General features: G+C 71.8%; 56 protein-coding genes and 1 pseudogene (1 of these 57 only partly in view). 17 read left to right on the forward strand and 40 right to left on the reverse strand.

Annotated elements, in window-relative coordinates; all coding sequences use genetic code 11:
• Window positions 1–56: 56 nt before the first annotated feature.
• Window positions 57–275 (reverse strand): hypothetical protein, encoded by a 219-nt coding sequence (locus O3W51_RS22905; RefSeq protein WP_164297049.1) that lies wholly within the window; start codon window positions 273–275, stop codon window positions 57–59.
• Window positions 276–451: 176 nt separating this feature from the next.
• The gene (locus tag O3W51_RS22910; protein ID WP_138354861.1) at window positions 452–850 is read right to left on the reverse strand and encodes a hypothetical protein; all 399 of its coding nucleotides are present in this window, start codon (window positions 848–850) and stop codon (window positions 452–454) included.
• Between the two features lie 55 nt (window positions 851–905).
• Between O3W51_RS22910 and O3W51_RS22915 the strand changes: the two genes are divergently transcribed.
• Window positions 906–1,154, forward strand: a complete 249-nt coding sequence (locus tag O3W51_RS22915; protein ID WP_187144811.1) for a hypothetical protein — start codon at window positions 906–908, stop codon at window positions 1,152–1,154.
• On the opposite strand, the gene O3W51_RS22920 is transcribed toward O3W51_RS22915, so the two are convergent.
• The 4 genes from O3W51_RS22920 to O3W51_RS22935 form a co-directional block, all read right to left on the reverse strand.
• Window positions 1,136–1,618: an NUDIX hydrolase gene (locus O3W51_RS22920; protein WP_203674525.1), complete on the reverse strand. Its 483-nt coding sequence runs from the start codon at window positions 1,616–1,618 to the stop codon at window positions 1,136–1,138. The two genes, O3W51_RS22915 and O3W51_RS22920, sit on opposite strands and share 19 nt — an antisense overlap.
• A gap of 100 nt (window positions 1,619–1,718) precedes the next feature.
• Window positions 1,719–3,056, reverse strand: a complete 1,338-nt coding sequence (locus tag O3W51_RS22925; protein ID WP_269287251.1) for a transcriptional regulator — start codon at window positions 3,054–3,056, stop codon at window positions 1,719–1,721.
• A gap of 386 nt (window positions 3,057–3,442) precedes the next feature.
• On the reverse strand, window positions 3,443–3,637 hold the full coding sequence (locus tag O3W51_RS22930; RefSeq protein ID WP_138354857.1) for a YegP family protein: 195 nt from the start codon (window positions 3,635–3,637) through the stop codon (window positions 3,443–3,445).
• 112 nt (window positions 3,638–3,749) lie between these two features.
• The gene (locus O3W51_RS22935) at window positions 3,750–4,970 is read right to left on the reverse strand and encodes a PP2C family protein-serine/threonine phosphatase (RefSeq protein WP_232485982.1); all 1,221 of its coding nucleotides are present in this window, start codon (window positions 4,968–4,970) and stop codon (window positions 3,750–3,752) included.
• Between the two features lie 294 nt (window positions 4,971–5,264).
• Between O3W51_RS22935 and O3W51_RS22940 the strand changes: the two genes are divergently transcribed.
• On the forward strand, window positions 5,265–5,627 hold the full coding sequence (locus O3W51_RS22940; RefSeq protein ID WP_138354856.1) for a YybH family protein: 363 nt from the start codon (window positions 5,265–5,267) through the stop codon (window positions 5,625–5,627).
• Between the two features lie 102 nt (window positions 5,628–5,729).
• Here the strand turns inward: O3W51_RS22940 and pheT are convergent, their stop codons facing one another.
• The 7 genes from pheT to infC all read right to left on the reverse strand — a co-directional run bounded on the left by pheT (window position 5,730) and on the right by infC (window position 13,286).
• Window positions 5,730–8,255, reverse strand: coding sequence for a phenylalanine--tRNA ligase subunit beta (gene pheT / locus O3W51_RS22945; RefSeq protein WP_269287254.1), 2,526 nt, complete (start codon window positions 8,253–8,255; stop codon window positions 5,730–5,732).
• The gene (gene pheS / locus O3W51_RS22950; RefSeq protein ID WP_138354854.1) at window positions 8,255–9,391 is read right to left on the reverse strand and encodes a phenylalanine--tRNA ligase subunit alpha; all 1,137 of its coding nucleotides are present in this window, start codon (window positions 9,389–9,391) and stop codon (window positions 8,255–8,257) included. Before pheS ends, pheT begins: the two co-directional genes overlap by 1 nt.
• Before the next feature lie 123 nt (window positions 9,392–9,514).
• Entirely contained in the window at window positions 9,515–10,645 is a 1,131-nt protein-coding gene (locus O3W51_RS22955; protein ID WP_187144812.1) for a sensor histidine kinase, read from the reverse strand.
• A 41-nt stretch (window positions 10,646–10,686) separates the two neighbouring features.
• Window positions 10,687–11,550: a TrmH family RNA methyltransferase gene (locus O3W51_RS22960; protein WP_164297062.1), complete on the reverse strand. Its 864-nt coding sequence runs from the start codon at window positions 11,548–11,550 to the stop codon at window positions 10,687–10,689.
• Window positions 11,551–11,699: 149 nt separating this feature from the next.
• A complete protein-coding gene (rplT, locus tag O3W51_RS22965) occupies window positions 11,700–12,083 on the reverse strand; it encodes a 50S ribosomal protein L20 (RefSeq protein WP_138354852.1) in 384 nt (127 codons plus the stop codon).
• 111 nt (window positions 12,084–12,194) lie between these two features.
• The gene (gene rpmI, locus O3W51_RS22970; protein WP_138354851.1) at window positions 12,195–12,389 is read right to left on the reverse strand and encodes a 50S ribosomal protein L35; all 195 of its coding nucleotides are present in this window, start codon (window positions 12,387–12,389) and stop codon (window positions 12,195–12,197) included.
• A 108-nt stretch (window positions 12,390–12,497) separates the two neighbouring features.
• Window positions 12,498–13,286, reverse strand: a complete 789-nt coding sequence (gene infC, locus O3W51_RS22975; RefSeq protein WP_138354850.1) for a translation initiation factor IF-3 — start codon at window positions 13,284–13,286, stop codon at window positions 12,498–12,500.
• Window positions 13,287–13,640: 354 nt separating this feature from the next.
• Here infC and O3W51_RS22980 point away from each other — a divergent pair, with 354 nt between their 5' ends.
• The gene (locus tag O3W51_RS22980; RefSeq protein ID WP_138354849.1) at window positions 13,641–13,994 is read left to right on the forward strand and encodes a DUF1844 domain-containing protein; all 354 of its coding nucleotides are present in this window, start codon (window positions 13,641–13,643) and stop codon (window positions 13,992–13,994) included.
• A 31-nt stretch (window positions 13,995–14,025) separates the two neighbouring features.
• On the opposite strand, the gene O3W51_RS22985 is transcribed toward O3W51_RS22980, so the two are convergent.
• Entirely contained in the window at window positions 14,026–14,799 is a 774-nt protein-coding gene (locus O3W51_RS22985; protein WP_138354848.1) for an MIP family channel protein, read from the reverse strand.
• A 143-nt stretch (window positions 14,800–14,942) separates the two neighbouring features.
• Window positions 14,943–15,677 (reverse strand): SseB family protein, encoded by a 735-nt coding sequence (locus O3W51_RS22990; RefSeq protein ID WP_138354847.1) that lies wholly within the window; start codon window positions 15,675–15,677, stop codon window positions 14,943–14,945.
• A 120-nt stretch (window positions 15,678–15,797) separates the two neighbouring features.
• On the opposite strand from O3W51_RS22990, the gene O3W51_RS22995 reads away from it, so the two are divergent.
• Window positions 15,798–16,730 (forward strand): serine hydrolase, encoded by a 933-nt coding sequence (locus tag O3W51_RS22995; protein WP_198358957.1) that lies wholly within the window; start codon window positions 15,798–15,800, stop codon window positions 16,728–16,730.
• Between the two features lie 14 nt (window positions 16,731–16,744).
• Here the strand turns inward: O3W51_RS22995 and mycP are convergent, their stop codons facing one another.
• The gene (gene mycP, locus O3W51_RS23000) at window positions 16,745–17,965 is read right to left on the reverse strand and encodes a type VII secretion-associated serine protease mycosin (protein ID WP_443048329.1); all 1,221 of its coding nucleotides are present in this window, start codon (window positions 17,963–17,965) and stop codon (window positions 16,745–16,747) included.
• The gene (locus tag O3W51_RS23005) at window positions 17,959–19,086 is read right to left on the reverse strand and encodes a hypothetical protein (protein WP_244809095.1); all 1,128 of its coding nucleotides are present in this window, start codon (window positions 19,084–19,086) and stop codon (window positions 17,959–17,961) included. The genes mycP and O3W51_RS23005 overlap by 7 nt, the downstream gene beginning before the upstream one ends.
• A gap of 388 nt (window positions 19,087–19,474) precedes the next feature.
• Here O3W51_RS23005 and O3W51_RS23010 point away from each other — a divergent pair, with 388 nt between their 5' ends.
• The gene (locus tag O3W51_RS23010; RefSeq protein WP_138354845.1) at window positions 19,475–20,677 is read left to right on the forward strand and encodes an amino acid deaminase/aldolase; all 1,203 of its coding nucleotides are present in this window, start codon (window positions 19,475–19,477) and stop codon (window positions 20,675–20,677) included.
• Window positions 20,678–20,734: 57 nt separating this feature from the next.
• Here the strand turns inward: O3W51_RS23010 and O3W51_RS23015 are convergent, their stop codons facing one another.
• Together O3W51_RS23015 and O3W51_RS23020 are read right to left on the reverse strand one after the other, a co-directional pair.
• Window positions 20,735–21,661, reverse strand: a complete 927-nt coding sequence (locus tag O3W51_RS23015; protein ID WP_269287282.1) for a DUF2510 domain-containing protein — start codon at window positions 21,659–21,661, stop codon at window positions 20,735–20,737.
• 168 nt (window positions 21,662–21,829) lie between these two features.
• Window positions 21,830–22,774: a LysR family transcriptional regulator gene (locus tag O3W51_RS23020; RefSeq protein WP_138354844.1), complete on the reverse strand. Its 945-nt coding sequence runs from the start codon at window positions 22,772–22,774 to the stop codon at window positions 21,830–21,832.
• 71 nt (window positions 22,775–22,845) lie between these two features.
• On the opposite strand from O3W51_RS23020, the gene O3W51_RS23025 reads away from it, so the two are divergent.
• A complete protein-coding gene (locus tag O3W51_RS23025; protein ID WP_138354843.1) occupies window positions 22,846–23,967 on the forward strand; it encodes a TDT family transporter in 1,122 nt (373 codons plus the stop codon).
• Here the strand turns inward: O3W51_RS23025 and O3W51_RS23030 are convergent.
• The 3 genes and pseudogenes from O3W51_RS23030 to O3W51_RS23040 form a co-directional block, all read right to left on the reverse strand.
• Window positions 23,936–24,676 carry a helical backbone metal receptor gene (locus O3W51_RS23030; protein WP_138354842.1) on the reverse strand — a complete coding sequence of 247 codons (741 nt, stop codon included), beginning with the start codon at window positions 24,674–24,676 and terminating at the stop codon, window positions 23,936–23,938. The two genes, O3W51_RS23025 and O3W51_RS23030, sit on opposite strands and share 32 nt — an antisense overlap.
• A 67-nt stretch (window positions 24,677–24,743) precedes the next feature.
• Window positions 24,744–26,567, reverse strand: coding sequence for an ABC transporter permease/substrate binding protein (locus O3W51_RS23035; protein WP_138354841.1), 1,824 nt, complete (start codon window positions 26,565–26,567; stop codon window positions 24,744–24,746).
• Between the two features lie 10 nt (window positions 26,568–26,577).
• Window positions 26,578–27,444: pseudogene (locus O3W51_RS23040) on the reverse strand (quaternary amine ABC transporter ATP-binding protein); the annotation flags it as partial.
• Window positions 27,445–27,656: 212 nt separating this feature from the next.
• On the opposite strand from O3W51_RS23040, the gene O3W51_RS23045 reads away from it, so the two are divergent.
• The 10 genes from O3W51_RS23045 to O3W51_RS23090 all read left to right on the forward strand — a co-directional run bounded on the left by O3W51_RS23045 (window position 27,657) and on the right by O3W51_RS23090 (window position 37,172).
• Complete coding sequence (locus tag O3W51_RS23045; protein WP_138354839.1) at window positions 27,657–28,604, forward strand: 5'-3' exonuclease; 948 nt, start codon at window positions 27,657–27,659, stop codon at window positions 28,602–28,604.
• A 207-nt stretch (window positions 28,605–28,811) separates the two neighbouring features.
• Entirely contained in the window at window positions 28,812–30,227 is a 1,416-nt protein-coding gene (locus tag O3W51_RS23050) for an ATP-binding protein (RefSeq protein WP_138354838.1), read from the forward strand.
• Window positions 30,224–30,646 carry a roadblock/LC7 domain-containing protein gene (locus O3W51_RS23055; RefSeq protein WP_138354837.1) on the forward strand — a complete coding sequence of 141 codons (423 nt, stop codon included), beginning with the start codon at window positions 30,224–30,226 and terminating at the stop codon, window positions 30,644–30,646. The genes O3W51_RS23050 and O3W51_RS23055 overlap by 4 nt, the downstream gene beginning before the upstream one ends.
• On the forward strand, window positions 30,643–30,999 hold the full coding sequence (locus O3W51_RS23060; RefSeq protein ID WP_138354836.1) for a DUF742 domain-containing protein: 357 nt from the start codon (window positions 30,643–30,645) through the stop codon (window positions 30,997–30,999). Before O3W51_RS23055 ends, O3W51_RS23060 begins: the two co-directional genes overlap by 4 nt.
• On the forward strand, window positions 30,974–31,588 hold the full coding sequence (locus tag O3W51_RS23065; protein ID WP_138354835.1) for a GTP-binding protein: 615 nt from the start codon (window positions 30,974–30,976) through the stop codon (window positions 31,586–31,588). The genes O3W51_RS23060 and O3W51_RS23065 overlap by 26 nt, the downstream gene beginning before the upstream one ends.
• Window positions 31,585–32,829, forward strand: coding sequence for a cytochrome P450 (locus O3W51_RS23070; protein ID WP_187144813.1), 1,245 nt, complete (start codon window positions 31,585–31,587; stop codon window positions 32,827–32,829). The genes O3W51_RS23065 and O3W51_RS23070 overlap by 4 nt, the downstream gene beginning before the upstream one ends.
• The gene (locus O3W51_RS23075; protein WP_138354834.1) at window positions 32,826–34,058 is read left to right on the forward strand and encodes a cytochrome P450 family protein; all 1,233 of its coding nucleotides are present in this window, start codon (window positions 32,826–32,828) and stop codon (window positions 34,056–34,058) included. The genes O3W51_RS23070 and O3W51_RS23075 overlap by 4 nt, the downstream gene beginning before the upstream one ends.
• Before the next feature lie 171 nt (window positions 34,059–34,229).
• A complete protein-coding gene (locus O3W51_RS23080; RefSeq protein WP_198358955.1) occupies window positions 34,230–35,315 on the forward strand; it encodes an alpha/beta fold hydrolase in 1,086 nt (361 codons plus the stop codon).
• Window positions 35,316–35,415: 100 nt separating this feature from the next.
• The gene (gene pgeF, locus O3W51_RS23085) at window positions 35,416–36,132 is read left to right on the forward strand and encodes a peptidoglycan editing factor PgeF (protein ID WP_138354833.1); all 717 of its coding nucleotides are present in this window, start codon (window positions 35,416–35,418) and stop codon (window positions 36,130–36,132) included.
• Between the two features lie 188 nt (window positions 36,133–36,320).
• Complete coding sequence (locus O3W51_RS23090; protein WP_138354832.1) at window positions 36,321–37,172, forward strand: siderophore-interacting protein; 852 nt, start codon at window positions 36,321–36,323, stop codon at window positions 37,170–37,172.
• A 103-nt stretch (window positions 37,173–37,275) separates the two neighbouring features.
• Here O3W51_RS23090 and O3W51_RS23095 read toward each other — a convergent pair whose 3' ends face one another.
• The 15 genes from O3W51_RS23095 to O3W51_RS23165 form a co-directional block, all read right to left on the reverse strand.
• A complete protein-coding gene (locus tag O3W51_RS23095) occupies window positions 37,276–38,055 on the reverse strand; it encodes an ABC transporter permease (RefSeq protein ID WP_198358953.1) in 780 nt (259 codons plus the stop codon).
• A complete protein-coding gene (locus O3W51_RS23100) occupies window positions 38,052–39,071 on the reverse strand; it encodes an ATP-binding cassette domain-containing protein (protein ID WP_138354830.1) in 1,020 nt (339 codons plus the stop codon). Before O3W51_RS23100 ends, O3W51_RS23095 begins: the two co-directional genes overlap by 4 nt.
• A gap of 197 nt (window positions 39,072–39,268) precedes the next feature.
• Window positions 39,269–39,955: a PadR family transcriptional regulator gene (locus tag O3W51_RS23105; protein ID WP_269287272.1), complete on the reverse strand. Its 687-nt coding sequence runs from the start codon at window positions 39,953–39,955 to the stop codon at window positions 39,269–39,271.
• Window positions 39,956–40,132: 177 nt separating this feature from the next.
• Window positions 40,133–42,949 (reverse strand): DEAD/DEAH box helicase, encoded by a 2,817-nt coding sequence (locus tag O3W51_RS23110; RefSeq protein WP_198358951.1) that lies wholly within the window; start codon window positions 42,947–42,949, stop codon window positions 40,133–40,135.
• A gap of 105 nt (window positions 42,950–43,054) precedes the next feature.
• A complete protein-coding gene (locus O3W51_RS23115) occupies window positions 43,055–43,942 on the reverse strand; it encodes a diacylglycerol kinase (RefSeq protein WP_138354827.1) in 888 nt (295 codons plus the stop codon).
• A gap of 78 nt (window positions 43,943–44,020) precedes the next feature.
• Entirely contained in the window at window positions 44,021–44,947 is a 927-nt protein-coding gene (gene tatC / locus O3W51_RS23120) for a twin-arginine translocase subunit TatC (protein ID WP_138354826.1), read from the reverse strand.
• Window positions 44,948–45,008: 61 nt separating this feature from the next.
• Window positions 45,009–45,290 carry a Sec-independent protein translocase subunit TatA gene (gene tatA / locus O3W51_RS23125; RefSeq protein WP_138354825.1) on the reverse strand — a complete coding sequence of 94 codons (282 nt, stop codon included), beginning with the start codon at window positions 45,288–45,290 and terminating at the stop codon, window positions 45,009–45,011.
• 279 nt (window positions 45,291–45,569) lie between these two features.
• Entirely contained in the window at window positions 45,570–45,773 is a 204-nt protein-coding gene (locus O3W51_RS23130) for a hypothetical protein (protein ID WP_138354824.1), read from the reverse strand.
• Window positions 45,774–45,885: 112 nt separating this feature from the next.
• Window positions 45,886–46,146 (reverse strand): hypothetical protein, encoded by a 261-nt coding sequence (locus O3W51_RS23135; RefSeq protein ID WP_138354823.1) that lies wholly within the window; start codon window positions 46,144–46,146, stop codon window positions 45,886–45,888.
• 9 nt (window positions 46,147–46,155) lie between these two features.
• Window positions 46,156–47,103: a helix-turn-helix transcriptional regulator gene (locus tag O3W51_RS23140; protein ID WP_138354822.1), complete on the reverse strand. Its 948-nt coding sequence runs from the start codon at window positions 47,101–47,103 to the stop codon at window positions 46,156–46,158.
• Between the two features lie 14 nt (window positions 47,104–47,117).
• On the reverse strand, window positions 47,118–48,059 hold the full coding sequence (locus tag O3W51_RS23145) for a helix-turn-helix transcriptional regulator (protein WP_138354821.1): 942 nt from the start codon (window positions 48,057–48,059) through the stop codon (window positions 47,118–47,120).
• A 109-nt stretch (window positions 48,060–48,168) separates the two neighbouring features.
• The gene (locus tag O3W51_RS23150; protein ID WP_138354820.1) at window positions 48,169–48,540 is read right to left on the reverse strand and encodes an FKBP-type peptidyl-prolyl cis-trans isomerase; all 372 of its coding nucleotides are present in this window, start codon (window positions 48,538–48,540) and stop codon (window positions 48,169–48,171) included.
• A gap of 41 nt (window positions 48,541–48,581) precedes the next feature.
• Window positions 48,582–49,595: an FKBP-type peptidyl-prolyl cis-trans isomerase gene (locus tag O3W51_RS23155; protein WP_138354819.1), complete on the reverse strand. Its 1,014-nt coding sequence runs from the start codon at window positions 49,593–49,595 to the stop codon at window positions 48,582–48,584.
• Window positions 49,596–49,751: 156 nt separating this feature from the next.
• Window positions 49,752–51,113, reverse strand: a complete 1,362-nt coding sequence (pafA, locus tag O3W51_RS23160) for a Pup--protein ligase (RefSeq protein ID WP_138354818.1) — start codon at window positions 51,111–51,113, stop codon at window positions 49,752–49,754.
• Window positions 51,114–51,122: 9 nt separating this feature from the next.
• Window positions 51,123–52,370, reverse strand: a complete 1,248-nt coding sequence (locus O3W51_RS23165; RefSeq protein WP_138354817.1) for an MFS transporter — start codon at window positions 52,368–52,370, stop codon at window positions 51,123–51,125.
• Window positions 52,371–52,483: 113 nt separating this feature from the next.
• On the opposite strand from O3W51_RS23165, the gene O3W51_RS23170 reads away from it, so the two are divergent.
• Entirely contained in the window at window positions 52,484–53,503 is a 1,020-nt protein-coding gene (locus O3W51_RS23170) for a LacI family DNA-binding transcriptional regulator (RefSeq protein WP_138354816.1), read from the forward strand.
• Window positions 53,504–53,687: 184 nt separating this feature from the next.
• On the opposite strand, the gene prcA is transcribed toward O3W51_RS23170, so the two are convergent.
• From prcA to O3W51_RS23185, 3 genes are all read right to left on the reverse strand, one after another.
• Window positions 53,688–54,437 (reverse strand): proteasome subunit alpha, encoded by a 750-nt coding sequence (gene prcA / locus O3W51_RS23175; RefSeq protein ID WP_138354815.1) that lies wholly within the window; start codon window positions 54,435–54,437, stop codon window positions 53,688–53,690.
• Between the two features lie 64 nt (window positions 54,438–54,501).
• Entirely contained in the window at window positions 54,502–55,347 is an 846-nt protein-coding gene (prcB, locus tag O3W51_RS23180) for a proteasome subunit beta (RefSeq protein ID WP_198358942.1), read from the reverse strand.
• Window positions 55,299–55,671, reverse strand: the 3' portion of a protein-coding gene (locus O3W51_RS23185) for an endonuclease VII domain-containing protein (protein ID WP_198358932.1). The gene runs 218 nt beyond the window's last position; only the last 373 of its 591 coding nucleotides appear in the window; the start codon falls outside the window, past its right edge — the gene reads right to left on this strand; it ends in the stop codon at window positions 55,299–55,301. The genes prcB and O3W51_RS23185 overlap by 49 nt, the downstream gene beginning before the upstream one ends.

A 55,671-nucleotide genomic window follows, 5' to 3' on the forward strand; every position in this document is an offset into this window, starting at 1 on the left:
GGCGGCCGGGGCGGCGCGCTGCCCGCGCCGCCCCGGCCCGCGGCCCGGCCGCCCGGTCAGTGCTCGGGCGACCGGATGGACACGATCTCGCCCTTCCAGAGCTGGAACCAGTGCCCTGCCGCGAGGAGCTCCTCGGAGGCGCTGTTGAGGGCCGCGACTCCGTCACGGGTGTGATGGCGGTCGGAGAGATAGACCTCGACCCGGCCGCGGCGTTCGCGGACGACCGCGCCGACATCGGGTTCGAGAGGGGCCAGGAGATAGACGATCCGGATCACGGTATTCCCCATCGATGGCACGCGCGGCCGGCCGAATCCAGGCACCGGATGCGCGTCACAGGGCAACGTACCGCCGGGTCCGCACCCCGACAACAGCTGTACCGGCCAACAACCGCAAGGGAATCCGACCCCGCGAGCGAGCCTCCGCGACCGCCCCGCAGCGCACCTTCCGGCGGCTACCGCTCCTCGGCCCGCGCCCGCTCCCACGCCTCGACCGTGGCGCGCAGCCGTCGGCGCTCCGCGGGCGGCATGGCCTCCGCGTAGGTGACGATGACGCGCATGTCGTCGTCGTAGCCCTGCACCTCGTCCGAGACCCAGCCGAGGAACTGCTCGGCGGCGGCCCGCTGCACGAGGGCGGCCGGCCGGCGCAGCGCGGCGGCGATGGCGCGCAGCTGGACGGGGCCGGGAGCGGTGGCGACCTGGCCGCGGGCGAGCTTGTGCAGATACGGCTTGGAGACGGTGGCCCCGGTCACCGGGTCGATGGCCCGGTCGGCGAGGTCCTGGTACGAGTCCCCGGCCGTCTGCGCCTCCTGGACCAACCGGGACAGCTGATCGTGGCGTTCACTGCCCACCATGCCCACCGTCCCAATTCGTAGACGAAACGTCTCTCAAGTGCTTCACTATTTTTACATGAGACCGGACCATCCCCATAGAGCACTCTCCCCCGTGATCCTCAGCCTCCCTCTCAGCACGCTCACCATCGTCGTCGGTGGACGCCGCGCGCTGGTGCCCGCGGTCGCCGTCGCCGCCCTCTCCCTCCTGCTGCTGATCGGCGCCGCCGCACCCGCCGTGTGGTCCCGCAGACCCGCACGGCGGGCGGCCGCACTCCACGTCCTGAACAGCCTGCTCGGCCGCGAACATCACCCCAGGCGCAGATGATGCAGCATCAGCAGCGCGGCGGCCATGTTCGACGCGGGGACCTCACCCCGCGCGACCATGTCCGGCACGGTCTTGAGCGGCACCCACTCCCGCCGGTCCGACTCGAAGTCGTCCTCCGGATGACCGACGTACTCCGCCTCCTCCGACCAGTAGACGAAGTGGCGTGCGTCGGTCAGGCCGTTGGAGGGTTCGACGGTCAGCAGGTGCTGCAGCCGCCCCGGTCGCCAGCCGGTCTCCTCCAGCATCTCCCTGGCCGCCGCCGTCTCGATGTCCTCGCCGTCCTCGACGACCCCGGCCGCGAGCTCCCAACCCCAGCTGTCGGTGATGAACCGGTGCCGCCACAGCAGCAGCACCTCGTTCGCCTCGTTGACGGCGGTGGCCAGCGCGACCGGCCGCAGCCTGATCAGGTAGTGGTTGAGATGACGCCCGTCGGGGAGTTCGACATCTGCGAGATTGACGCGCATCCAGCGGTTTCTGTACACAGTTCGCTCACTAAGGTTCTTCCATTGCACGATTCCGCCACCTTCCTTTCGGATGGTGACAACATCGCAGCTCGCGTGAGCGTCACAACGGAACGCGGAGCAGCTCGTCGATGAGCCCTGCGGCCTGGACCGCCAGCACGCTGTCGTAGGCGGCCAGATGGCCGCGGACCGCCGCGAACCGGTCGCGCAGACGCTGCGATTCCATACCCCGCCCCTGCTCCACCATCCGGACCGCCAGCGTCGCGGCGTGATCGGCCTCGCCCCGGCGCAGCTCCACATGGGTCAGCACGGCCAGCCGGTGCACCCGTCCCCGGGCGTGCGACGGGGAACTCACCGCCTGGACGGCGTGTTCGAGGGCGGGCCGCAGCTCACCGAGGCTCAGGAACGCCTCCGCCAACTGCACGTCCACCAGCCCCGGTTGGACGTAGGCGGTCTCCGCGGGCTCGTCCTCGGTCCTGATCCGCTGCTCCGCGGTCTCGGCGAGCCGGCCGCAGCGGTGGGCGCTGGGCCGGTCGCCGAGCCGCCCGTACGCCTTGGCCTGCATCGCGTACAGATCCGCCGCCAGCGCGGGAGTGGCGTTGTGGCCCGCCGTGCGCAGCGCCGCCTCCGCGAACGCCACCGCCTGCCGGTAGTCCCGCAGATGGAGCGACTGGTAGACCAGCATGCCCACCACGCAGGCGCCCAGCCCCCGGTCCCCGGACGCCTTGGCCAGCCGCAGTGACTGGTGGAAGTAGCGCTGCGCGAGCCCGTGCGCGTCGGTGTCGTAGGCGCAGATCCCGGCGATCCCGACGAGCGCCCCGACCGCGCGGTGCAGCTGCCGGCCGAGGGGATCGGAGTAGCGGCCGCGCAGCAGCGGCGCGGCCTGGGCGTTGAGGAACCCGACGACGCGGTCCCGGGTCGCCACGCCGCCCGCTCCCCGGTACAGCTCCTCGTAGTGCGCGCGGGCGGCGTGCAGCATGGCCACGTCCGCGCCGGCCACCCGCTGCACCCCGGTCCGGGAGACGTCCATGTCCTCGGGCGGGTTCTCCCACTCCCACAGCGGCATGACCGCCTTGGGCCCGGTCAGTACGGGCGCGGTGCGCACATGGGGTCGCTGCTGTTCGTCGGCACGCCATAACGCCGTGGCGCGTTCCACGAAACCCGTCAGCGGGGTACCCGCCGTCTGGGCCACGGCTCCCCGGTCCATCCCGATGTCGGCGAGGGTCAGCGGGCGTTGCACCAGGCCGCCGAGCACCTCGCGGATCAGATCGGGCACCTCGCCGCGGGGCCGCTGGCCCTTGATCCAGCGGGTCACCGCGGTGCGGTCGTAGCGGAGCGGCATTCCCCGGGCCCGGCCGAGTGCGTTGATCCGGGCGGCCAGCCCCGCATGGGAGGCACCCGCCTCGTCGAGGACGGCGTCGAACAGCGTGTTGGGTTCCATCCGGTCCCCCTGGTTTCGCCCACTGCGCGCAGCGTAGTACCAGCCCGTTCACACGGGGTGTGAGCGGAGCACCCGCATATGCCGGTCGCACACGCTCCCCCGGGAGTTGGCGGCGGGATTGACTGTGCCCCGGGTCGCCGACTCCCCCTCGTGCATTGGCGGCGGCCCACCCCGCACCGCCCGCCCTGCGTTGCCAGGCACACCGCGGCAGGACGGGTGGTGCGGTCCGCGACGATCTCTGGGAGGCCGACCGTGACCGGTACATGCTTCCGCTGCGCGGCGAGCGGCGCCGGGACGACACGGGTCGGCACGCTGCGCCCGCGTGAGGGCGGCGACTATCCCGTCTGGGCCTGTGCCGAGTGCCTGCCCGCCGCGCCGGACCCCGACTACTGCTTCTTCGTGCCGGCGACTTCCTGCACCGCGGCGTCACCGGCGTTCCGCTTGACGGAGTCCACCCCGTTCATCGCGCCGGACGTGGACTCGTACGCCTCACCCACCGCGATGATCTCGCCGTTGCCCGCCTTGAGACGGAACCTCCACTTGTCGGCCTTGTCCTGGTAGACCTCGAACTCACCGGCCACTGCGAACACCTCGTTCCGTTGCGTCCCTGGCGTCCTTGCGAAGACGAGAGATATCCGCAAAGTACGACTTACCGGGACCACCCGCCACCGTAGCCCGCGGCCCTGGAGCGGCTCAGCGGCGCGGCGTTCCCGACAGTGCGGCGGAACGGTTCCGCAGCGGGACGCGGGCCACATCGCGGAGCAGGACGAGCAGGGCCATGTCGTCGGCCGGCCGGCCGCCGGTGTGCCGCAGGGCCGCGGCGCTCAGCGCGCGGGCGAAGGGCGCGGCGGCCAGTGCGCCGCCGATCCGCGCGGTGGCGGCCGCGGCCGCCACGGCTTCGGGGAGCGGGAAGAACGTCCCGGACGCGTTGCGGGCGTCCTGCAGCCCGTCGGTGTAGAGCACCAGGGCCTGGCCGGGCAGCAGCACGCCGCGATGGGCCGGCGCCGCCCGGTCGCCGTCGTCCAACAGGCCCAGCGGGGGCAGCGGTTCCCCCACCGCGAGCGGCCGCGGGCGCTCGCCGGTCGCGTACGGCCCGGTCACAAAGGGCTGCGGATGACCGCAGTTGACCGTCTCCAGCTTCCCGTCGTCGCCCAACTGCACCAACAGCAGGGTGACGAACTCCTCGGCGACCGGGTTCTGCGACTCGGTGTCCGCCACCGCCGGGTGCTCCGCGCACGAACGCTGCCGCAGATGGCGGTGGAGCGAGCGGTCCAGCCGGGACAGCACCCCGGTCAGCTCGGGCTCGTCGTGCGCGGCCTCCCGGAAGCTGCCGAGCAGCGCGGCGACCGAGTCGATCGCGGCCAGCCCATGGCCCCGGACATCACCGAGCACCGCGCGCAGCCCGTACGGCGTGGCCAGCACCTCGTACAGGTCGCCGCCGACCCGCGCGCCCAGGCTCGCGGAGAGGTACTCGCCCGCCACCGCATAGCCGTTCACCCGCGGCGGCAGCGGCCGCAGCAGCACCCGCTGGGCGGCGACGGCGATCTCCCGGGTGCGCTCCAGCTCCGCCGCCAGCACCGCCCGGCGGCCGGCCATCCAGAAACACAGCGCCACCACGGCGAGCACCGCCACCCCGGTGCCGAGCCGCTCCTGCACCTCACGGACGCCCTGGCCCACCAGCCCCGCCACCAGCGCCACGAGCGCGATGACACCGCTGACCAGTACACACTGCCGCTGACCGCTGCCCACGCACGCGATGGCGGGCGCCACGGCGAGCGCCGGCAGCGGGCTCACCCCGTCGGGCGCCACCACCGCGACCACCAGCACCAGCGCGATCCAGACACCGGGCAGCACGTACATCAGCACGGCCGGGGTGCCGTACGGCACCCCGAGAACTGCTCTGATACGGATCATCCCGCCGGCTCCCCCTCGCAGCCGTTTGGCGCGGTCGGCGACGGAACCGCCCCCACAGGGATCGGGCCCCCGCGTCGCGACCGATTCTGTCGATCCGTGCACCTCCCACGACACCCAGCCCTGCAGAATCACCCGATCGAGCGAAGAAACCTCCGCACGAGGACAAGCGCTTACCCATAACCGATACTTCTGCCGCTCATACGATCCATCTCTTCGACTTCTGCTCGATGGCGTCGCACCATGGGAGAGGAGAAACCAATCGACCAGTGACCCACGCGAAGAGAGCGAGCGACCATGACCACCACACGCGAAGCCGCCGCACAACCGGAGGACCTGGCCCGGCTGTTCGTGGAGCGGGCGAACGCGGGCGACGCCGAGGGAGTCGCCGCGCTCTACGAGCCGGACGCCGTGCTGGGGTTCCCGCTCGGCAGCGAGACCGTCGGCCGGGAGGCGATCCGCGGCGTCATCGAGCAACTGCTGCGGCAGGCACCGCGCTTCACGCTGGAGGAGTCGCTGCCCACCCTGGTCAACGGCGATCTGGCGCTGACCGCCACCCGGTCCGCCGACGGGACCGGCGGCCGCGCCCAGGTGGCGCGCCGCCAGCCGGACGGCAGCTGGCTGCGCATCCTGGACCGGCCCGAATCCCGTGAGCGATAACCGTACGACCGTGCCCCCCGCCGGGCCCGGACCGACGAATGGGGCGCACCCGGAGATCCGGGTGCGCCCCATCGGCGTTCGGTCAGGCCCGAAGGGCCACTGTCACGCGCCGCGCAGCACCGCGCCGGTGGCCGCGGTGGCCGCGGCGACGGCGGCGTCGCGGGCGGTGGTCGTCTCCTCGGCCGTCAGCGTGCGGTCGGCGGCCCGGAAGCGCAGGGCGTAGGCCAGGGACTTCTTGCCCTCGCCGACCTGCTCGCCGGTGTAGATGTCGAACAGCCGCAGCGATTCCAGCAGTTCACCGGCACCGGTGCGCAGTGCGGCCTCCACCTCGGCGGCCGGTACGGACGCGTCGGTGATCAGGGCGACATCCTGGGTGGCCACCGGGAAGGTGGACACCCGGGGTGCCGGCACCGGGCCGGAGGACGCCCGCTCCACGCGGTCCAGGTCGAGCTCCATCGCGGAGGTCTGGTCCGGCAGGTGCAGCGCCTTGACGACCCGCGGGTGCAGTTCACCGGCATGGCCGACGAGGAGCTCCTCACCGTCCACGACGGCGAGCAGCGCCGCGCAGCGGCCCGGGTGGAACGGGGCGTGCTGGTCCTGGCGGACGATCAGCTCGACCCCGGCCTCGCGGGCGACGGTGCGGCCGGCCTCGATGGCGTCCGCCCAGCTCGCGGCGGTGCCCTTGCCCCACCAGCCGGCCTGCTCGCGCGCGCCGGACAGGGCGACGGCGACCCGGCGCGGCTGCTCGGGCAGCGCGGCGTTCAGGGCCGCGATCTCCTCGTCGGTGGGCCGGCGGTCGACCGGCAGCCGCGGCGGCGCCGGCTCGGCGCCGGTGGGCCGGAAGACCAGACCGGTCTCGAACAGGGCCAGGTCGTGCGAGCCCCGTCCGATGTTGCGGCGCAGCGTGGCCAGCAGCCCCGGCAGCAGCGTCGTGCGCATCGCCGGTTCCTCGTCGGAGAGCGGGTTGACGAGCTTGACGGTGCGGCGGCGCGGGTCGTCCGCCTCCAGGCCGAGCTGGTCGAAGGCGGCCTCGCCGAGGAACGGCGTGTTCTGCACCTCGACGTAGCCGGCTCCGGCCAGCGCCCGGCCGGTCCGGCGGCGCAGCTGCTGCGATCCGGTCAGACCGCGGCCGGACGGCAGCTTGGGCAGCGTCGACGGCAGGTTCTCGTACCCCTCGAGCCGGATGACCTCTTCCGCGAGGTCGTTCGGGTCGGTGAGGTCCGGGCGCCAGCTGGGCACGGTGACGACGAGCTCGTCGGAGCCGTAGACGTCACAGCCGACCTGCTGCAGCCGGCGCACCACGGTCTCGCGGCCGTACTCGGTGCCCGCGACGCGGTCCGGGTGGTCGGCCGGGATGGAGATGGTGCGCGGCGCGGACGGGGAGATGATCTCCGTGACGCCGGCCTCCGCGGTGCCGCCCGCGAGCAGCACCAGCAGGTCGGCGGTGCGCTGTGCGGCGGCCGAGGTGGTCTGCGGGTCGGTGCCGCGCTCGAAGCGCTTGGACGCCTCGGAGGACAGCTTGTGCCGGCGGGCGGTGCGGGAGATGGCGACCGGCTCGAAGTGCGCGGCCTCGATGACGACGTCGGTGGTGCCGCGCACCTCGCCCGTCGTCTCGTCGCGGACCGCGTCCGCGATCTCGGTGTTGGCCCCGCCCATGACACCGGCCAGGCCGATCACACCGCTGTTGTCGGTGATCACCAGGTCCTCGGCGTCCAGCACCCGCTGGGCGCCGTCGAGCGTGGTGAGCTTCTCGCCGGGCTGTGCGCGGCGGACGCCGATCGGTCCGTCGACCCGGGTCCTGTCGTAGGCGTGCAGCGGCTGGCCGAGCTCGAGCATCACGTAGTTGGTGACGTCCACGGCCAGGCTGATCGGCCGCATGCCGGCTTTCTGCAGCCTGCGCTGCAGCCAGATCGGGGAGCGGGCCTCGGGGTCCAGGCCGACCACGGTGCGGGCGGTGAAGCGGTCGCAGCCGAACGGGTCGCCGACCTGGACCGGGTAGCCGAACGCGTTCGGCGGCGGCACGTCGAGGAGCGCGGGGTCGCTGAGCGAGATCCCGTAGGCGATGGCGGTCTCGCGGGCGACACCGCGCATCGACAGGCAGTAGCCCCGGTCCGGGGTGACGGCGATGTCGAGCACCTCGTCGACGAGCTCCAGCAGCGCGATCGCGTCGGTGCCGGCCTCGTGCTCCGGCGGGAGCACGATGATGCCGTCGTGGTCGTCGCCCATGCCCAGCTCGGCGGCCGAGCAGATCATGCCGTGCGAGGTCCTGCCGTACGTCTTGCGTGCGGCGATCTTGAAGTCGCCGGGCAGCGTCGCGCCGGGCAGTACGACGACGACCTTGTCGCCGACGGCGAAGTTCCGGGCGCCGCAGACGATCTCCTGCGGCTCACCGGTGCCGTTGGCGGTGCCGACGTCGACCGTGCAGAAGCGGATCGGCTTCTTGAAGCCCTCCAGCTCCTCGATGGTGAGGACCTTGCCGACCACCAGCGGGCCGGTGAGGCCGGCGCCGAGCTGCTCGACGGTCTCGACCTCGAGGCCGGAGGAAATGAGCTTGGCCTGGACGTCACGGCCGGTTTCGCCGGCGGGCAGGTCGACGTACTCCCGCAGCCAAGAAAGCGGGATCCGCATCAGATCTCCATCCCGAACGGAAGGGTGAAACGCACGTCACCCTCGATGATGTCTCGCATGTCCGCGATGTTGTGACGGAACATCAGCAACCGCTCGATGCCGAAACCGAACGCGAAACCGCTGTACTTCCGGGGGTCGACGCCGCACGCGGTGAGCACCCGCGGGTTGACCATGCCGCAGCCGCCCAGCTCGATCCAGCCCTCGGAGGAGCAGGTCCGGCAGGGGCGGTCCGGGTTGACGGCCGACTCGCCGCGGCACGCGAAGCACTGCATGTCCATCTCGGCGGACGGCTCGGTGAACGGGAAGTACGCGGGCCGCAGCCGGGTGGTGAGGTCACTGCCGAACAGCGCACGGACCATGTGGTCCAGCGTGCCCTTGAGGTCGGCCATGGTCAGGCCCTCGTCGATGGCGAGCAGCTCGACCTGGGCGAAGACCGGGGTGTGCGTGGCGTCCAGCTCGTCGGTCCGGTAGACCCGGCCGGGGCAGATCACGTAGACCGGCGGCTCGCGGTCGATCATCGAACGGATCTGCACCGGGGAGGTGTGCGTGCGCAGCACCACACCCGACTCCGCGGAGTCCCCGTCGGAGCCGCCGGCCAGCGGCTGGACGAAGAAGGTGTCCTGCATCTCGCGGGCCGGGTGGTCCGGCGGGAAGTTCAGGGCGTCGAAGTTGAACCACTCGGCCTCGATCTCGGGGCCTTCGGCGACCTCGTAGCCCATGGCCACGAAGATGTCCTCGATGCGGTCCGAGAGCGTGGTGAGCGGGTGCCGGGCACCGGCCGGGACCCGGTCGTAGGGCAGCGTGACGTCCACTGCCTCCTCGACCAGCACCCGGGCGTCGCGCTCGGCCTCCAGCTCGGCCTGGCGGGCGGCCAGCGCCTTGTTCACCCCGCCGCGGGCCTGGCCGACGCGCTTGCCGGCCTCCGCCTTCGCGTGCGGCGGCAGCGCGCCGATCTCACGGTTCGCGAGGGCGAGCGGCGACCGGTCACCGGTGTGTGCCACCTTGACCTCGCGCAGCTCGTCGAGGCCGGCGGCCGCGGCGATGGCGGCGAGCGCCTCGTCCCGCATGCGCTCGATCTCTTCGGGTTTCAGTGCCTCGACCTCGACAGGGTCGTACGACTTGTTCGGTGCCGACATCTCTTCCCGTTCCGAATTGGGTGCTGTGAGCGGCCTGCCCGACCGGACACATGCCAAGGGTCGAGTCTACTGGGGCCGCGCTGATTGGCCGGTCACGCCCATCGGACCGAGCAGGGCCATGGCTCAGGCCATGAACGCCGGCGCCCCGACGGGCAGAATAAACCGGAACTGGGCGCCGCCGCCGGGAGCCCGGCCGACCGCGATCGTCCCGCCGTGCGCCTCGACGATGCCCTTGACGATGTACAGGCCCAGGCCGGTGCCGCCGCGCTTGCTCCCCCGCCAGAAGCGGGTGAAGACGCGGCTCATCGACTCCTCGGGGATGCCGGGGCCCTCGTCGCTCACCGTCAGTGCCGTACCTTCCGCGCGGTCCTTGTCGGGGGCGCCCAGAACGGCGGGTGCCACCTCGATGGTGACCTGTCCCTCGCCGTGCCGCACCGCATTTTCCAGCAGGTTGCCGAGGATCTGGTCGATCTTGTCGGGATCGGCCCACAGGGCGGGCAGCGGCTGGGTGACGTCGACCCGGAAGCGCTCCCTGGACTGCCCGGCGGCCACATGCGAGTCCACATGCCGCTGGACCATCGCGGCGATGTCGACCGGCTGGCGGCGCACCTCCAGGCGGCCGGAGTCGATCCGGGAGATGTCGAGCAGCTCGGCGATCAGCCGGGTGACGCGGTTGGCGTCCTGGTCGACGGTCTCCAGCATCAGTTTCTTCTGGTCGTCGGTGAACCGCTCCCACTTGGCCAGCAGCGTCGCGGTGAAGCCCTTGACCGAGGTGAGGGGCGAGCGCAGCTCGTGCGCGACGGTGGCGATCAGCTCCGCGTGACTGCGCTCGGTACGGCGCCGCGCCTCGGTGCCGCGCAGGGCGACGACGAGCCGGCGGACCGGACCGGTCGGGTGGGTGCGCACATAGCGCGCGGAGACCAGCACCTCACGGCCGCCGGGCAGCAGCAGATTCCGTTCCGGCTGGCCCACCCTGATCGCGAGCCCCTGGTACGGGTCGGTCAGCGACCACCAGCGGCGGCCTTCGAGGTCCTCCAGCGGCAGCGCCCGCTCGATCGGCGCGCCCAGCACATCGGCCGGGTGCAGCGCGGTGATCCGGGCGGCGGCGGAGTTGAAGCAGATGACCCGGCCGTCCTCGTCCGCGACGACGAGTCCGTCGGGAAGGTCGTCCGGTGTGAGTCCGTACTCGCCCAGGCCCGCCGCCCAGCCGGCGAGCATGGCAGGCGTGGTGCTCTCGGTAGCCGCGACGTCCATCTCCGCACCCCCCTTCTCAGGGCCCCCGGGCCGCAACCCTACTAGCTGGATGTGACGGAGCGGCACCCTCCGGGCGCACGCTGCGCCCGGGCGGAGGCATAGAGGCACACCGCGGCGGCCGTCGCGAGGTTGAGACTTTCGGCCTTGCCGTGGATCGGGACGCGCACCACCTCGTCCGCGAGTGCGCGGGTCTCCTCCGGCAGTCCCCAGGCCTCGTTGCCGAAGATCCAGCCGGTGGGGCCGCCCATGGTGCCCTCGTCGAGTTCGGCGTCCAGGTCCCGTACACCGGCGCCGTCGGCGGCGACCAGCCGCACTCCGGCCGCGCGCAGACCGGCGACGGCCTTCTCGACGGGCACTCCGACGGCGACGGGCAGATGGAAGAGACTGCCGACCGAGGCACGCACGCACTTGGGGTTGTACAGGTCGACGGAGGCGTCGGTGAGGATCACCGCGTCGGCCCCGGCCGCGTCCGCGCAGCGCAGCACGGTCCCGGCGTTGCCGGGGTCCCGGACGTGCGCGAGGACCGCGACGAGCTTCGGGGCGGACGCCAGGATCTCCTCGAACGGGGAGTCCAGGAAGCGGCAGATGCCGACGATGCCCTGCGGGGTGACGGTGTCGGAGATCTCGGCGACGACCTCGTCGGCCGCGGTGAGCACCGGGGCGCCGATCGCGCGGGCGGCCGCGACGATGTCGGCATGCCGCTCGGCGGCCTCGAGGGTCGCGTACAGCTCGATGAGCGTCCGCCCGGCGGCGCCGCCGGGGTGGCTGATGGCCTCCCTGACCGCCTGCGGGCCCTCGGCGATGAACCGTCGCTCCTTGCCGCGGAAGCTGCGCTTGGCCAGGCGGTGGGCCGCGGTGACACGCGGGGATCGCAAGGAGGTCAGCTCGGGCTCGGGGCTCGCCATGGGGAGTGCTCGCTTCTGGGGTGGATCCGGGAGGTGACGTAGTCCCTGGGCGCCGGGACAGCACACGGACCCGCAGGCTCAGCCTGCGGGTCCGGGGACTGCGTGGGGGTCACTCGGGGCGACCCCGGCAGCACCCCGTCGCGTCGTTCTCAGGCGGCCTTGGGCGCGTTGACGTCCGTGGGCAGCGCCTTCTTGGCGACCTCGACCAGCGCGGCGAAGGCGTTGGGGTCGTTGACGGCCAGCTCGGCGAGGATCTTGCGGTCCACCTCGATGTTGGCGGCGTTCAGACCCTGGATGAGGCGGTTGTACGTCATGTCGTTCTGGCGGGCAGCGGCGTTGATGCGCTGGATCCACAGACGACGGAAGTCGCCCTTGCGCTTCTTGCGGTCGTTGAAGTTGTAGACCAGGGAGTGGGTGACCTGCTCCTTGGCCTTGCGGTACAGGCGCGAACGCTGACCGCGGTAACCCTTCGCCGCTTCGAGGATTGCCCTGCGCTTCTTGTGGGCGTTTACAGCCCTCTTGACGCGTGCCACTTGATAACTCCTTGTAGGGGACCGCGGGGGGACTCACGCGGCCCGAAAGCGATGGGATCCCGGTTGGACGTCGCGCCCCTCGTTGTCCTCACGGACGATGGGGCGCGGCCGTCACAGGCCGAGAAGCTTCTTGATCTTCTTGGTGTCGGCCTTGGCGAGCTGGACCGTGCCGGCGAGGCGGCGCGTCTTGCTCGACGGCTTGTGCTCGAGCAGGTGACGACGGCCGGCGCGCTCACGCATGATCTTGCCGCTGCCGGTGACCTTGAAGCGCTTGCTGGCACCGCTGTGCGTCTTGTTCTTCGGCATGTCGCCGTAGTCTCCTCGTCGCTGGCCCTCCCGTCCGCAACAGGTGCGGACGGAGAGCGTCAGTACTGTCTTCCATCCCGGAACGGTGCCCCGGGGCCTTACGCGGTCTCAGTTGTCCTCGACCGGCTTGTCGGCAGGCTTCTCGGCCGATTCCTCGGCCGCCTCGACGACCGGCGCCTCGGCGGACTCCTCGGAACCCTCGGAGTTCTCGACGGTGCCGTCGAAGGACTCGTCGTGCTCTTCCGACTCGTCGTCGGAGCCGTAACCCTGACGCTCGGCCTTGCGAACGGCCGCTGCCTCGCGGGCTTCGGCCATCGCTTCGGTCTTCTTCTTGTGAGGACCGAGAACCATGATCATGTTTCGGCCGTCCTGCTTCGGATTCGACTCGATGAAGCCGAGTTCCTCCACGTCGGACGCCAGTCGCTGCAGCAGCCGGAAGCCCAGCTCGGGGCGGGACTGCTCGCGACCACGGAACATGATCGTGATCTTGACCTTGTCGCCCTGCTTCAGGAAGCGGACGACGTGGCCCTTCTTGGTGTCGTAGTCGTGCGGGTCGATCTTCGGCCGGAGTTTCATCTCCTTGATGACCGTGTGCGCCTGGTTCTTGCGCGCCTCACGGGCCTTCATGGCCGATTCGTACTTGAACTTCCCGTAGTCCATGAGCTTGCACACGGGCGGACGTGCGGTCGCTGCGACCTCGACCAGGTCGAGGTCGTATTCCTGCGCAAGCTCCAGGGCCTTGGCAAGCGGCACGATGCCGACCTGCTCACCACTGGGACCGACGAGTCGCACCTCGGGGACGCGAATGCGGTCGTTGATGCGAGGCTCGACGATGCGGGGCTCGGCGCTGATGGGGCCTCCTCGGTTGCACCACGCGGCCGCCTGGCGGACAGCCACGTAACGTCTGTGTCGTCCGACCCCTGCACGAGGAACGCAAAAAACGCCCCATACAGGTCACAGGCAGGGCTCCTCAAAACCGGGAGCACCGCCACGGAACACCGCGGGGCGCATCGGGCAGCACGTGCCTCACTTCGGTGTCCGGAAGAACCATCCACCGAAGAACGCTGCCTGACCGGACCCGCCAACCTCTCGGTCGGTCGGGTGGGAGATCGGAGCCTCCACTTGTGGGCCGGGCACAGGTGTGTCCGGCCGGTCGATTTGCAAGCATACCAGTGACCTGGGGAAGCCCGTAATCGGCGGGATCGTACCCGTCGACATCCGGCTGTGTCGCGGTCGCCTATCGTGAGGCCCATGAGTGACGAGAACCAGAACCCCGACTTCGACGCGATGACCCGCGACATCGCGGACGTCCCCGCCGTCGAGGTCATCACGACGGTGGCGGTCCACCTGATGAGCGCGGCGGCCGTCAACCTGGGCCTCGCCGAGGAGGGCCCGGAGCACAAGGACCTGGACGAGGCCCGGAAGCTGATCACCGCGCTGGCCGGCCTGGTCACCGCCGGCGCGCCGGAGATCAGCACCTACCACGCCGCCCCGCTCAAGGACGGTCTGAAGTCGCTGCAGCTGGCCTTCCGCGAGGCTTCCCTGGTGCCGGACGAGCCCGGCCACGGGCCCGGCGAGAAGCTCACGGGTCCCGTCTACAGCTGAACCGAAGCCGGGCGCGCCGCCCCGGGTCGCGTCAGGCAGGCTCCGGCCGTTCCGTCCCGGCGTCCCCGGCGGCATCGTCGACCTGGTCGGCGAGGTCGTCCACCCGGAGGCCGCCGTGCCGCGCGGCCGTCGGCGGGTGGGTCACATGGTGCACCAGAGCCGCCAGCGCGCCGCCGATCAGCGGCGCCACGATGAACAGCCACAGCTGCGACAGCGCGGCCCCGCCCGCGAACAGGGCGGGGCCGAGGCTGCGCGCCGGGTTCACCGAGGTCCCGGTCAGCGGGATGCCGACCAGGTGGATCGCGGCCAGCACCAGGCCGATCGGCAGGCCGTCGAAGCCGAACACCGCCACCTTGTGCGTGACCGAGAGCACTACGAACACCAGCAGGAACGTCAGCACCACCTCGACGACGAACGCGCCGCCGATGTTGATGCCGACCGCGGACCGGCTGCCGTAGCCGTTGGTGCCGAACGCCCCGCTGGTCTTCAGCCCCGGCACCTGCTTGGCCACCAGGAAGAGCAGCGCGGCGCCCGCGATGCCGCCCAGCAGCTGGGCGATCCAGTACTCGACGGCCGTCCTGACGCTGACGCGCCCGGCGACCAGCATGCCGAGGGTGACGGCCGGGTTCACATGGCAGCCGGAGATCGGGCCGAGCGCGTAGGCCAGCGCCAGCAGCGTGAAGCCGAAGGCGAGGGCGATGCCGAGGGTGCCGATGTACTCGCCCGCCAGCACCGCGGATCCGACGGCGAAGAAGACCAGCAGCAGCGTTCCCAGGAATTCACAGGTCACTGTCCGCTTGTCCATGGGGCCTCCTGGCGTCGATTACTGCCCGTATGCGTGCGCTGTCGGTCTGCTCTCGCATTCTCGGCCCCAGGACCACATCGCACACTTCGGCAGACAGTGGGGGCCTACCGGATGTCACTTGGCCGTCGGCCTGACCGGTCCGCTCAACGCGTGAAGAGCGGCTCGCCCGACACCTCGGCATCCGGCCCCAGCAGCGCGAGGTCGAGCCCGCGGACCAGCCGGGACCGCAACACCTCGTCGGCCGACAGGGCGGTAGCGATCCGCCGGGCCACCTCGGCCACGGCCGCGTCCGGGGCGAGGACCAGGCCGAGGGTGCCGTCCGAGGTGCCCGCCGGGGAGAGATACGCGCGCAGCACACCCGGTTCGGCGGCGACGGCCGCGCGTAGCGCGCCGAGCACCTCCGGATCACCGAGCGGATCCACGTGCTCGCGCCCCAGGGCGACGGCGCGCAGCGCCGGGCCGGTGAGGGCGTACGGGGCCGGGCCCGCCATGTCGATCAGCAGGGTGTCGGCCTTCTCGTGCGCGAGGGCCTGGAGCGCCTGGTGCAGCGGGACCGCGACCGGCCGGGCGTCGGGGCGCCAGCGGGCGAGGGATTCCACCGAGGTGAAGGCGGGCAGCGCCCGCCGTCCGTCGGCGGCCTGGATCGTGGGCACCGCCATGTCGCTGGTCTTCTCACGGCGCAGGCCGTCAGGGCCGGTCTCCACCTCGCCCAGTACGGCCACCACGGGGACCAGCAGACGGGCGCCGGGCAGCGCGGCGAGTACACCGGGCTCGGCCCGGCTGTCGTCGGCGTAGGCGGCGAGTGCGGTGGCCAGCGCCGCGTCGGCCGAACCGTCGTCGTCGGCGAAGCCCGGGTCGGGGATATTCTTGAGTGACACGCTGGGCAGCGTATCGGGACCCGGTCGGCAGCCGTCGACGGGCTCGTACGGCCCGCTTTCTCACGGTTTGTTCATCCGTGTCTCAGCGTGCCCGCAGGTTCGATTCCAATGCTGGTGGGAATGCGACCTCACAACCGGCACCGGACCCGTCATACCGGCCGCACCGTCATCATCGCGACCATCGCGGCCGTCGTACTGGCGGGCGGCGGGGTGGTGGCGGGCGTCCGCGCGATGGCGCGGCCGCCGGCCCAGGCACACGTGCGGCCGGCCGCCTCCTCCGACGCGGCGCAGCCGGCCGGGGAGGGTGGGGAGAGCGTGCAGACCGGGGCATCCGCGGCGGACCGCGACCAGGAGCTGAGCGACGCGCTCGGCACCATGGCCGACGCGACCGACGCCGACTTCTCCGTCGCCGTGCTGGACACCGCGTCCGGCGCGCAGGCGGTGTACGGGGACGGGACGTACGACACGGCGAGCATCGTCAAGGTCGACATCCTCGCGGCGCTGCTGCTGGCGGCGCAGGACGCCGGGCGCGGTCTCACCGCCGGGGAGAAGGCGAACGCCACCGTCATGATCGAGCAGAGCGACAACGACGCGGCGACCGCGCTCTGGCACTCCGTCGGCCGCGCGGACGGTCTCGCCGAGGCCAACGAACGCCTCGGGCTGACCGGGACCGAGGGCGGCGACGGCGACCTGTGGGGGCTCACCAGGACCACGGCCGCCGACCAACTGCGGCTGCTGCAGGCCGTGTTCGGTGACGACTCACCGCTGGAGGCCGCCTCGCGAACGTATCTGCAGGAGCTGATGGGGCGGATATCCGACGGCCAGGACTGGGGCGTCACGGCCGCGGCGGTGCCGGCCTCCGACACCGCGCTCAAGAACGGCTGGCTGCAGCGCAGCACGACCGGGCTGTGGGACATCAACAGCATCGGCCAGGTCGCCACGGACCGGAGCACCTATCTCGTCGCGGTCCTGAGCAGTGGGAACACCACTCAGGCCGCGGGGATCGCGCTGGCCGAGGACGTCGCGCAGGCGGCGGTCGGGGCGTTCGAGTAGGGATCGTCAGGTGTTCAGGTAGGGATTCCGTGCGTCGCCCGGCGTCGTGACCGGCCGAGGCGGGGGCGGAACCAGAGCAGCGCCGCCGCGCCGACCAGGACCCCGCCCAGCAGTGCGCAGGCGACCGCCACCCCGTCGCCGAGTCCGCCGCCGTCCGCGGCCGGCGAGAGCGTGATCGTCGGGCCGGCGCGGATGTACCGCCGCGCCGAGGGTGCCGGGGTCGGCGCCTCGCCCGGGGGTTCGAGCTTCGCCGCCGCCTTGAGCGCCGCGGCCGGGTCCATCAGACCGGTGCCGACCGCGTCGCTGCGGCCGCCGGCCGGCCGCTCACGGGTGGTGCTCTCCAGGAGCTGCTTGATCTGCGCGGGGCCCAGCTTCGGGTAGGCGGAGCGGATCAGGGCCACCGCGCCGGAGACGTACGCCGAGGCGGGGCTGGTCCCCCACCCCTCGTAGTACTTGCGGTTGGGGTCGGCCAGGATGACGTCGACACCGGGCGCCGAGACGGAGGCGTACCAGCGCCGGGTGGAGAACGAGGCGTGCGCGCCGACCCGGTCCACGGCCGCGACCGCGATCACCCCCGGGTAGGCGGCCGGGTACGAGGCGCGGTCCGCCTGCTCACCGCCGTTGCCCGCCGACGCGACGACGACCACGCCCTTGCCGAGGGCGTACTGGATCGCGTTGTCGTAGTCCGCGGTGGGCGCGGCGGTCGCGCTGTCGTCGCCGAGCGACAGGTTGATGACGCCGGCTCCGTGGTCGGTGGCCCAGCGGATCCCGTCCGGAACGGCCTTTCCCCTGCTCGCGCGGGCTTCGTCGCGCCGGGGGTCCTTCTCCTCCAGGATCACCCGGACCGGCAGGATCTTGGCCCGTGGCGCGATGCCGAGGACGCCCTGCGAGTACCCCGGGCCGTGGCCGTGGCCGGCGATGATGGCGGCCATGCCGGTGCCGTGCTTGGCCCACGTGCTGTCGCCCGGACCGGATCCGAAGCCGATGAGGTCGTTGCCGGGCAGTACCTGTCCCGCCAGGTCGGGGTGGGTGCCGTCGACACCGGTGTCCAGTACGGCGACGGTGACGCCGGCGCCCTGGGTCGTGCGCCAGGCGTCGTGCGCGTGCAGGGCGTCCAGCGTCCATTCTGCGTCGCGGACCGAGTCGGCGCGGGCGGACGCGGCCGGCAGCACGGCGAACAGGGCTCCCAGCAGAGCGGCGGCGGTACGCCCGAGGGCGGCTGATCTTCTCACGATGCTCCCTGGGAGGACGCGGGGTCGGTCGTGACGGCCTTGCGCAGCCGGGCGTCGAGGTCGGCGGCGAGGACGAGGACGTCGGTGCCGAGGCCGGCCTGCGCCGGGGCGGAGGTGGCGCCCGGCGCGGTGGCCGCGGCGGCCGGTTGTGGTTCGGGCACCGGACGGCCGTCCGCGAAGCCGCTCACCGCGTAGACCACGACGGGGAGGGTGGCGGAGACGCTCACCGTCCAGCTGGCCCGCTGCGCGTCGCTGAAGGAGGCCGCCGCGGTGCCGGGGAACGCGACCGGATGAGGCATCAGATCCAGCCGGGAGCCGAGGTGTTCGCTGTTCCAGCGGTGGTTCAGCGCGCTCATGCCGGCAGCGTCGCCGCCGGTGACGAGCAGGCCCACGGTGGTGACGCGGCTGGACGTGGCGTCGACGTAGGTGGCGCGCAGCACCTGCACGCAGCCCACCGGGGCCAGCACCTTCGCCAGCAGCGGGTCGAAGGCGCCCGCGCAGCCGGCGGCCGGGGCGACCCCGATCCGCGTGTAGGTGCGGTCGGCGCCACCGGGTCCCGCGCCCGGCCGGCTGACGACGGGCGGCAGGAGCGTGTCGACCGGCACGCTGTGCCACAGGTCGCCGGCGCGGGCGTAGGCGCCTTGGGTGGTCCCGACCGCCGCCGGGTCGTGGTTGATCAGGGCGCCGGTGGCGGCGCCCGTGAACAGGCCGAGGCCCAGGACGAGGCAGAGCGCCGACGCGGTCCGGCCGGCGGCCGTACGGGGACGGCGGGCGGGCGGCGCGGGCACCGCGAACGGCTCGGGTACGGCGGGTGGTTCGGGTTCCGAGCGCGTCCATGCCTGTTGCTGCGGTGCCTGCTGCGGCGGAGTGCCGGGGCGCGGTGGTTCCGGGTGCCGCGCCAGGAACGGTGACGCGGCGGCCGGTGGTGCGGCGGGCGGCCGCGGCACGGTCGGCGGTGCGGGCGTCCACTCCGCCGGCCGCTCCTGGGGGCTGCGCGCGGCGATCGGCTCACGGGCCGCCGGGCGGTGCACGGGCCGCGGCGGGGTTGTCGGGTAGAGCGCGGGGAAGGCGGGCGGCTGCGGAGGGGACGGCTGCCCCGCTCCGTTCTCGACCCCGGTGCTCACCCGTGCCCCCTCGCAATGTGCCTACGTGGTCCGGACCGTGTCTGCCGAATCTCCCCCAGCTACCGCTGGGAGGTGCCCCAACGGCTGCCGCTGGGAGGTGCCCCAGCCCGGGGCAGGTCCTGCCCTCCGGGCGGACGCCGCTATTCGTCAGAAACGGTCTGGCGCCACTCTACGGGCTCCGGCGATGCCGTGGATCGGGAGCGGCGCAGGTCGCGGGGGGTACTGCGGGACGGGTGCCGCGGCGGGTACCGCCAGACCCGGCGGTACCGGGATGATCCGCCCCGGAAGTGCCGTGGAAGTGCCTCCCGCCCGGCCGTGCGCAGCCCGGGACCTGCCCGTGACCCGCGACCCCTACCGTTCGGTAGTCACCGTCTGGCAAGCTGCGCGCATGTCTGATCCCGCAGCCGACCGCGTCCGGTACGACCGGGCCACCGCCCATCTCGATGCCCCGGTCGCCATCGTCGACCTGGAGGCGTTCGACGCCAACGCCGCCGATCTGACCCGCCGGGCCGGCGGGAAGCCGATCCGGGTGGCGTCCAAGTCGGTGCGGTGCCGGGCGCTGCTGGAACGGGTGCTGGCCCGTGACGGGTTCGCGGGCATCATGTCGTTCACCCTGGACGAGTCGCTGTGGCTGGCGCGGGCCGGCTTCGAGGACGTGCTGCTGGCGTACCCGTCCGCCGACCGCGACGGCTTCGCGGAGCTGGCCGGGGATCCGAAACTGGCCGCCGCCGTGACGGTGATGGTCGACGACATCTCCCAGCTGGACCTGATCGACGCGGCCCGCCACGGCGGCTCGGAGCGGATCAGGGTCTGTCTGGAACTCGACACGTCCCTGCGGATGCTGGGCGGCCGGGTACGGATCGGCGCGCTGCGCTCCCCGCTGCGGGAGCCCGAGCAACTGGCCGAGCTGGCACGGGCGATCGCCCGCCGGCCCGGCTTCCGGCTCGCCGGGATCATGGCGTACGAGGGCCATGTGGCCGGGGTCGGCGACGCGGTGGCGGGCCGGCCGCTGCGCTCGCGCGCGATCCGGCTGATGCAGGCCGCCGCGCGCAAGGAACTGGCGGTCCGGCGGGCCGAGGTGGTGCGGGCGGTGCGCGCCGTCGCTCCCGAGCTGGAGTTCGTCAACGGTGGCGGGACCGGCAGTGTGCAGCACACGGCGGCGGAGGACGCGGTCACCGAGATCGCGGCCGGCTCCGGGCTGTTCGTGCCGCGGCTCTTCGACAACTACACGTCGTTCCGGGGGCGTCCGGCGGCGCTGTTCGCACAGCCGGTGGTGCGCCGTCCCGGGGTGGGCATCGTGACCGTGCTGGGCGGCGGCTATCCGGCGTCGGGCGCCGCGGGCGCCGACCGGCTGCCCGTGCCGTACCTTCCGCAGGGGCTGCGCTACGACCCGCAGGAGGGTCCCGGCGAGGTGCAGACGCCGCTGCTCGGATCCCCCGCGGACGATCTGCTGATCGGCGACAAGGTGTGGTTCCGGCATGCCAAGGCCGGGGAGCTGTGCGAGCGTTTCGCCGAGCTGCAGCTCGTGGAGGGCGACCGGGTCACCGCGACGGTGCCGACCTACCGGGGCGAGGGCAAGACGTTCCTGTGAGCGCCCCGGCTCCGCCCGCCCCGCCGGCACCGTTTCCGGCGGCCGGCGGGCGCGCGGTCAGACGCCGGTGCCGCCCGTGCCGCCGGAGCCGCCGGAGCCGCCGGCGGCCTTGATGCCCTTGGTGATCTGGTCCATGACGTCGAGCCCGGGGGCCTGCGCGTTGATGTCGAAGCCGTAGCGGACCACGACGAGCTGCTGCGGGCCGGCCGGTGACGGGAAGACCAGCGACTGGACGTAGCCGTCGTCGCCGACCTTCGTCACGACCTGCCAGCGCACCAGGTACCCCTGCTGCCCGGCGACGGTGACCGGCTGCGACAGCAGCTCCTTGTGGGAGGTGAGCCCGCCCTCGTAGGACTGGTCCGCGTTGAGCGGGATGTCCTCCTTGGCGGCGGCCTCGGGCGTCGTGCTCTTGAGCTTGTACGCCACGGCCGGCACGGAGAACACACCGCCGCGGACGCAGTTCTTGGCCGGGTCGGAGACGCACGGGTAGCCGCCGATGGTCAGGCCCGCGCCGCCGGCGCCGGTCTTGCCCTGCCAGCCGGGCAGGATCGGTAGACTGATCTTGTCCAGGGCGTCCACGACCACACCACTGGTCCGGGGCGCCTGGTCGGGACCCTGCGACGGTCCGTCCGAACCGCTCGGCCCGTCGCCCGGGGTGGTCGGCGCGCTGGTGGCCGCCTGGTCGGAGCCCTTGTCACCATCGCTGTTCTTCAGCATGACGACGCCGCCGACCACACCGCCGACGAGGACGAGGACCGCGATGATGCCGATCGCGATCACGCCTCCCCTGCGGGCCGGCCGGTCCGGCACGCCGCCACCGGGATAGGCCGCGTAGGACGGGATGCCGGGGGCCGCGGCCTGGTCGGCCGGGGCCTGGGCGGTCCGCGTGTACTCGCTCCACGCGGCGCCGTCCCACCACCGTTCCAGGGCCGGGCCGTTGCCTGTGTGCCCGGGCTCTGGATACCAGCCGGGCGGGGTCGTCATGGTCACGGCCGTCACCCTAAGGCCACAGCATGAGAATCCCGTAAGTACGGCGGTTACAGGCAGGTCACATGACCGGCAGGGCGGTGTGCCGGGCGGTGCCGCCCGCCCGGCACCCGTCCGCCGCAGGTCCCGCCGCTCGTCCTGTCGTGTATCCCGCCGTAGGTCCCGTCACGCCGGCCGGCGGGTGAGCGACAGCAGGTCGCGGGCGGGTCCCGTCGGGCGGTGGCCGGTGGGCCAGACGGCGCGCAGGACGCGTTCCAGCGCGATGCCCTCCACCGGGACCTCGACGAGCCGGCGGGCGGCCAGCTCGTCGGCCACCGCCAGTTCGCTGAGCACCGCCGGACCCGCGCCGCTCAGCGTGGCCCCCTTGAGCGCGGTGGTCGAGGCGAGTTCGAGCAGCGGTACGGCGAGGCCGCCGTGTCCGGCGAGGGCGGCGTCCAGCACCTGGCGGGTGCCGGAGCCCTGCTCGCGCAGGATGAAGGCGGTGGCGGAGAGCTCGGCCGCGGACAGCGGCTTGCGCCGCCGCGCCCAGCGGTGCGACGGCGCCACCACGACGACCAGCCGGTCGTGCGCGATGACCGCCGCGTCCAGACCGCCCGGCACATCCGTCCCCTCGACGAATCCGAGGTCGGCGCCGCCGCTGATGACACGTTCCGCGACGTCCGCCGAGTTCCCGGCGAACAGCGACACGGCGGTGTCGGGGTGCCGGCCGTGCAGCACGATCAGCCACCCCGGCAGCAGATATTCGGCGATGGTCATGCTCGCCGCGACCCGCAGCCGGGAGTCACGGCGGGTGCGCAGCGCCCGCGCTCCGGCGTCGAACGCCTCCGCCGCCTCCACGACCCGCCGCGCCCACTCGGTGACCAGCGCGCCCGCGTCGGTGAGGGTGGAGCCGGTGGGCGAGCGGTTCACCAGCGCGACGCCCAGCTGCCGTTCCACGGCCCGCACCCGGCTGCTCGCGGCCGGCTGGCTGATGCCCAGCTCGCGGGCGGCCCGGCCGAGGCTGCCGAGCCGGGCGACGGCGAGCAGCAGCTCCATCGCGCCGAGGTCGGGCACCCGGTGGCCCAGGCCCGCCCGGGGGACGCGGTCACCGGTGTCACTGTCTGAACTCATAAGCCCAGGTTATGCCCCCATAGACCTGCGCCGCCTTCCGGCCGGGCCGCCGGGCGGGGAACGTGGACAGCATGGCAACCACCCTCGCCCCTGTACGGGCCCGCGCTCTCCACGATCTGGAGATCCGCTCCGGCGCCCTGCGTCACCTCGGTCCCAACTGGTACGCCACCGTGATGGGCACCGCCATCGTCGCCACCGCGGGCGCCGCCCTGCCGGTGCGCGTCCCCGGTCTGCACACCGCCTGCACCGTCGTCTGGGCGCTCTCCGCCGGACTGCTGGCCACGCTGCTCACCGCCCGTGCCGCGCACTGGCTCCGCCACGGCGACCAGGCCCGCCGGCATCTGCTGGACCCGGCCGTCGCCCCGTTCTACGGCTGTCTGCCGATGGCGCTGCTCGCGGTCGGGGGCGGCACTTTGAGCCTGGGCTCCCCCGTGATCGGGCGGACCGCCGCGGTCGCCGCGGACTCCGTGCTCTGGACGGCGGGCACCGTCAGCGGGCTGCTGATCGCGGCGACGGTCCCGTATCTGATGATCACCCGGCACCGCGTCGAGCCGGGCAGTGCCTCTCCCGTCTGGCTGTTGCCGGTGGTGGCGCCGATGGTGTCGGCCGCGCTCGGCCCGGCGCTGATCGCGCATCTGCCCGCCGGCCAGTGGCAGGAGGCGATGCTGCTGGGCTGCTACGCGATGTTCGGGCTGAGCCTGCTGGGCACCCTGGTGATGCTGCCGCTGATCTGGGGCCGGCTCGTGCAGCACGGGCCGCTGCCGCTCGCGCTGACCCCGACGCTCTTCCTGGTCCTCGGCCCGCTCGGCCAGTCCACGACGGCCGTCAACCAGCTCGCCGACGCCGCACCGGGCGTCGTCCAGGCACCGTACGCGGCGGCCATGAGCGGGTTCGCCGTGCTGTACGGGGTGCCGGTGATGGGCTTCGCCCTGCTCTGGCTGGCGCTGGCCGCGGCGCTGGTGGTGCGGGCGGCACGCCGCGGGATGCCGTTCGCGATGACGTGGTGGGCCTTCACCTTCCCCGTCGGCACCTGTGTCACGGGCGCCGCGGGCCTGGCCCGGCACACCGGCCTCGACGCCTTCGCGTGGCTCGCGGCCGCGCTGTACGTCGTCCTCGTGGCGGCCTGGGCGGTCGCCGGTACGCGGACGGTGCGCGGGCTGCTCAGCGGATCGCTGCTCGCAGTGCCGCGCTGAGCGCGGCGGGCGCGGCCGTGAGCGAGGGGCCGTACCAGGTGAGGTGACGGCCGCCGACGAGCGCGGCGGGCAGGCCGGGGAAGGCTTCCGGGCCGTCGTCGGCGGTGAAGGCGTACGGCTCGTCGGGCAGCACCACCAGATCGGCGCCGGCGGCGCGCAGCTCCTCGACGGGGATCGCCGGATAGCGGTCGGCGTGCTCCGTGTACACGTTGTCCACGCCCAGCCGGGCGAGCAGATCGCCCGCGAAGGTGTCCCGGCCGAGCACCATCCAGGGCCGCCGCCAGATCGGGACGACCGCGCGCAGCCGCCGCCCGGGGACGGGCAGCGCGCGCCAGGCGGCCGCCGCCTCGTCGAGCCAGCCGGGACGTTCCAGGCCGCAGCCGTCGACCAGCACCCGGTGGAGTTCGGCGAAGGCCTGGTCGAGGTCGCGGATCTCGGTGACCAGGACCGGCACCCCGGCGGCTCGCAGTTCGGCGACGTCCGGTGCGCGGTTCTCCTCCTCGTTGGCGATCACGAGGTCGGGCGCGAGGGCGGTGATCCGGGCGATGTCCGGGTTCTTGGTCCCGCCGATCCGGGTCACCTCCAGACCGGCCGGGTGGCTGCACCAGTCGGTCGCGCCGACCAGCAGCCCGGGGGCGGTCCCCGCCACCGCCTCGGTCAGTGAGGGGACAAGCGAAACCACGCGCCGTACGGCAGGACGATGAGTCACCGGCCTACCGTACGGCGCGTGGTCGGGGCCCGGCGCGCACCGTCAGGTCGCGCGGCCGGGCAGCCGGTCAGCCCTTGGCGGCCGCCGCCGGCTTCTTCACCGGCGCGATCTTGTCGATCAGGCCGGGGTTCTTCTTGAGCCAGGCGCGCACGCCGTCCTGCTCATGGTTCTGTCCGGCGTCCTGGATGGCCGCCTCCAGACTGCTGAGTTGCGGCTCGGTGAGCTTGAAGTCCTTGAGCCACTGGGCGACCTGCGGCTCCTTGGCCGCGAACCCCTTGTGGGTCAGGGTGTGCAGGCCGTCACCGGCGCCCCAGGCGCCCATCGGGTCCTTGAGCTTCTTCAGGTCGTACTTGCTGTAGGCCCAGTGCGGGGACCACAGGGTGACGACGACGGGCTCCTTGGCCTTCAGCGACCGGTCGAGCTGGGCCAGCATGCTCGCGGTGCTGCCGGTGGTGACCTGGTACTCGCCCTCCAGGCCGTACTGCTTGAGGACCTTGTCGTTGAGCGCCTTCATCATGCCGGCGCCCGGCTCGATGCCGATGATCCGGCCCTTGAACTTGCCGCCCTGCCCCTTGAGGTCGGCCAGCGAGTCGACGCCCTTGACGTAGGAGGGGACGGAGAGTTCGAGGGAGGTCGGGCCGTACCAGGAGCCCAGGTCGTCCAGGCTGTCCTTGTACTTGTCCCAGTACGACTGGTGGGTGGTCGGCAGCCAGGCGTCGGTCTGGAAGTCCAGCTTCCCGGCGGACAGCCCGGTGTAGAGCGCACCGACGTCGTACTGCGAGAGCTTGGGCTGGTAGCCGCGCTCCTCCAGCGCTTCCTTCCACAGGAAGCTGGACGCGATGCCCTCGTCCCAGGGGATGTAGCCGATGTTCACCGAGCGGCCGTCGCCGACGTTCTTGCCCGCGGCGGCGGTGTTCGTGTCGGCCGAGCCGCCGAAGATGTTCATGCCGCCCGCCACGAGGGCGAGGACGACCACACCGACGACCGCGATGCCGGTCTGCGGCCGGTAGTTCCAGATGCTGGCACCGCGGACGGACGTCAGGGCCGCGGTGGCGCGGCGGCCGAGCGGTGAGACCCGGGTGCCGAGCGAGGAGGTCATCCGGTCCAGGTACATGGCCAGGATGACGACGGAGATGCCGCCCTCGAAGCCCAGCCCGATGTTGACCTGGCTGATCGCGGTGAAGACCGATGCGCCCAGACCTCCGCCGCCGACCATGCCCGCGGTCACGACCATGGACAGGCCAAGCATGATGACCTGGTTGATGCCGGCCATGATGGTCGGCAGCGCGAGCGGCAGCTGCACCCGCAGCAGGGTGTTGCGCGAGGTGGTGCCGAACGCCTCGGCGGCCTCGATGAGATCGCCGTCGACCTGCCGGATGCCCAGTTCGGTCATCCGGACGCCCGGCGGGATCGCGAAGACGATGCAGGAGATGACGCCGGGCACCTGGCCGACGCCGAAGAAGAAGATGCCCGGGATCAGATAGACGAAGGCGGGCATCGTCTGCATGAAGTCCAGTACCGGCCGCAGCACCGCGCTGACGGTGCGGTTACGGGCCGCCCAGATGCCGAGCGGTATCGCGAGCACGATGGTGATCACCGTGGCGACCAGCACCAGCGACAGGGTCGCCATCGCCTGGTCCCACTGCTGGATCGAGTCGATGAGCGCGAAGCCGGCGAAGGTGAGCACGGCCGCGGTGGGCCCGCGCAGCCACAGGGCGACGACCGCGAGGATCCCCGCGAGCAGCAGCGGTGCCGGCGCGCCGAGCACGGCGTCCAGGCCGTCGTACATACCGGACACGACGTTGGTGATGATGTCGAAGAGCCAGGCGAAGTGGTCACGCAGATAGGTGACGGCGCTGTCGATCCAGTCGCCGAGTTGCAGCCTAGGCATCGGCCGACTCCTTTCCGAGGGTGCTGCCCGGGGTGCCGGCGGAGCCCGCGCTGACGCCTGCCAGCGCCCGGCCGCGGTCCACGTCCTCCATGAAGGAGGCGACGTAGTCGTCGGCGGGCTGCAGCAGGAGTTCCTCGACGGTGCCGTTCTGGACGATCCGGCCGTCGCGCATCACCGCGATCCGGTTCCCGAGGCGCACCGCCTCGTGGGGGTCGTGCGTGATGAAGACGATGGTCTTGTGCAGGGTCTTCTGCAGGTCCACCAGCTGCTGCTGCATCTCGCGGCGGATCAGCGGGTCCAGCGCGCTGAACGCCTCGTCCATCAGCAGGACGGGGGCTTCGGTGGCGAGCGCGCGGGCCAGGCCCACCCGCTGCTGCATACCGCCGGACAGCTGGTCGGGCCAGGACTTCTCCCAGCCGCCGAGCCCGGTCATCTCCAGTGCCTCGCCGGCCCGGCGCTCACGCTCGGCACGGGCGACGCCCTGCACCTCGAGGCCGTAGGCCGCGTTCTCCAGCACGCTGCGGTGCGGGAAGAGCGCGAAGTGCTGGAAGACCATGCTGATGCTGTGCGAGCGCACGCGGCGCAGCTCGGTGTCGTTCAGCGCGGTGAGGTCCTGGCCGTCGAACAGTACGCGTCCGGCAGTGGGGGGAAGCAGTCCGTTGAGCGTGCGCAGGAGGGTGGACTTGCCCGATCCGGACAGGCCCATGACGACGAAGACCTCGCCCTCGCTCACCTCGAAGGAGGCATCGATGACGGCTGGTGTGACACCGTCCTCGCGCAGCTCGTCGCGGTCCGCGCCCGCTTCGAGCCGGCGGACCGCTTCTTCGGGCTGTCGCCCGAAGACCTTGTACAGATGCTCAACTTGCAGCCTTGACACATATACCTCGCGGCTCGCAGGAAGAGCGACGCACAGCCCCCGCTTGTGGGTCGCTCACTTCAAGTCCGGCGGCTGCCCCCCCTTATGCAAACCAAACGCAACGGTGACTCAGGTCATATCTCGTCACATTCGGCGCAAGAGCACCGCGGGCGCCGTGCGGCCCGGCGCGGCGGCGCCGGAATCACCCCGCGCGGGCGTGCCATGCTGGCCGCGTGACTGACGCGCGCCCGAACAAGCTGCTCCTGCTCGACACCGCGAGCCTGTACTTCCGCGCCTATTTCGGCGTCCCGGAGTCGGTGAAGGCACCCGACGGCACCCCCGTCAACGCGGTGCGCGGGCTGCTGGACTTCATCACCCGGCTGGTCACCGACCACAGCCCGGACGAGATCGTCGCCTGCATGGACGCCGACTGGCGGCCGCAGTGGCGGGTCGACCTCATCCCCTCCTACAAGGCGCACCGCGTCGCCGAGGAGGCGCCCGAGGGTGCGTCGGGACCGGACACCGAGGAGATCCCCGACACGCTCTCCCCGCAGGTCCCCGTCATCGAGGCCGTCCTCGACGCCATCGGCATCGCCCGCGTCGGCGTCGCCGGTTACGAGGCGGACGACGTCATCGGGACGCTCGCCGGCCAGGCCCTGTGGGCGGTCGACATCGTCACCGGTGACCGCGACCTGTTCCAGCTGGTCGACGACGCCCGCGGCGTGCGCGTGCTCTACCCCCGCAAGGGTGTCGGCGACTGCGACTTCATCACCGAGGACGTCATCCTCGAACGCTACGGCGTCCGTGCCGACCAGTACGCCGACTTCGCGGCGCTGCGCGGCGACGCCAGCGACGGCCTGCCGGGGGTGAAGGGCATCGGCGAGAAGACCGCCGCGCAGCTCATCAACGAGCACGGCGACCTGGCCGGGGTCCGGCGTGCCGCCGCGGACCCGGTCTCCAAGCTCACCCCCGCCAAGCGCCGGGGCATCCTGGAGGCCTCGGACTACCTGGACGTCGCCCCCAAGGTCGTCACGGTCGCCCCCGACGTCCCGCTCCCCGCGTTCAACCCGGCCCTGCCCACCGAGCCCGCCGACCCCGAGGTCCTCGAAGCCCTCGCCGCCCAGTGGGGTCTGGGCAGTTCCCTGATGCGCCTGCTGGACGCGTTGGACGAGGCGCACTAGGGCGCGTTCCGAAAGGAGCGCCGTTCACAATGCCGAGGCGCAGTCCGACACTTCGGACAGAACTGACCCGCGAATGGCCAAATTCGAAAGGATCTTCCCTCAAAACAGTGCGGGATCAGTCGGTCGCGGTGTGTACTGTGCGGATCCGCTTTCGGGGCGGATGGTGCCCCGTTCCCCCCGCTCCCTGATCTCCCTGAGGTCCATTCGATGATCGAAATACCGGACCTGGCCGCCGGCGGCCTGGCCGCCGGGACCGTGTTGGCGTTCGTCCTGGGGGGCGGGCTGTTGCGCTCGCGCCGTCACCGGGCCCGGCAGGGCGAGGAGATCGCCGCCCTGCGCACCCATCTGGACGGCGCGCGGCAGGAAATCGGCCGTTCCGCAGACGCGTTCACCGCCGAGATCGTCCACTTGGCGAACCAGCGCATGCCGGCCGAGGCCACCCGCGCCGCCCACCCGCACATCCAGGTGCCGGGGCCGCTCCACCCGGAGCTCGCCGGCACCGGTCTTGGCGCGGGCCTGGACAGTGTCCTGGACGGGCTGCTGACCGCCATGGCGCAGGAGCGCAAACGGGTCGACGCGGCCGCCCGCGCGGGCATGCGCGGCGCCACCCGGGACATCCAGGCCGGGCTGTACCGGCTGCAGGACGTCCTGCGCGGCATGCAACAGCGCTACGACGACCCGGAGTTGTCGCAGACGCTGTTCGCCCTCGACCACGAGAACGAGCAGTCGCTGCGGCGCGCGCAGGTCACCGCCGTGGTGTGCGGTGCCTGGGTGGGGCTGGCCCGTGAGGAGTCCCATCTGGTGGAGGCGGTGACCGGTGGCCAGTCCCGGCTCGTCGGCTACCACCGGGTGCGGATCCACAACCACCTGGAGCCGGGCATGGCGCTCGTCTCGCACGCCGTGGAACCCGTCGCGATCATCGTCGCCGAACTCCTCGACAACGCGCTGCGGCACTCCGCTCCGGACACCGAGGTCACGGTGAACCTCGAACGCGCCCACCACGGCGTCTCGGTCACGATCGACGACGCCGGGGTCGGCATGGCCACGGACGAACGGGCCTACGCGCAGCGGATGGTGGCGGGACGTGACCCGATCCTGCTGTCCGAGCTGGGCGACCCGCCCCGGATGGGGCTGGCCGCGATCGGCCAGCTGACCCGGAAGTTCGACCTGTCCGTCGACCTGTCGTCGCCGTCGCCCTACGGCGGCGTCCGCGCGGTGCTGCTCGTCAAGAACCACCTGCTCAGCCGGATCGACCCGGTCGAACGGCCGCCCGCCGCCAGCACTCCGCGCTCCACCCGCCCGGAGGCGCCGGCGGAGGCGCGGCCCGTGCCGCACACGCGGACGCACACGGCCGCGCACACCACGGCGCAGCCGGCGGCCCCCGTCGCCGCGCGCGACTCCGCCGTCATCACCCATGAACCCGCGCCGGACGGCGACGCCCTGCCGCAGCGCCGCCGCAGGGCCCGCGCCGACGCCGTGCCCGCCCAGGCGGCGGCCGAGCCGGCCGCACCGCGGGTGCGGGAGCGGACCCCCGAGGAGGCGGCCGCCGCGCTCGGCGCCCTGCAGTCCGGGACCGCCGCGGCCCGATCCGCACTCGAAACCGAAGGGAACGACCCGCGATGACCAGCCGAGAAGCCGGTGACACGGCGTGGGTGCTCGACCCGATTCTGGAGATCCCGCACGTCCGGGCGGCCGTCCTGCTCACCAGGGACGGGCTGGTCTCCGGGTTCTCCGCGGCACTGTCGCAGGCCACCGCGGAGCGCACCGCCGCGATCACCAGCACGGTGCAGGGCGCGTGCCGGGCGGCCGCCGCGGCCTTCGCGGACCAGGACGACGCACAGATCCGCCAGATCGTCATCGAGTCCGACCACGGCTACATCCTGGTCGCGCCCACCAGGCACGGCTCGGTCGTGGCCGCCTTCGGCGACCCGGAGGTCCGGCTGGACCTGCTCGCCCACCGGGTGCACTCGCAGGTGGCACGGCTCGGTGAGAAGGCGATGGCCGCCGCGCCCCGGGGAGCCGATGGCGGCTCTCCGGTATGACGGGCCGCCGGAGCGGCCGCCCCCTGGTCCCCGCGTATCTGTCCACCGGCGGGGTGGCGCGGCCGAGCCGCAACAGCCTGGAGCGCCTCTCGGTGCTGACCGGCGGGGAGCACGTCCCCGACGGGCTCCCCGCCGCCCGGCACGCGCTGCTCAAGGCGCTGGACGGCGGCTCGCTGACCGTGGTGGAGACCGCGGCCCTGCTGGAGCTGCCGGTCTCCGCCGTACGCGTCCTCGCCGCCGATCTGATCGACCTGGGGCTGGTGAGCGCCCGCCCGCCGGTACCCCTGGCCGCCCTGCACGACCCCGACCTGTTGAAGAGAGTGGCCGATGGCCTCCGCGCCCTCAAGCAGTAGCACCGGCACCGGTGGCCTGCACCTGCCGGACAGCGCCCGCGATCTGGTGAAGATCCTGGTGGCGGGCCCGTTCGGGGTGGGCAAGACCACGCTGATCGACTCGGTTTCGGAGATCCGTCCGCTGCACACCGAGGAGCACATGTCCGAGGCGTCGGTCCAGGTCGACGACCTGGCCGGGGTGCGGGACAAGACCACCACCACGGTCGCCATCGACTTCGGGCGGATCAGCCTGGCGGGCGGCGTCGTGCTCTACCTGTTCGGCACTCCCGGCCAGGAGCGCTTCCGTTCCCTGTGGGCGGACATCGCCTACGGGGCGCTCGGCGCGCTGGTGCTGGTCGACACCCGCCGTATCGACGACTCCTTCGACGTGCTCGGCCTGGTGGAGGAGACGGGGCTGCCGTACGCCGTGGCGCTCAACACGTTCCCCGACTCGCGGCCGTACACCGAGGACCAGCTCCGCCGTTCCCTGGACCTGGATCCCGGCACGCCGATGGTGAGCTGCGACGCCCGGGACGCCAACTCCTCCATCGACTCGCTGCTCGCCCTCGTCCAGCACCTGATAGCCCGCGACCGTCCGGAGACCTGGTGAACCCCTCTCCCTATCCCGCCCCCGCCGAGACCTTCTCGCTGTCCGCGCCGGTGCGCCTGTGGGAGGACGGCTTCGCCGCCGACCCGCACGCCTACTACGCGACGTTGAAGGCCCAGGGCCCGATCGGCTGGGCCGAGCTCGCGCCCGGCATCCCCGCGTACGTCGTCACCGACCGGCGAGCCGCCCTCGAGGTGCTGCACGACCCCGAGACCTGGTCGCACGACCCCCGGCCGTGGGAGGCCACGGTCGCCGAGGACTCGCCGATCCTCGGCATGATGCGCTGGCGCCCCAACACCCTGTTCTCCGACGGCGACGCCCACATCCGCTACCGCCGCACCCTGGTCGACGCCTTCGACCTCGTGGAGCCGCACGACCTGCGTGAGCGGGTGCACCACGCGGTGGACGTCCTGGTGAACCGGTTCGGCCCGGCGGGCAGCGCCGACCTCGTCGCCGACTTCGCCCGCCCGCTGATGTCGCTGATCTTCAACAACCTGTTCGGCCTGCCGGACAGCGAGAGCGGCCGGCTCGAAGCGGCGCTGGGCAAGATGATGGAGGGCGGCGCCGACTCCGCCGAGGGCGAGGCCGAGTACGGCAGTTACGTCATGGGGCTCGTCGGCGCCAAGAGCGCGCAGCGCGGCGAGGACCTGACGAGCTGGCTGCTGGACCACCCGCTGGAGCTGACCCCGGAAGAGGTCGTCTGGCAGGTCTTCCTGACCCTGGGCGCGGGCCATGAACCCAGCGCGAACCTCGTCTCCAACGCGCTGTCCCGCATCCTCGGCAACCCCGCCTACTACTCGACGCTGACCAGCGGTTCGCGCCCGGTCATGGAAGCGGTCGTCGAGGTGCTGCGGTACGAGACCCCGCTGGCGAACTACGGCATCCTCTACGCCCGCGAGTCGCTGAGCTTCCACGGTGTCTGGGTGCAGGCGGCCGTCCCCGTCGTCGTCTCCTACGGCGCCCTCGCGCTCTTCTCCGAGCAGGAGTTCGCCGGGGCCCACCACCCCCGCGACGCCTCGCATCTGTCGTGGTCGGCGGGCGAGCACGCCTGCCCCGTGAAGCAGCAGGCCCTGCTGATCGCCACCGAGTCCATCGAGCGGCTCACCCAGTGGCTGCCCGACCTGACGGCGACCACCCCGCGCGAGGACCTCAGCTGGCGCCCGGGACCGTTCCACCGCTCCCTGAAGGCGCTTCCCGTCCGCTTCACCCCGCGTATCCCCGACCAGCCTGGAGACCGAGCATGACCGTGTCCCCCCGTGTGGCCATCGACCCGTTCGGCGCCGACATCCCCGCCGAGAGCGCCCGGCTGCGTGCTCTCGGCCCAGTGGTGGCCGTCGAGCTGCCGGGCGGCATCCCCGCCTGGGCGCCCACCGGCTACGACACCCTCAAGGCGCTGATCCTGGACCCACGGGTCAGCAAGGACCCGCGCAAGCACTGGTCGCTGTTCCCGGAGATCGGCGAACACCCGGCCTGGGGCTGGATCATGGGCTGGGTCGGGGTGGTCAACATGCTGTCGACGTACGGCCCGGACCACACCCGGCTGCGCAAGCTCGTCGCCCCCAGCTTCACCGCCCGGCGCACCGAGGCGATGCGCGCCCGGGTGGAGCAGATCACCACCGAGCTCCTCGACCGGCTCGACGCCTCGGGCGCGTCGGGCGAGCCGGTCGACGTACGGGCCGGCTACGCGCACCCGCTGCCGATGCAGCTGATCTGCGAGCTGTTCGGTGTCCCGGACGAGCTGCGCGAGGACACCGGCCGGCTGATCGCCGCCATCATGGACACCTCCGATCCCAGCCCGGAGCACGCCGCGTCCGTCCAGCACCAGATCGGCACCGTGCTGCCCGCGCTCATCGGCCACAAGAGCGAGCACCCCGGCGACGACATGACCACGGAGCTCATCAAGGTCCGTGACGAGGAGGGCGACCGGCTCAGCGACGAGGAGCTGCTCTACACCCTGCTCCTCGTCATCGGCGCCGGCTTCGAGACCACCGTCAACCTCATCGGCAACGCCGTGGTCGCGCTGCTGCAGCACCCCGAGCAGCTCGCGGCGGTCCGCGCCGGCGAGATCGGCTGGGACGGCGTCATCGACGAGGTGCTGCGCGTCGCGCCGTCCATCGCGTCGCTCCCGCTGCGGTTCGCCGTCTCCGACATCACCATCGAGGGCGTGACGATCCCGGCGGGCGACGCCATCGTCACCACGTTCGCCGCCGCGGGCCAGGACCCGGAGCACTACGGGCCGGGCGCCGCCGAGTTCGACGCCGCCCGGAAGTCGGACGACCACCTCGCCTTCGGCATCGGCGTCCACCGCTGCATCGGCGCCCCGCTGGCCCGGATGGAGGCCCTCACCGCGCTCCCCGCGCTCTTCGAGCGCTTCCCGGACCTCCAACTCGCGGTCAAGGCGGATGAGTTGCGGCAGGTCCCGTCGTTCATCGCCTACGGCTGGCAGGAGATCCCGGTCCGGCTGCACGGATAGGGCCTGGGCCGCGGCGCTGCTCCCCCGGGAGTACGCGCCGCGGACCGGCTGCCGCGGACGAAGTAGCGCCGGCCCCTCCTCGCGCCGGACGCGGCGGAGAGCGGCCGGGGGCGAGAGTGTCCGTGGGGGCGGTCCGCCCCCGACGGGCCATCGACGACCGGGACAGCCGCCTTGGAACACGCACGAACGAACGAAGAGTCCGCCGCGGACACCGTCCCGCAGGCGCCCGCCGCCGATGCGCCGGCGGAGGTGCCCGCGGAGGCGCCGTCCGGTCCCGCCCCGGCCCCGCGGCGCTCCCGGCTGCGGTGGTGGGCCCGGCGTACCGCGCTGGTCTGTGCGGCGCTGCTGGTCACGGTGACCGCCGCGTCGTTCGTGTACAACGTGTTCACCTCCGACCGGGCCGCGCCGCCACCGGGGCTGACGTACGTCGAGGCGGCCGGTGTCCACACCCGCTACCAGGCGTGGGGCGGGACGGGCTCGCCCGTCGTCCTCGTGCACGGGGCCTTCGAGTCGGCCGACACCTGGTCGCGGCTGGCCCCGCTGCTCGCCCGGAACCACCGGGTGTACGCCCTGGACCTGACCGGCTCGGGGTACAGCGAGCGGAGCGGCCCGTACACCGTCGACCACTTCACCCGGCAGTTGCTGGGTTTCCTCGACGCCATGCGGCTGGGCGGTCCCGGTGAGCGCCCGATCCTGGTCGGCCACTCCAGCGGCGCGGCGATGGTCGCCGAGGCCGCGCTGCGCGCGCCCGGGCGGATCGGCGGGGTGATGCTCCTCGACGGCGACGCCCTCGACACGGGCGCCGGCCCGCCGCCCGCGCTGCGTTACGTGCTGATCGATCCGTACCGCACCACCCTGCTGCGGCTCGGGCTCGGCTCCGACCGGCTGATCCGCAAGGTGTACGACTCCCAGTGCGGGCCCGGCTGCCCGCGGCTGGACGGCGCGGGTCTCGACCAGTGGCGGCGGCCGCTGCGGGTGGCGGGCGCCGAGGGCGCCCTGTGGAGCATGCTGGGCGAGGGCGTACCCGGCATGTCCGCCGACCGGCTGGCGGGGCTGCGCCAGGTGGATGTGCCCAAGGCTGCCGTGTTCGGCGCGCAGGACGACGTGTTCAGCCGGCGGACGCCGGCCGAGACCGCCGCACGCATCGGAGCCCCCGCCCCGACACTGATCCCCGGCGCCCGCCATCTGACGATGATCTCCAGCCCGGACGCGGTCGCCGCCGCGGTGGAAGCGCTCGCCGGCCGTACCGCCGGGTGATCCGGCAACCGGCGCGGGCCCTCCGGGGCGGGCCGCCGCTCCGGCCGGTACCGGCCGGGGCCGTACGCTGCTGGCACAGGCCGACCGAGGGAGACCGCGCATGGAACTGGCACCGCGAGTGCGGTACGCCGTCACCGACCGGCACGGCGGGGTGAGCAGGGCCCCGTACGACAGCAGGAACCTCGGCGGGGCCACCGGCGACGACCCGGCCGCCGTCCGCCGCAACCGGCAGCTGACCGCGTTCGAGCTGGGTCTCGACACCTCACGGGTCGTCCACATGCGCCAGGTGCACAGTGCGACGGTGGCCGATGTGACCGCGCCCTTCGGCCCGGACGCGCCGCCGCTCGACGCCGTCGTGACCTCCGAGGTCGGCCTCGCGCTGGCCGCGCTGGCGGCCGACTGCGCCTCGGTGCTGCTGGCCGACCCGGTGGCCCGGGTCGTCGGCGCCGCGCACTCAGGACGGGTGGGAACGGTGGCCGGCGTCGTGCCCGCCACCGTCGACGCCATGGTCGCCAAGGGCGCCGACCCGGCCCGGATGGTCGCCTTCATCGGGCCGACCGCCTGCGGCGCGTGCTACGAGGTGCCCGACGCCATGCGCGAGGAGATCTGCGCCACGCTCCCCGAGGCGTGGGCGACCACCACCCAGGGCACCGCCGGACTGGACGTACGGGCGGGCATCGCCGGGCAGTTGACCCGCGCCGGCGTGGCCGAGGTCCGGCACGACCCGCGCTGCACCATCGAGTCGAAGGAACTGTTCTCGTACCGGCGGGAGCAGACCACCGGGCGGTTCGCCGCCTACGTCTGGCTGACGCGGTAGTCGTCGGCGATGGCGGTGACCGTGTCGGTACTCATGTGGATCATCAAAGGGAACCGGCGCTCCGGTGGCGGGAGTTCACCGGCCTAGTGATCATTCCGATATGCGCCGCCCAGGATATGGACCAATCAGTTAGGCTTACCTAAGTTGTGTCCGAGTTACCCAGGTGAACGAGAGGGTGGGAAGAGTCCATGGCGGACCGTCCGGCGCGCAGGACCCCGAAGCTCAACCGGGCGCGCGTACTGCGCACCGAACGCATCACCCCGCACATGATCCGTGTGGTGCTCGGTGGCGAGCAGCTCGCGGACTTCGGTGCGGGCGAGCACACCGATCACTACATCAAGCTGCAGTTCCCGGTGGACGGGGTCGCGTACCCCGAGCCCATGGACCTGGAAACGGTCCGCCGGGACTTCCCCCGCGACCAGTGGCCGCGCACCCGCACCTACACCGTGCGCGCCTGGGACCCGCAGGCGGTGGAACTGACCGTCGACTTCGTGCACCACGGCGACGAGGGCATCGCCGGCCCGTGGGCGGCCCGGGTGCAGCCCGGCGAGGAAGTGCTGTTCGGCGGCCCCGGCGGCGCGTACTCACCCGGCGAGGACGCCGACTGGCATCTGCTCGCGGGTGACGAGAGCGCCCTGCCGGCCATCGCGGCGTCCCTGGAGCGGCTGCCCGAGGGAGCGCTCGCGAAGGCGTTCATCGAGGTGGCGGGCCCCGAGGAGGAGCAGGAGATCATCCCGTCGGGGAAGGCGGACATCGTCTGGCTGCACCGCGGCGACCGGCCGATCGGCGCCGCGCTCGTGGAGGCGGTGCAGGCCCTGGAGTTCCCGCAGGGCACCGCACAGGCCTTTGTGCACGGCGAGGCGACGTTCGTGAAGGAACTGCGGCGCCACCTGCGGATCGACCGCGGCCTGGAGCGCGGGCAGCTCTCCATCTCCGGCTACTGGCGGCGCGGCGCCGACGAGGACGGCTGGCAGGCCTCGAAGCGCGAGTGGAACCAGCAGGTCGAGCAGGAGCAGGAAGCCGTTCCGGCCACTTCCTGACAGCGGCGTTGCTGACGGCGGGCGCACCACACGGCGGCGCGCTGAGCGCACACGGCGGCCGGGCCCGGATGTTCCGGGCCCGGCCGCCGTTTCCGTACCGTCCTCAGACCGACTTCTGGTACGCGCGGAAGGTGCGGGTGGACAGCCACACCGCGGCCACCGCCAGCGCCAGCAGCGCGCCGCCGCGGCTGAGCACCGAGCCCCAGTCGGGGTCGGCGGCCATCGCCGAACGGCCCGCCACCAGCGCCCAGTTGACCGGGTTGAAGTCGGCGATGTGCCGCATCCACGACGGCATCAGCGTCACGGCCATGAAGGCCGAGGACAGGAACGTCAGCGGCAGCAGCAGGAAGGTGTTGATGCCGATGATGCTCTCGCGCTGCCGCACCAGCATGCCGAGCGCGTTGGAGAACGCGCCGAACACCGTGCCGAGCAGGATCGACGCGATGACCAGGATCACCAGTCCGGTGACGCCGCCCGGGTAGTCGGCGCCGCCCAGCTTGCCCAGCAGCACGATCACCACGGACTGCAGCGCGGTGCTGATGCCCTGCTGCACCACGTTGGCGTTCATCAGCGCCGCCCGGCTGACCGGGGTGACGAGGAAGCGGTCCAGCGTGCCGCGTTCGATCTCCTCAAGGGTGCCCATGCCCGCCCACATGCTGGAGGACAGGGCGCTCATCACCACCACGCCCGGCACCAGGTAGTCCAGGTAGGACGTGGTGCCGAAGCCGCCCAGCTCGACGACCTTGCGGAACAGCGAGCCGAAGAGGAACAGCCAGATCACCGGCTGCACCAGGGTGATCACCAGGAACGCCGGCTGCCGCAGGATCGCGGTCAGTTGACGCTGCGTCATGTACCAGGTGTGGTTCAGGGTCGCCGTACTCATCGGGCACCTCCAGCGGTGGCCGGGACGGGAGCGCCGTCACCGGTGTCGGCGTCCGCGAAGCGGCGGCCGGCGTACCGCAGATAGACATCGTCGAGAGAGGGCCGGGCCACGGTCACCGAGGCGACGGCCGCGCCCTCGCGTTCGAGGACGGCGAGCACATGCGGCACCGCGGAGGGACCGTCGTCGGCGCGGGCCCGCAGATGACGGCCGTCGACGACCGCCTCCCGGACGCCCGCGAACTCCGACAGCGCCGTCTCCAGCAGCCGGGCGTCGAGCGGACCGGTGTCCTCCCGCAGCACGACCTGGACGGCGTCGCCGTGCAGTTCGCCCTTCAACTCGTCGGGGGTGCCCTCGGCGACGACCCGGCCGCGGTCGACGATCGCGACGCGCTCGGCGAGCCGGTCGGCCTCTTCGAGGTAGTGGGTGGTCAGCAGGATCGTCAGGCCCTCGTCACCGGCCAGCCGGGAGATCTCCTCCCACATGGCGGTGCGCGCCTCGGGGTCGAGACCGGTGGTGGGCTCGTCGAGGAACAGCACCTCGGGCCGGTGGACCAGCCCGATGGCCACGTCCAGCCGGCGCTGCATACCGCCGGAGTACGTCTTGACCAGCCGCTTGCCGGCATCGGTGAGATCGAAACGGTCCAGCAGCTCATCGGCCCGCCGGGTCAGCGCGGCGCCCCTGAGCCCGTAGAGCCGCCCCTGCAGAAGCAGGTTCTCCCGGCCGGTGGCGACCGGGTCGGCGCCGGACTTCTGCGCGACCACGCCGATGGCCCGGCGGACCCGGTCCGGATGGCGCAGCGCGTCATGGCCCGCGACGATCGCGGTCCCGGAATCCGGACGGGCGAGCGTGGTGAGGATCTTGACGGTGGTCGACTTGCCGGCGCCGTTGGGGCCCAGCAGTCCGAAGACCGTGCCCGCTCCGACGGTGATGTCCATGCCGTCCAAGGCCTTGATGCCGCCGGGATACGTCTTGATCAGATTGAGCGCCGCCACAGCGGGCGCGCGGGTGGTCGTCATGAGGTGCCTCCGCATATCGGTGTTCGGTGTCTGCCGAACCGATCGCGGGAAGGAGCCGGGCTATCCTGGGTGTGCCGCACCTGGATCGCCTGGCACCTGCTTCGCGCGGTTGTCCGGCCGATGGGTTACGCCTCCGGTGTCCGCTGTTCCCGCAGCGGGCGCCGGAGTTGTTGTTTCCGGGGGTGGTACTCCCGAGGTCAGAGCTCCTTCATGTGCTCCCTGAACTGTTCGCCGATCCCGGAGTCCGCGACCCGCTTCTCGATCTCCGCCCATTCGCCGGGGATCTCGCCGCTCTGCTGCCAGGACCGCCACTCGGCGACGCCGGAGACCGTTCCCGCGGCCAGCTCGGCGAGGAAGCCACGGGTCCAGGCGATCTCCGCCTCGACCATGTGGACCTGGTACTCGGTCTCGATGAGGAACATCCGGGGCAGGTCCCCGTCCAGCTTGCCGAGCACCCCGCGGATCGCCTCCACCTGGATCTCCAGCTTGGCGACCCGCTCCCCGAGCAGCCCGACCGCCTCGTCCGGCGGCAGCATCAGAATCAGCGAGAGCGCCGCCTCATAGGCCGGATACTCCCGCACCGGCACGGCCACCAGATCGGCGAGCCAGTCGTGCATCTCCACCCGCCCGGACGTGGTCAGGCCGTACAGGGTCCGCTCGGGACGGTTACCCTGCCGCTGCGTACCGGCGATCTCGACGAATCCGTGCTTCTCGAGGTTCTGGACGACGGTGTAGAGCGAGCCGTAATTGATCTTGATGCTCTGCTCCTTCCCCCGCTGCCGAAGCACCTGCGCAATCTCGTACGGATGCATCGGCCGCTCCCCCAGCGTGGCCATCACCGCCAGCGCCAACGGATTGGACAGCTTCCGCCGCTTCGCCATCATCCTCACCTCGCTTCCGGATATCCGTGGCCGAGCATATCGCGTGTACGCGAGTGCGACAAGCGCGATACATCGCGAGTTTGGCGCAGGGCTCGCAGAGCCTCGGGGCTCTGTCACGACACACCAAAAACCCCGCCCACCGGTGGATCCGGCGGACGGGGTGTCGGGTACGGCGTGGGCTCAGCCCACTGAGGAGTACGCCACTACTCCGCGGCGCAGGGCGTCGACGGCCTTGCGGGCGTTCTTGCGGACCGGGCTGTCGGTGGGGGCCGCGTCGGAGATCTGGCCGAGTACGTCGATGACCTGCTTGCACCAGCGGACGAAGTCACCGGCCGGCATCTCGGCGTCACCGAGGACCGCGTCCAGGCCGTGGCCCGACGCCCAGCGGTAGACCGGCCAGGCGAAGCCGAGGTCCGGCTCGCGCTGGCCGACGCCCTCGGTCTGGTGGATCCGGTGGTCCTCCTCCAGCGCGTCGAGCCGGCCCCAGATCCTGACCATCTCGGCGAGCGCCTCCTTGGCGTTGCCGGTCGGGAGCTTGGGCGCCAGCGCGTCGTCGGACTGGCGGGCCTCGAAGACCAGCGCCGAGACGCACGCCGCCAGTTCGGCCGGGCCGAGGCCGTCCCAGACGCCCTCGCGCAGGCACTCACTGGCCAGCAGGTCCAGCTCGCCGTAGAGCCGGGCGAGCCGCTTGCCGTCGGCGGTGACCTGCTCGCCCTGCAGATAGCCGAGCTCGGTGAGCAGCCCGCAGATCCGGTCGAAGGTGCGCGCGATGGTGTTGGTGCGGCCCTCGATGCGCCGCTCCAACTGCTTGGTGTCGCGCGCCAGCCGGTGATAGCGCTCCGCCCAGCGGGCGTGGTCCTCGCGCTCGTCGCACCCGTGGCAGGGGTGCGCGCGGATCTCGGTGCGCATCCGGGCGATCTCGGTGTCGTCGGCCGCCGCGGCCCGCGACTTGCGGTGCCGCTCCGGCTCGTAGTGCCCTGCCTTGGTCCGCATCGCGGAGGCCAGGTCGCGGCGGGACTGCGGGCTGCGCGGGTTGAACGACTTCGGGATCCGCATCCGGTCGACGGCTTCGACCGGCACCGGGAAGTCGATCTGCGCCAGCCGCTTGACCTGCCGTTCGGCGGTGAGCACCAGCGGACGCGGGCCGTCCTGATGGTCCTCGTGCCGCCGGTGGCCGGGGCTGCGGCCGGCCGGGACACCGGGTTCGAGCACCAGCGCGAGCCCGGCGTACTTGCCCGCCGGGACATGGATGATGTCGCCCGGCTTGAGCTTCTCCAGCGCGTCCGACGCGGCGGCCCGCCGCTGCGTGGCGCCCTGCCGCGACAGTTCGGCCTCGCGCTCCTTCAACTGGCGGCGCAGCCGCATGTAGTCGTCGAAGTTGCCGAGGTGGCAGGTCATCGACTCCTTGTAGCCGTCGAGCCCCTCCTCGTTGCGCTGCACCTGCTTGGAGATCCCGACGACCGACCGGTCGGCCTGGAACTGCGCGAAGGAGGTCTCCAGCAGCTCCCGTGAGCGGTGCCGCCCGAACTGGCCGACCAGGTTGACCGCCATGTTGTACGACGGCTTGAAGGACGAGCGCAGCGGATACGTCCGGGTGCCGGCCAGCCCCGCGACCGCGCCCGGGTCGAAGCCGCGCTGCCACAGCACGACGGCATGGCCCTCGACGTCGATACCGCGGCGGCCGGCCCTGCCGGTCAGCTGGGTGTACTCGCCGGGGGTGATGTCGGCGTGCGTCTCGCCGTTCCACTTCACGAGCTTCTCGAGCACCACGGAGCGGGCCGGCATGTTGATGCCCAGGGCCAGGGTCTCGGTGGCGAAGACCGCCTTGACCAGGCCCTTGAGGAACAGCTCCTCGACGACCTCCTTGAAGGTCGGCAACATGCCGGCGTGGTGCGCGGCGACGCCGCGCTCCAGGCCCTCCAGCCACTCGAAGTACTTCAGGACGTGCAGGTCCTCGTCCGGGATCGCCTTGGTGCGCTCCTGGACGATGGCCCGGACCCGCTCCCGGTTCTCGTCGCTGTTCAGCCGCAGCCCGGCGTACAGGCACTGCTGGACGGCCGCCTCGCAGCCGGCCCGGCTGAAGATGAAGGTGATGGCCGGCAGCAGCCCCTCGGAGTCGAGCCGGTCGATCACATCGGCGCGGCTGGGCGTCCAGACCTTGCCGCTCGACCGGCGCTCCCGCTCCCGGTCCGCCTCGTAACCGCGCTTGTGCCGGTCACGGGGGTGGACGGTCCGCTGGTTCTCCATCCGGGCGAGGCGTACGAGGTCCGGGTTGACCTCACGGCGGGCGGCCTCGGCGGCGCCCTCCTTCTCCTCGAAGAGGTCGTACATCCGGCGGCCGGCCAGCACGTGCTGCCACAGCGGCACCGGGCGGTGCTCCGAGACGATCACCTCGGTGCTGCCGCGCACCGTGTCGAGCCAGTCGCCGAACTCCTCGGCGTTGGAGACGGTCGCCGACAGCGACACCAGCGTCACGGACTGCGGGAGGTGGATGATCACCTCTTCCCAGACGGCACCGCGGAACCGGTCGGAGAGGTAGTGGACCTCGTCCATCACGACATAGCCGAGGCCGTCGAGCGCCGAGGATCCGGCGTAGAGCATGTTGCGCAGCACCTCGGTGGTCATCACGACCACCGGTGCGTCGCCGTTGACACTGTTGTCACCGGTCAGCAGACCGACCTTGTCCGCGCCGTACCGCTGGACGAGGTCGCTGAACTTCTGGTTCGACAGGGCCTTGATCGGGGTGGTGTAGAAGCACTTGCGGCCCTCGGTGAGGGCGAGGTGGACGGCGAACTCGCCGACAATGGTCTTTCCGGAGCCGGTCGGCGCGGCGACCAGCACTCCGCTTCCGGCCTCCAGAGCCTGACATGCCGCGATCTGGAACGGATCCAGGTCGAAGTCGTACAGCGCGCGGAACGGCGCGAGGGCAGTGGCCTGATCGGCCGCGCGACGCCGGTCTGCGGCGTAGCGCTCGGCGGGGGACATCTCATCGGTCATCTTGCCACCGAGCGTACCGGCCCCCACCGACACACCGCGTGATCTTTTATTCGTATCGACGCCCGGACCCGCGGCGGACGGGCGGCGGACCAGCGCGGTCGAACATCAGACCAGTAGCCGCAGGGCCCCCGGCACCGTCACGGCGGTCATCGGCAGCGGCCCCATCCGCTCACCGTCCGCGTATCCCGTCACCCCGTCCGCGGCGAGCCGCACCCGCGCCGCCCGGTGCACGGTGACCTTCGGATGGCTGGGATGCGTCCCCCGGTACACCCGGGGGAAGACCGTCAGGAGCGTGGTGCGGCTGCACGGCCCGACGACGGTGATGTCGAACAGCCCGTCGTCGAGGGCCGCGTCGGTACAGATCCGCATACCGCCGCCGTACGACGACCCGTTGCCGACCGCGATCAGGGTCGCCTCGATCTCCCGTTCCGGGCCGTCGTCGAGCTGGATCCGGTACGGGATCGGGCGCAGGGCGGCGAGTTCGGCGAGCATCGCGACGTCGTAGCGGAAGCGCCCGGTGGGCCAGCGCATCCGGTTGCCGCGGTCGTTGACCCGCGAGTCGAAGCCGGAGGCCAGTACGGTCCCGAACCAGCGGTCCCCCACCCTGCCCAGGTCGACGGCCCGGGTGCGCCCGTCCTTGAGCGCGTCGGCCACCGCGCGGCCGGCGGCCGCGGGGTCGCGGACCGGCAGCCCGGTGGCGCGGGCGAAGTCGTTGCCGGTACCCACCGCGATCACGCCCAGTGGGGTGTCGGTGCCCGCCACCGCCTGCAGCGCCAGTGAGACCATCCCGTCGCCGCCGACGGCCACCAGTGCGCCGGTCCCCGCGGCGACCGCCTCGCGAGCCCGTACGAGGGCGTCGGCGGCGTCCTGGCCGACGACGGTGCGGACAGTGAACCCGGCCTCCCGCAGCGCGTGGGCGGCCGGCTGCGCGGCCTGCGCGCCCCGGCCGCGCCCCGCGGTGGGATTGACGAAGAGCGTGATGTCGCTGGTCACGCGCGGACCCTACCGCGCGTGATCACCCGCGTCGAGGTCGAGCGGCGAGCGACGACGGTCGAGGTGCGACGGTCGGGATCAGGTGGCGTCGTCGAAGTCGTCGGTGGGACGCTCCGACGCGGCCGGGGCCGGTGCGGCGCCGACCTGCTCGGGAATGTGGTCGAGGCTGGACGCCTCGTCGTCGTCGAGCGAGAAGTCCGGATCGGCCTCGCGGCGGCGGCGCTTGCGGAGGTCGTTGAAGAACGCGATCCCCACGGCCCCGAAGTACAGGAACACGATGGGAGCGGCGAGCAGCGACATCGAGAACGGGTCGCCGGTGGGCGTGGCCACCGCGGCGAAGATCGTGATGCCGAGGACCATCACCCGCCACCAGCCGAGCATGCGCTTGGCGGTGAGCACTCCGGTGAAGTTCAGCAGCACCAGCAGCAGCGGCAGTTCGAAGGCGCAGCCGAAGACGATGATCATGCGCACGACGAGGTCGAGGTAGTCGTCGAGCGGGAACAGGTTGCGCGCGTCGTCGACCGTCAGGTCGATCATGATCTGCGCGGTCTGCGGCAGGATCACGTAGGCGAGATAGCCGCCGCCGAGGAAGAGCGGCACGCCCGCGGCGACGAAGGAGATCGCGTAGCGCTTCTCCTTGGTGTGCAGTCCCGGCGCGAGGAACGCCCAGAGCTGGTACAGCCAGATCGGCGTCGTGGCCACCAGGCCGGCCATCAGGGAGACCTTCATGGCGATCGCGAACGGGCCGGTCAGCCCGTTCACCGTCATCTCCGCGCACGGCTGGCCGTCGGCGCCCTTGATCTGGCCGTTGACGCAGCCCACGGACTTCAGCACCGGGTGCATGAAGAATTGGATGATGTCGCGGTAGAAGAACGACGCGACGATCGTGACGACGATAATCGCCAGTACCGACTTCAGCAGCCGGTTGCGCAACTCACGCAGGTGATCCGCGAGCGGCATGCGCCCTTCGGGATCCTTCTCCTGCTTGCGGGCAGACTTGAGCACCCACGTCCTCGTCTCGTGCGGCAGCCGTCAGCGGCTTGTTGCGAACCGGTACGGGCTGAGGTCAGCCCTGGGTGGTGTGGTTCGGCTCCGTCACCGGGCGGGCGCTGGTCACATCGCCGGGCGCGGCCTGGATCGTCTTCGGCGCGGCGGGCGTGGACTCTGCGGTGTGGGTGTCGGCCACCGGAGCCTCGTCGTCCTTCTTCATCGCCTTGGCCTCGCTCTTGAGGATGCGGGCCGACTTGCCGAGCGACCGGGCCATGTCGGGAAGCTTCTTGGCGCCGAACAGCAAGATGATGACGAGAAGGATGAGGACGATCTCGAGGGGCTTGAGATTGCCGAGCATAAGTGTCTACCTTCTCACCGAGGCGGCGTGGGTCCATGTCTTCGGCGACCCGGACGTGTGTCCGTACCGCCGTACTGGCTGTGATCGTAGCCTGCGGTGGTAAACGACCGGCAACCCGTCGGCAACCACCAGGTGCGACCCCTGCCGCTCATTCATGGGGCCACGTTACGCAGCGTACCCTCCGGGACGGCCGGGAACGAGAGCCGTTGTGTAACACCGGAGCGGTCCCGGTCCGCGAACCCGGGATCACGCCAGGTCCAGGGGCCGGCGGGTGGCGCGTCACTGCCGGGAGATGTCCCCCGCGCGCTCCGCGAGCGGCTCCGCGGCCCGGCTCAGCCGGTCGGCGGCGCGGGAGAGGTCGTCGGTGCTCCTGGCCACCTGCCGGGCCAGCCGCTGGACCTCGGCGAAGAGCCGGACGGCGAGTGCGCCGAGCACGAGGATGCCGGCGGTCGAGAGGCCGACGTACAGGTAGAGCCACCACATGGCACCGACCCTATCGGCTCGGCCGGCGCCCGGATGTCCTCGGGGCACCGGGGCACCGGGGCACCGCGGCCGGCCGGGCCTCCGGACGGCGGCCGTGGCGCCGGCGTCGGCGTCAGCAGATGTGCAGGCGCATGGTGCGCACCCCGCCACCGGTGAGCAGCTCGATGATCCGCTCCCCCGCCGGCTTGCGGACCGCCAGCCCGCACTCCGGACAGGTGAAGGAGTAGAACGTGGTCCGGTGGGTGCGGCCGATCGCCAGCCGCAGCTCCTGCGACGCCAGCTCGAAACAGCCGCGGCAGTCCGGGCACGCGGCCTTGAAGAGCACCGCGGACGGCGCCGGGGCCGTCATCGTCGAGGTCGCTGCCCCCGTCATCGTCACTCCCTATTCTCCGTACGCCGCCAGCGCCAGCACGGCGGCCTCCCGCGCCCGGTCCGCGAGGTCGGCCGGCGAGACGATCCGGCCGTCCCGGCCCAGCCGCAGCGCGAGCCGGCGCAGCGAACCCGGGTCGGGGGTGCGCAGGCTGATCCGCAGGCCCCCGTCGGGCAGCTCGTCGGCGCTGTCGTACGGGTAGTACTCGGCGACCCAGCGGCCGCCGGGACCCACCTCGATGACGACCTCCGGGTCGTCGCCCGCCGGCTGCACCAGCCCGAGGGACAGGTCGCGCGGCTCGATCCGCGGCGGGTCGGACGGCTCGTCGAGCAGTTTGATCTCCGCGACCCGGTCGAGCCGGAAGGTCCTGCGGTCCTCCGACAGCCGGCACCAGCCCTCGAAGTAGGTGTGGCCGACCGCGAAGAGCCGGATCGGGTCCACCTCCCGCTCGGTCAGCGCGTCCCGGGCCGGCGAGTAGTAGCGGATCCACAGCCGGCGCCGTTCGGCGATGGCCCGGTCCACATCGGCGAAGACGCTGCCCTCGGACTCGAAGGTCACCGAGAGCTGGGAGCTGGCGGCCGCCACCTCGCCGGCCGCGGTCTCCAGCTTCGCGGTGGCCCGCAGCAGCGCCTGCCGGTCGCTGTCGCGCAGCCCCGGCAGGTTCGCCACCGCCCGCGCCGCCACGAGCAGCGCCGTGGCCTCGTCGGCGGCCAGCCGCAGCGGCTGCGCCACATCGTCGACGTTGTGCCACCAGATCCGCTCGCCGTCGGTGTCGATGTCGAGCAGGTCACCGCCGCGGAAGCTCGTACCGCACAGCGGCAGCACGTTCAGGTCGCCGATCAGCTCGGCCTCGGTGACGCCGAAGGCGCGGGCCACATCGGTGACGCGGGCGCCGGGGCGCTCCCGCAGATAGGTGACCAGGGAGAGCATCCGCCGGGTCTGGTCGATCGCGTTCGCCATGTCGTGAAGTCCCGTCAGTCCTTGGCCACGGCACGCAGCCGGTCCACCACATCGGCCCGCAGTTCGGCGGGTTCCAGGACCACCACGTCGGGGCCGAACTCCACCAGCCAGGCGTCGAGTCCATGCCCGTACGGGATCTCCAGTTCGTCCCATTCGGCGTCCACCGGCTCGGACGTCACGGCCTTGGCGCGCAGCGGATAGCCCGAGTCGCGGCGCAGCCGGATCCGGGCGGTCGCGGTGGCGCCCTCGCCGGCCCAGCTGGCGACGGCGGCACGGACGTCCACGTGGTCGGGGACCGGGGCGCTGAAGGCACCGCCGCGGGAGCGGACCTTGCCGGAGATGCGGGAGAGCCGGAAGACCCGGACCGCGCCGCGGTCACGGTCCCAGCCGGCCAGGTACCAGTGGCCGCGCCAGCACTCCAGGGCCCACGGCTCGACCTGCCGCGGCTCGGGGCGCACCGCGTTCGCCTTGCGGTAGTCGAAGGAGACGGCCCGGCGCTCGCGCGTCGCGACCATCAGCGGCTCGAACGCCGGTTCCGGGGTGGGGATTCGCGGTTCCAGCGCGCTGTGGGTGTCCTCGAACGGCACGCCCGCCGCCCGGAGTTTCTGCAGCGCGCCACTGGCGGCCTCGGCCAGCCGGGCCTGCTGCCACACCTTGGCGGCCAGGCTCAGCGCGGCGGCCTCCTCGGCGTCCAGCGCGATCTCGGGCAGCCGGTTGCGGTCACGGCGGGCCAGATAGCCCACATCGCCGTCGACGCTCTCCACCGTCTCGATGATGAGCCCGAGTTCCCGCAGATCGTCCTTGTCGCGCTCGAACATCCGGTTGAACGCGTCGTCGGAACCTATCTCGTGATAGGCCTCGATCGACTCGCGCAGTTCCCGTTTGCTGACGGGACGCCGGGTGTTCATCAGGCACAGCGCCAGGTTCATCAGTCGCTCGGCCTTGGCAATCGCCATCGCGCACCCTTCGTCTTCAGCTCTCGATCGACGACCGTACCGCTCCGGGGAGCTGCGGCAAAAGCGAGGGCCCACGCCTGCCGGCGTGGGCCCCCGGACACGCGCCTGCTCAGACCGAGATCAGGTCCACGACGAAGATCAGAGTCTCGCCCGGCTTGATCGCCGGGGTGGGGCTCTGGTTGCCGTAGGCGAGGTGCGCGGGGATGGTCAGCTGGCGGCGGCCGCCGACCTTCATGCCCTGCACGCCCTGGTCCCAGCCCTTGATGACGCGGCCGCCACCGAGCGGGAAGGTGAACGCGGAACCGCGGTTCCAGCTGGCGTCGAACTCCTCACCCGTGCTGAACGACACGCCCACGTAGTGGACGCTGACGTTCTGACCCGCCTTGGCCTCCTCGCCGGTGCCCTCCCAGATCTCCTTGATCTCGAGGTCGGCCGGCGGCTCGCCAACGGGGAAATCGATCTCGGGCTTCTCGATGCTCACTGCGGTAACTCCTTGATACGTTGCGGACAACCCGGACAGTCTTACACTGCTCCGAGAATCTCCACGACGAAAACGAGGGTGGAGTTGGCCGGAAGGTCGGCTCCCTTGGCCTCGGCCTTGTACGCCTGCTCCGGCGGGATGACGAGCAGCACCCGGCTGCCGACCTTCTTGCCGACGAGGCCCTTGTCCCAGCCCTCGATGACCTGACCCTGGCCGATGACGGTGCTGAACGGCGCCCCGGTCTTCCAGCTGTCGTCGAACAGCTTGGCCGTGTCCTTGCCCTCGTTGGGCTTCCAGGCCGCGCCGCTGTACTGCATGTAGACCGTCTGACCGCTCTTGATCACATCGCCCGTGCCCTCGATCAGGACCTTGTCGACGAGCGTCTTCGGCGGGTCGTTCTTCGGCACCGTGATCTTCGCCGCCTCCGCCTTCTCCGCGTCCACCTTCGGCAGGTCGGACGGGATGGCGGACTGCGTGCCCGTGACATGGCTCGGCATGATCCGGTCGATGTCGAGCACGAAGACGAGGGTGTCGGTGCCGGTGATACCCAGCTCCTGCTTGCCCTGCGAGCCGAACGCGGCGGCCGGCGGGGCGACGACCAGGACGCGGCTGCCGACCTTCTGGCCCAGTACGGCGTCACTGAAGGCCGGGATGATCGTCGGCGAGCCGGCCGGGATGACCTGCGCGGCGCCGCCCTTGTCGTAGGAGCCGCCGATCTCCTTGCCGCTCTTCCAGATCTTGCCGGCGAACTTGGTGACCACCAGGTCGTTCTTCTTGACCTCCGGGCCGGTGCCCGCGGTCACGGTGCTCACGACGAACTTCCCGCTCGGGTCGCCCTTGGGGATGGTGATGGTCGGCTTCTTGCCCAGCTCACCGGCGACGGTGGGCATCGGCGCGGCCGACGACACCGGCTTGGGAGCCGCGTGCTGCGTAGGCGTCGCGGAGGGCTTGGGGGTCGGCGAGTCGGCCTTCTTGTCCGAGCCGTCCCCTCCTCCGCAGGCCGCGGTGAGCATCAGAGCCGGCACGATGAGCGCGGCAGCGAGTCGGCGTCGCACAGTGGTCCTCGGGGTAGCTGGGATGGTCCGTCAGTAGCGGTCACTCTACGGCCTGCCCCGCATCACAGGACCCCGGCATGCCAGGGGCCCCGCACGCCACAGCGCGCGGGGCCCCTGAACACGAGCCACTGCCGATCACGTTCCGGCTTTCGTCGATCACATTCCGGCGATGAGCTTCTCCACCCGGTCGTCGACCGATCGGAACGGGTCTTTGCACAGCACTGTTCGCTGCGCCTGGTCATTGAGCTTCAGATGCACCCAGTCGACCGTGAAATCACGCCGCTGTTCCTGCGCGCGCCGGATGAAATCGCCGCGCAGCCTGGCCCGAGTGGTCTGCGGAGGAACGGATTTCGCCTCGAAGATCTTCAGATCACTGCAGATCCGCTTGGCCTGGCCCTTCTTCTCCAGCAGGTAGTACAGCCCCCGGCGGCGGTGGATGTCGTGATAGGCGAGGTCCAGTTGGGCGACGCGCGGGTGGGACATCGTGATGTTGTCCCGGTTCCGGTAGCGCTCGATCAGCTGGTACTTCATCACCCAGTCGATCTCGGTGCCGATGGCCGCCAGGTCACCGCTGCCGATCGACTCCAGCGCGCGGCCCCACAGCTCCAGCACCTGCTCGATCACGCCGTTGCGGATCCCGCGGCGTTCGCAGAAGTCAACAGCCTTGGAGTAGTACTCCTCCTGGATCTCCAGGGCGGACGCCTCGCGGCCGGTGGCCAGCCGCACCTTGCGGCGGCCGGTGATGTCATGGCTGACCTCGCGGATCGCCCGGATCGGGTTCTCCAGGGTCAGATCCCGCATCACGATGCCCGCCTCGATCATGCGCAGCACGAGGTCGGTGGCACCGACCTTCAGCAGCATGGTCGTCTCGGACATGTTCGAGTCGCCGACGATGACGTGCAGGCGCCGGTAGCGCTCCGCGTCCGCGTGCGGCTCGTCACGGGTGTTGATGATGGGTCGGGAACGGGTGGTCGCCGAGCTGACGCCCTCCCAGATGTGCTCCGCCCGCTGGCTGACGCAGAAGACCGCACCGCGCGGCGTCTGCAGCACCTTGCCCGCGCCGCAGATCATCTGCCGGGTGACCAGGAACGGAATGAGGATGTCGGCGAGGCGGGAGAACTCGCCGTGTCGCGCGACGAGGTAATTCTCGTGACATCCGTAGGAGTTTCCCGCGGAGTCGGTGTTGTTCTTGAACAGATAGACATCGCCGGCGATGCCCTCTTCGTGCAGACGCCGTTCGGCGTCCACCAGAAGGCCTTCGAGGATGCGTTCGCCGGCCTTGTCATGGGTGACCAGCTCGGTCAGATTGTCACACTCCGGAGTGGCGTACTCCGGGTGCGAGCCGACATCGAGGTAGAGGCGGGCGCCGTTGCGCAGAAAGACATTGCTGCTCCGGCCCCATGACACGACACGGCGGAAGAGGTACCGCGCCACCTCGTCAGGAGACAGACGCCGCTGCCCCCTGAACGTGCATGTGACGCCGTACTCGTTCTCCAGCCCGAAAATGCGGCGGTCCATGACTGAACATTACGCCTGATGCGTGGTCGTGAAACCGGGTTCGACCCCACCGATTCGATCTTTTTCCAACTCGGTTTTCAGGTTTGGGGACGCGAGGAATCGGGCGGTCGCGACCAGCACCGCCAGTGCGATGAATCCACCGGCCGCCGCGACGGCGAATCCGGCGGCGACCCCGCCGAACTGCGCGGCGGGTCCCGCGGCGGCCGTTCCCAGCGAGGCGCCGACGCCGATCGCGGTCACCAGCCAGGAGAACGCCTCGGTCACCGTGCCGCTCGGCGCGTGCCGGTCCACCACCACGAACGCGCAGGCCAGTACCGGCGCCAGGAACACCCCCGCGAGCCCGGACAGGACCGTCATCGCGACCACCCCGGGGACGAGCACCAAGGGCGCGTAACAGACGGCCAGTCCGACGGTGAGCACCCGCAGCCGGCGCTCCGGCGTACCCGGCCAGGTCCTGGCGCCGTACGTCACACCGCCGATGAGCGCGCCGAGCCCGAGCGCCGACAGCAGATAGCCGTTCACCATGCCGCCGCCGTGCACATCCCCGTACGCGACCGCGGCGACCGCGATCGAGCCGAGCGCGACACCGACGAAGAACAGGCAGCCGATCAGCGCGCGCAGCCCCGGGGCGCGCAGCGGTCCGAGCCAGTCGGCGGCCCGCGGTTCCGCCCGCCACTCGCGGGACGGCGGGGCCGTCACGACGCCCAGCGCGCCCACGACGCCGACCGCCGCGATCCACAGCACGGCGGCGGCCTCGGAGAACAGCGCGACCAGGCCGGTGACGAGGACCGGGCCGATGGTGAACAGCAGCTCCTGGGCGGCGGCGTCCAGGGCGTAGGCGGCGTGCAGCCGGTCCTCGCTCTTGAGGACGCCGGGCCACAGCGCGCGCAGCCCGCCTTCCAGCGGCGGGGTGAACAGCCCGGCGACCGCCATCGCCACACAGGCCACCGGCAGCGGGTCGGGGCCCACCAGGGCGAACAGCACCATGCCGGCGGCCGACAGGACGGCCGCGGGGAGCATCACCCGCGGCTGGCCGTACCGGTCGACGATCCGGCCCAGCAGCGGCTGGCCGATGGCCGTGCCCAGCCCGTAGAGCGCGCCCAGCGAACCGGCGAGCGAGTAGCTGCCCCCTTCGGAGCGGGTCAGCAGCACGATGCACAGCGCGGCCGTCGCGTTGGGCAGCCGGCCGATCAGCGTGCCGCCGAGCAGCCGGCCGGCATACCGCGTCCTCAGAAGATCCCCGTACCCCGCCGCCATGCCGGCTCCTCTCCCCCGGTCGCCGCCCGTCGCCGCCGAAGTGTTACGTATAACTTGATGCGTCATACGTACCATGACGGCAGGCCGCGGGTCCATCCGCGGGGACCGGAAGGATGCCCGGAGTGACCGATACCGCACGCCCCACCTCACGGGACGTGGCGCGGGCCGCGGGTGTCTCGCAGGCGACCGTTTCGCTGGTCCTGGGCGGAAAGTCCCGCGGGCGGGTCTCCGAGCGCACGGCGGAAGCGGTCCGGGCGGCGGCCCTGGCACTGGGCTACCGGCCGAACCTCGCCGCCCGCAACCTCCGGCTCGGCCGCACCCGGACGGCCCTGCTGGTCGTCCCGGCCCTGACCAACGAGTACTTCGCCCGGGTCTACACCGGCGCCGCCCGCGTCGCGGCGGAGCACGAGTTCGGCGTGGTGCTCTACCCGTCACCCGACGGCATCGGGCCGGCCCGCGACCCCTTCGGCTCGGCCCGCGCCTCGCTCGACGGCGTCATCGCGTCCTCGATGGCCGCCGACGCGCTCGACGCCATCGGCGGCGGCGACCTGCCGCTCGTGATGCTCGACAGCGACCCCGGCGCGGCCGGCGCCGGCGCCACCGTCAACTTCGACATCGCCGACGGGATGCGGCAGGTGGCCCGCTGTCTGCTCGGCCTCGGGCACCGCCGGTTCACTCATATGGCCTCAGCGGTCGACACCTGGACGTTCCACGTCCGCGCCGCCGCACTGGCCGGCACGCTGGCGGGCACGGGCGACGTGACCCTGCACACCGAGCGCTCCGCGCACAGCGTCGAGGACGCACGGCTCGCCGCCGAACGCGCCCTCACCCGGCCCGGGCCCCGGCCCACTGCCCTGGTCTGCGACGACGACATCCTCGCCGCCGGTGCGTGCAAGGCCGCCCGCCGACTGGGCCTGCGGGTGCCAGCCGATGTGTCCGTGACCGGATTCGACGACCTCGCGCTCGCCACCGCGGTCGAACCGGAACTCACCACGGTCCGGCTCCCCGCCGACGAGATCGGCGGCCGGGGCATGGCGGCGCTGCTGGCCGTCCTGGACGGCCGCCCGGCGAACAGCGCCGACCTCCCGGTGGAACTCGTGGTCCGCGGTTCGACGGGGCCGCCGGCGGCGTGAGACACCCCCTCCGGCAGGCGGGAGCGAACGTGAGGGGGCCGGGTCCGCAGGGGTGGGGTTTCGAAATGCTGCCGAGCTATTTGTGGGCCGCCAGGCCCGTAAATAGTCGATTTCGAAGCCCCGCCCCGGAGGACCCGGCCCCCGTCACCGGAGCACCGGCACAAGCCACGCGGCGGGCCGCCGGCTACTCCTCTTCCTCGTCCGAAGGATCATCCGTCTTGGTGGTCGCAGCGCTGTCCGCCTCCAGGAGACGGGCCAGCTGACGACCCAGGATCCGCTTGAACTTGCGCTGCTGCGGTCGCGTCCGGTCCAGCACCGCGACCTCCAACTGCTCGGCGGTGAGCGTGCGTTCCCCGCCGTTGCTGTCCCGGCCGAGGGACTCGGCCGCCAGTTTCAGCGCCTCCGCGAGCGTCATGCCGTCGCGGTGCCGCTGGTCCAGATACGCGCCGATCGAGTCCGAGTTGCCGCCGACCGCCACCGCGCCGTGCTCATCGACGATCGAGCCGTCGTGCGGCAGCCGGTAGATCTGGTCGTCCTCGGCGGCCGCGCCGACCTCCGCGACGATCAGCTCCACCTCGTACGGCTTCTCGCCGACGCTGGAGAAGATGGTGCCCAGGGTCTGGGCGTAGACGTTGGCCAGACCGCGGGCCGTGACGTCCTCACGGTCGTAGGTGTAGCCGCGCAGGTCGGCGTAGCGCACGCCGCCGATCCGCAGGTTCTCGAACTCGTTGTACTTGCCCACCGCCGCGAACGCGATCCGGTCATAGATCTCGCTGACCTTGTGGAGCGCGCGGGACGGGTTCTCGGCGACGAACACGATGCCGTCGGTGTACTGCAGCACGACGACGCTGCGGCCGCGCGCGATGCCCTTGCGGGCGTACTCCGCACGGTCGGCCATGGCCTGCTGGGGTGAGACATAGAACGGCGTCGACACCGGCTATCCGTCCCTTTCTGTCAGGTGACGAGGGTCTTCTTCTCGATCCGGTCCTGCCGGACCGTCAGAGCAGCTCGGCACGCGGGCCGTCGGGCTGTTCCAGCCGGCGCTCGTGGATGGCACGGACGACGTCGGAGGACTCGTCCTCGGTGAGCCTGCGGAAGCCCTCGTCGGTGATGACGGTGACGATCGGATAGATGCGCCGCGCCAGGTCCGGTCCGCCGGTGGCCGAATCGTCATCGGCCGCGTCGTACAGGGCCTGTACGACCAGCGTGATCGCCTGGTCCTCCGTCAGATCCTTGCGGTACAGCTTCTTCATCGAACCGCGGGCGAAGACCGAACCCGATCCGGTCGACGCGAAGCCGTGCTCCTCGGAGCGCCCGCCCGTCACGTCGTAGGAGAAGATCCGGCCCTTTTCGCGGTCCACGTCGTATCCGGCGAACAGCGGAACGACGGCCAGTCCCTGGAGCGCCATCCCGAGGTTCCCACGGATCATCGTGGAGAGCCGGTTCGCCTTGCCCTCCAGGGAGAGCACCGCGCCCTCGATCTTCTCGTAGTGCTCCAGCTCCAGCTGGAACAGCCGCACCATCTCCACGGCCAGCCCGGCGGTGCCGGCGATGCCCACGGCCGAGTACTCGTCGGCCGGGAAGACCTTCTCGATGTCCCGCTGCGCGATGATGTTGCCCATCGTCGCGCGCCGGTCACCGGCGAGGATCACCCCGCCGGGGAACGTCGCGGCGACGATGGTCGTGCCGTGCGGGATCTCGACGGCGCCCTGGAGCGGCGGCAGGCTCCGGTTGCGGGGCAGCAGATCCGGTGAGTGCTCGCCGAGGAAGTCGATGAACGAGGACGAGCCAGGCGTCAGGAAGGCAGCCGGTAGACGCCCTGTGCTACGAGTGTTGGCTTCCACACGTTTCCTTCCAGGTAAGCGGCAGCCCGGCGGATGGCATCAGGCCGGTCTTTCAACTGCCCCAGCGCGGCATTGCAGCTGAAGCACAGTACGCCTCGGACCCTACCCGTCTCGTGGCAGTGATCCACATGTTCTGCCGAAGCGGCCAAACAGATCGGGCACACGCCCGCTTGAGAGGCGATCAGCTCGTCACGCTCGGATATCGTGATGCCGTACTTCCGCTTGAAGTAGCTCTCACGGTTGCGGCCGGCGCGACAGGGCCTGCAGTAGCTGGACCAGCCGTCAGGCGAAGTGGAATTGCGTTCCCAGTCCGCAAACGGCTTG

This window comes from Streptomyces sp. H39-C1 (assembly GCF_027158125.1).
Classification (GTDB): Bacteria; Actinomycetota; Actinomycetes; order Streptomycetales; family Streptomycetaceae; genus Actinacidiphila; species Actinacidiphila fildesensis.

What these genes read in the sequence shown, in the direction of transcription:
- O3W51_RS22910 (WP_138354861.1), bottom strand. Translation starts at nt 850, where the DNA reads ATGGTGGGCAGTGAACGCCACGATCAGCTGTCCCGGTTGGTCCAGGAG.
- O3W51_RS22915 (WP_187144811.1), top strand. Translation starts at nt 906, where the DNA reads ATGAGACCGGACCATCCCCATAGAGCACTCTCCCCCGTGATCCTCAGC.
- O3W51_RS22920 (WP_203674525.1), bottom strand. Translation starts at nt 1,618, where the DNA reads ATGCGCGTCAATCTCGCAGATGTCGAACTCCCCGACGGGCGTCATCTC.
- O3W51_RS22925 (WP_269287251.1), bottom strand. Translation starts at nt 3,056, where the DNA reads ATGGAACCCAACACGCTGTTCGACGCCGTCCTCGACGAGGCGGGTGCC.
- O3W51_RS22935 (WP_232485982.1), bottom strand. Translation starts at nt 4,970, where the DNA reads ATGATCCGTATCAGAGCAGTTCTCGGGGTGCCGTACGGCACCCCGGCC.
- O3W51_RS22940 (WP_138354856.1), top strand. Translation starts at nt 5,265, where the DNA reads ATGACCACCACACGCGAAGCCGCCGCACAACCGGAGGACCTGGCCCGG.
- pheT (WP_269287254.1), bottom strand. Translation starts at nt 8,255, where the DNA reads ATGCGGATCCCGCTTTCTTGGCTGCGGGAGTACGTCGACCTGCCCGCC.
- pheS (WP_138354854.1), bottom strand. Translation starts at nt 9,391, where the DNA reads ATGTCGGCACCGAACAAGTCGTACGACCCTGTCGAGGTCGAGGCACTG.
- O3W51_RS22955 (WP_187144812.1), bottom strand. Translation starts at nt 10,645, where the DNA reads ATGGACGTCGCGGCTACCGAGAGCACCACGCCTGCCATGCTCGCCGGC.
- O3W51_RS22960 (WP_164297062.1), bottom strand. Translation starts at nt 11,550, where the DNA reads ATGGCGAGCCCCGAGCCCGAGCTGACCTCCTTGCGATCCCCGCGTGTC.
- rpmI (WP_138354851.1), bottom strand. Translation starts at nt 12,389, where the DNA reads ATGCCGAAGAACAAGACGCACAGCGGTGCCAGCAAGCGCTTCAAGGTC.
- O3W51_RS22980 (WP_138354849.1), top strand. Translation starts at nt 13,641, where the DNA reads ATGAGTGACGAGAACCAGAACCCCGACTTCGACGCGATGACCCGCGAC.
- O3W51_RS22985 (WP_138354848.1), bottom strand. Translation starts at nt 14,799, where the DNA reads ATGGACAAGCGGACAGTGACCTGTGAATTCCTGGGAACGCTGCTGCTG.
- O3W51_RS22995 (WP_198358957.1), top strand. Translation starts at nt 15,798, where the DNA reads ATGCGACCTCACAACCGGCACCGGACCCGTCATACCGGCCGCACCGTC.
- O3W51_RS23010 (WP_138354845.1), top strand. Translation starts at nt 19,475, where the DNA reads ATGTCTGATCCCGCAGCCGACCGCGTCCGGTACGACCGGGCCACCGCC.
- O3W51_RS23015 (WP_269287282.1), bottom strand. Translation starts at nt 21,661, where the DNA reads ATGACGACCCCGCCCGGCTGGTATCCAGAGCCCGGGCACACAGGCAAC.
- O3W51_RS23020 (WP_138354844.1), bottom strand. Translation starts at nt 22,774, where the DNA reads ATGAGTTCAGACAGTGACACCGGTGACCGCGTCCCCCGGGCGGGCCTG.
- O3W51_RS23025 (WP_138354843.1), top strand. Translation starts at nt 22,846, where the DNA reads ATGGCAACCACCCTCGCCCCTGTACGGGCCCGCGCTCTCCACGATCTG.
- O3W51_RS23035 (WP_138354841.1), bottom strand. Translation starts at nt 26,567, where the DNA reads ATGCCTAGGCTGCAACTCGGCGACTGGATCGACAGCGCCGTCACCTAT.
- O3W51_RS23050 (WP_138354838.1), top strand. Translation starts at nt 28,812, where the DNA reads ATGATCGAAATACCGGACCTGGCCGCCGGCGGCCTGGCCGCCGGGACC.
- O3W51_RS23055 (WP_138354837.1), top strand. Translation starts at nt 30,224, where the DNA reads ATGACCAGCCGAGAAGCCGGTGACACGGCGTGGGTGCTCGACCCGATT.
- O3W51_RS23060 (WP_138354836.1), top strand. Translation starts at nt 30,643, where the DNA reads ATGACGGGCCGCCGGAGCGGCCGCCCCCTGGTCCCCGCGTATCTGTCC.
- O3W51_RS23065 (WP_138354835.1), top strand. Translation starts at nt 30,974, where the DNA reads ATGGCCTCCGCGCCCTCAAGCAGTAGCACCGGCACCGGTGGCCTGCAC.
- O3W51_RS23075 (WP_138354834.1), top strand. Translation starts at nt 32,826, where the DNA reads ATGACCGTGTCCCCCCGTGTGGCCATCGACCCGTTCGGCGCCGACATC.
- pgeF (WP_138354833.1), top strand. Translation starts at nt 35,416, where the DNA reads ATGGAACTGGCACCGCGAGTGCGGTACGCCGTCACCGACCGGCACGGC.
- O3W51_RS23090 (WP_138354832.1), top strand. Translation starts at nt 36,321, where the DNA reads ATGGCGGACCGTCCGGCGCGCAGGACCCCGAAGCTCAACCGGGCGCGC.
- O3W51_RS23095 (WP_198358953.1), bottom strand. Translation starts at nt 38,055, where the DNA reads ATGAGTACGGCGACCCTGAACCACACCTGGTACATGACGCAGCGTCAA.
- O3W51_RS23100 (WP_138354830.1), bottom strand. Translation starts at nt 39,071, where the DNA reads ATGACGACCACCCGCGCGCCCGCTGTGGCGGCGCTCAATCTGATCAAG.
- O3W51_RS23105 (WP_269287272.1), bottom strand. Translation starts at nt 39,955, where the DNA reads ATGATGGCGAAGCGGCGGAAGCTGTCCAATCCGTTGGCGCTGGCGGTG.
- O3W51_RS23110 (WP_198358951.1), bottom strand. Translation starts at nt 42,949, where the DNA reads ATGACCGATGAGATGTCCCCCGCCGAGCGCTACGCCGCAGACCGGCGT.
- tatA (WP_138354825.1), bottom strand. Translation starts at nt 45,290, where the DNA reads ATGCTCGGCAATCTCAAGCCCCTCGAGATCGTCCTCATCCTTCTCGTC.
- O3W51_RS23130 (WP_138354824.1), bottom strand. Translation starts at nt 45,773, where the DNA reads ATGTGGTGGCTCTACCTGTACGTCGGCCTCTCGACCGCCGGCATCCTC.
- O3W51_RS23135 (WP_138354823.1), bottom strand. Translation starts at nt 46,146, where the DNA reads ATGACGGGGGCAGCGACCTCGACGATGACGGCCCCGGCGCCGTCCGCG.
- O3W51_RS23140 (WP_138354822.1), bottom strand. Translation starts at nt 47,103, where the DNA reads ATGGCGAACGCGATCGACCAGACCCGGCGGATGCTCTCCCTGGTCACC.
- O3W51_RS23145 (WP_138354821.1), bottom strand. Translation starts at nt 48,059, where the DNA reads ATGGCGATTGCCAAGGCCGAGCGACTGATGAACCTGGCGCTGTGCCTG.
- pafA (WP_138354818.1), bottom strand. Translation starts at nt 51,113, where the DNA reads ATGGACCGCCGCATTTTCGGGCTGGAGAACGAGTACGGCGTCACATGC.
- O3W51_RS23165 (WP_138354817.1), bottom strand. Translation starts at nt 52,370, where the DNA reads ATGGCGGCGGGGTACGGGGATCTTCTGAGGACGCGGTATGCCGGCCGG.
- O3W51_RS23170 (WP_138354816.1), top strand. Translation starts at nt 52,484, where the DNA reads ATGCCCGGAGTGACCGATACCGCACGCCCCACCTCACGGGACGTGGCG.